The 57,671-nt window shown below is 51.6% G+C and carries 49 protein-coding genes (1 of these 49 running past the window's edge); 23 read left to right on the top strand and 26 right to left on the bottom strand.

Translation table 11 applies throughout. The features are described 5' to 3' along the window. The 5 genes from B157_RS0119900 to B157_RS0119880 form a co-directional block, all read left to right on the top strand. A protein-coding gene (locus tag B157_RS0119900) for a pyruvate carboxylase (protein WP_020605064.1) crosses the window boundary here: on the top strand, positions 1-2,821 show its 3' portion. Its footprint begins 629 nt before the window's first position; 2,821 of the gene's 3,450 nt are visible here — the last part of the coding sequence; the start codon falls outside the window, past its left edge; it ends in the stop codon at positions 2,819-2,821. 84 nt (positions 2,822-2,905) lie between these two features. Further along, the gene (locus B157_RS0119895; protein WP_026308821.1) at positions 2,906-3,229 is read left to right on the top strand and encodes a DUF3467 domain-containing protein; all 324 of its coding nucleotides are present in this window, start codon (positions 2,906-2,908) and stop codon (positions 3,227-3,229) included. 203 nt (positions 3,230-3,432) lie between these two features. Further along, positions 3,433-3,861, top strand: coding sequence for a 30S ribosomal protein S12 (rpsL, locus tag B157_RS0119890; RefSeq protein WP_026260665.1), 429 nt, complete (start codon positions 3,433-3,435; stop codon positions 3,859-3,861). A gap of 58 nt (positions 3,862-3,919) precedes the next feature. Then, positions 3,920-4,387 carry a 30S ribosomal protein S7 gene (rpsG, locus tag B157_RS0119885; RefSeq protein WP_012928933.1) on the top strand — a complete coding sequence of 156 codons (468 nt, stop codon included), beginning with the start codon at positions 3,920-3,922 and terminating at the stop codon, positions 4,385-4,387. 84 nt (positions 4,388-4,471) lie between these two features. Further along, complete coding sequence (locus B157_RS0119880) at positions 4,472-5,341, top strand: aldose 1-epimerase family protein (protein ID WP_020605062.1); 870 nt, start codon at positions 4,472-4,474, stop codon at positions 5,339-5,341. A 3-nt stretch (positions 5,342-5,344) separates the two neighbouring features. Here the strand turns inward: B157_RS0119880 and B157_RS0119875 are convergent, their stop codons facing one another. From B157_RS0119875 to B157_RS0119855, 5 genes are all read right to left on the bottom strand, one after another. After that, a complete protein-coding gene (locus tag B157_RS0119875; protein WP_020605061.1) occupies positions 5,345-6,931 on the bottom strand; it encodes a hypothetical protein in 1,587 nt (528 codons plus the stop codon). A gap of 321 nt (positions 6,932-7,252) precedes the next feature. Then, positions 7,253-7,909: an OmpH/Skp family outer membrane protein gene (locus B157_RS0119870; RefSeq protein ID WP_020605060.1), complete on the bottom strand. Its 657-nt coding sequence runs from the start codon at positions 7,907-7,909 to the stop codon at positions 7,253-7,255. Positions 7,910-7,928: 19 nt separating this feature from the next. Beyond that, positions 7,929-8,501 carry an OmpH/Skp family outer membrane protein gene (locus tag B157_RS0119865; protein ID WP_020605059.1) on the bottom strand — a complete coding sequence of 191 codons (573 nt, stop codon included), beginning with the start codon at positions 8,499-8,501 and terminating at the stop codon, positions 7,929-7,931. A 115-nt stretch (positions 8,502-8,616) separates the two neighbouring features. Beyond that, a complete protein-coding gene (gene bamA / locus B157_RS0119860; RefSeq protein WP_020605058.1) occupies positions 8,617-11,208 on the bottom strand; it encodes an outer membrane protein assembly factor BamA in 2,592 nt (863 codons plus the stop codon). A 140-nt stretch (positions 11,209-11,348) separates the two neighbouring features. Continuing rightward, the gene (locus B157_RS0119855) at positions 11,349-12,086 is read right to left on the bottom strand and encodes an undecaprenyl pyrophosphate synthase (protein ID WP_020605057.1); all 738 of its coding nucleotides are present in this window, start codon (positions 12,084-12,086) and stop codon (positions 11,349-11,351) included. Between the two features lie 266 nt (positions 12,087-12,352). Between B157_RS0119855 and B157_RS0119850 the strand changes: the two genes are divergently transcribed. The 4 genes from B157_RS0119850 (at position 12,353) to B157_RS0119835 (ending at position 18,558) form a co-directional block, all read left to right on the top strand. Further along, positions 12,353-13,309 (top strand): fasciclin domain-containing protein, encoded by a 957-nt coding sequence (locus tag B157_RS0119850; protein ID WP_020605056.1) that lies wholly within the window; start codon positions 12,353-12,355, stop codon positions 13,307-13,309. A 110-nt stretch (positions 13,310-13,419) separates the two neighbouring features. Next, positions 13,420-14,343, top strand: a complete 924-nt coding sequence (locus B157_RS0119845; RefSeq protein ID WP_020605055.1) for an FKBP-type peptidyl-prolyl cis-trans isomerase — start codon at positions 13,420-13,422, stop codon at positions 14,341-14,343. A 37-nt stretch (positions 14,344-14,380) separates the two neighbouring features. Continuing rightward, positions 14,381-15,283, top strand: a complete 903-nt coding sequence (locus B157_RS0119840) for an FKBP-type peptidyl-prolyl cis-trans isomerase (RefSeq protein ID WP_020605054.1) — start codon at positions 14,381-14,383, stop codon at positions 15,281-15,283. Between the two features lie 227 nt (positions 15,284-15,510). Continuing rightward, positions 15,511-18,558, top strand: coding sequence for a TonB-dependent receptor (locus tag B157_RS0119835; protein WP_026308820.1), 3,048 nt, complete (start codon positions 15,511-15,513; stop codon positions 18,556-18,558). Between the two features lie 198 nt (positions 18,559-18,756). On the opposite strand, the gene B157_RS0119830 is transcribed toward B157_RS0119835, so the two are convergent. From B157_RS0119830 to B157_RS0119815, 4 genes are all read right to left on the bottom strand, one after another. Continuing rightward, on the bottom strand, positions 18,757-19,545 hold the full coding sequence (locus B157_RS0119830) for a 3-hydroxyacyl-CoA dehydrogenase (protein WP_020605052.1): 789 nt from the start codon (positions 19,543-19,545) through the stop codon (positions 18,757-18,759). 111 nt (positions 19,546-19,656) lie between these two features. After that, the gene (locus B157_RS0119825) at positions 19,657-21,243 is read right to left on the bottom strand and encodes an FAD-dependent oxidoreductase (protein ID WP_020605051.1); all 1,587 of its coding nucleotides are present in this window, start codon (positions 21,241-21,243) and stop codon (positions 19,657-19,659) included. Positions 21,244-21,260: 17 nt separating this feature from the next. After that, positions 21,261-21,950: a YjjG family noncanonical pyrimidine nucleotidase gene (locus B157_RS0119820; RefSeq protein WP_020605050.1), complete on the bottom strand. Its 690-nt coding sequence runs from the start codon at positions 21,948-21,950 to the stop codon at positions 21,261-21,263. 65 nt (positions 21,951-22,015) lie between these two features. Continuing rightward, entirely contained in the window at positions 22,016-22,321 is a 306-nt protein-coding gene (locus B157_RS0119815) for a (2Fe-2S) ferredoxin domain-containing protein (RefSeq protein WP_018618996.1), read from the bottom strand. 198 nt (positions 22,322-22,519) lie between these two features. Here B157_RS0119815 and B157_RS0119810 point away from each other — a divergent pair, with 198 nt between their 5' ends. After that, positions 22,520-23,044 carry an RNA polymerase sigma factor gene (locus tag B157_RS0119810; protein ID WP_020605049.1) on the top strand — a complete coding sequence of 175 codons (525 nt, stop codon included), beginning with the start codon at positions 22,520-22,522 and terminating at the stop codon, positions 23,042-23,044. Here the strand turns inward: B157_RS0119810 and B157_RS0119805 are convergent. From B157_RS0119805 to B157_RS0119795, 3 genes are all read right to left on the bottom strand, one after another. Continuing rightward, a complete protein-coding gene (locus B157_RS0119805; protein ID WP_020605048.1) occupies positions 23,041-23,739 on the bottom strand; it encodes a hypothetical protein in 699 nt (232 codons plus the stop codon). The two genes, B157_RS0119810 and B157_RS0119805, sit on opposite strands and share 4 nt — an antisense overlap. 151 nt (positions 23,740-23,890) lie before the next feature. Further along, the gene (locus B157_RS0119800) at positions 23,891-25,345 is read right to left on the bottom strand and encodes a Gfo/Idh/MocA family protein (RefSeq protein ID WP_020605047.1); all 1,455 of its coding nucleotides are present in this window, start codon (positions 25,343-25,345) and stop codon (positions 23,891-23,893) included. 85 nt (positions 25,346-25,430) lie between these two features. Further along, a complete protein-coding gene (locus tag B157_RS0119795; protein WP_020605046.1) occupies positions 25,431-25,958 on the bottom strand; it encodes a hypothetical protein in 528 nt (175 codons plus the stop codon). Between the two features lie 171 nt (positions 25,959-26,129). On the opposite strand from B157_RS0119795, the gene B157_RS0119790 reads away from it, so the two are divergent. The 4 genes from B157_RS0119790 to B157_RS0119775 all read left to right on the top strand — a co-directional run bounded on the left by B157_RS0119790 (position 26,130) and on the right by B157_RS0119775 (position 32,008). Further along, on the top strand, positions 26,130-26,969 hold the full coding sequence (locus B157_RS0119790; RefSeq protein ID WP_020605045.1) for a ThuA domain-containing protein: 840 nt from the start codon (positions 26,130-26,132) through the stop codon (positions 26,967-26,969). Between the two features lie 101 nt (positions 26,970-27,070). Then, a complete protein-coding gene (locus B157_RS0119785) occupies positions 27,071-30,607 on the top strand; it encodes a ThuA domain-containing protein (RefSeq protein ID WP_020605044.1) in 3,537 nt (1,178 codons plus the stop codon). Positions 30,608-30,845: 238 nt separating this feature from the next. Next, on the top strand, positions 30,846-31,610 hold the full coding sequence (locus B157_RS0119780) for an NYN domain-containing protein (protein WP_020605043.1): 765 nt from the start codon (positions 30,846-30,848) through the stop codon (positions 31,608-31,610). A gap of 110 nt (positions 31,611-31,720) precedes the next feature. Then, positions 31,721-32,008, top strand: coding sequence for a hypothetical protein (locus B157_RS0119775; protein WP_020605042.1), 288 nt, complete (start codon positions 31,721-31,723; stop codon positions 32,006-32,008). Here the strand turns inward: B157_RS0119775 and B157_RS0119770 are convergent, their stop codons facing one another. The 4 genes from B157_RS0119770 to B157_RS0119755 all read right to left on the bottom strand — a co-directional run bounded on the left by B157_RS0119770 (position 32,009) and on the right by B157_RS0119755 (position 36,369). Next, positions 32,009-33,220, bottom strand: coding sequence for an ATP-grasp domain-containing protein (locus B157_RS0119770; RefSeq protein WP_020605041.1), 1,212 nt, complete (start codon positions 33,218-33,220; stop codon positions 32,009-32,011). 59 nt (positions 33,221-33,279) lie between these two features. Then, on the bottom strand, positions 33,280-34,752 hold the full coding sequence (locus B157_RS0119765) for a leucyl aminopeptidase family protein (protein ID WP_020605040.1): 1,473 nt from the start codon (positions 34,750-34,752) through the stop codon (positions 33,280-33,282). 7 nt (positions 34,753-34,759) lie between these two features. Then, a complete protein-coding gene (locus B157_RS0119760; RefSeq protein ID WP_020605039.1) occupies positions 34,760-35,848 on the bottom strand; it encodes an alpha/beta hydrolase in 1,089 nt (362 codons plus the stop codon). 92 nt (positions 35,849-35,940) lie between these two features. Next, entirely contained in the window at positions 35,941-36,369 is a 429-nt protein-coding gene (locus tag B157_RS0119755) for a response regulator (RefSeq protein ID WP_020605038.1), read from the bottom strand. A 462-nt stretch (positions 36,370-36,831) separates the two neighbouring features. On the opposite strand from B157_RS0119755, the gene B157_RS0119750 reads away from it, so the two are divergent. The 5 genes from B157_RS0119750 to B157_RS0119730 all read left to right on the top strand — a co-directional run bounded on the left by B157_RS0119750 (position 36,832) and on the right by B157_RS0119730 (position 44,268). Continuing rightward, positions 36,832-37,998, top strand: a complete 1,167-nt coding sequence (locus tag B157_RS0119750) for a DUF4856 domain-containing protein (protein WP_020605037.1) — start codon at positions 36,832-36,834, stop codon at positions 37,996-37,998. A gap of 66 nt (positions 37,999-38,064) precedes the next feature. Beyond that, positions 38,065-39,216, top strand: a complete 1,152-nt coding sequence (locus B157_RS0119745; protein WP_020605036.1) for an imelysin family protein — start codon at positions 38,065-38,067, stop codon at positions 39,214-39,216. A 16-nt stretch (positions 39,217-39,232) separates the two neighbouring features. After that, positions 39,233-40,666 (top strand): HTTM domain-containing protein, encoded by a 1,434-nt coding sequence (locus tag B157_RS0119740; protein ID WP_169521763.1) that lies wholly within the window; start codon positions 39,233-39,235, stop codon positions 40,664-40,666. Continuing rightward, positions 40,644-43,067, top strand: coding sequence for a TonB-dependent receptor (locus B157_RS0119735; protein ID WP_020605034.1), 2,424 nt, complete (start codon positions 40,644-40,646; stop codon positions 43,065-43,067). Before B157_RS0119740 ends, B157_RS0119735 begins: the two co-directional genes overlap by 23 nt. Positions 43,068-43,326: 259 nt before the next feature. After that, positions 43,327-44,268 carry a cation diffusion facilitator family transporter gene (locus tag B157_RS0119730; protein ID WP_020605033.1) on the top strand — a complete coding sequence of 314 codons (942 nt, stop codon included), beginning with the start codon at positions 43,327-43,329 and terminating at the stop codon, positions 44,266-44,268. A 258-nt stretch (positions 44,269-44,526) separates the two neighbouring features. Here the strand turns inward: B157_RS0119730 and B157_RS0119720 are convergent, their stop codons facing one another. The 6 genes from B157_RS0119720 to B157_RS38400 all read right to left on the bottom strand — a co-directional run bounded on the left by B157_RS0119720 (position 44,527) and on the right by B157_RS38400 (position 50,106). After that, positions 44,527-44,715 (bottom strand): hypothetical protein, encoded by a 189-nt coding sequence (locus tag B157_RS0119720; protein ID WP_020605031.1) that lies wholly within the window; start codon positions 44,713-44,715, stop codon positions 44,527-44,529. Next, complete coding sequence (locus B157_RS35785) at positions 44,699-44,932, bottom strand: DUF433 domain-containing protein (RefSeq protein WP_020605030.1); 234 nt, start codon at positions 44,930-44,932, stop codon at positions 44,699-44,701. The genes B157_RS0119720 and B157_RS35785 overlap by 17 nt, the downstream gene beginning before the upstream one ends. A gap of 40 nt (positions 44,933-44,972) precedes the next feature. After that, positions 44,973-47,327 (bottom strand): tetratricopeptide repeat-containing sensor histidine kinase, encoded by a 2,355-nt coding sequence (locus tag B157_RS0119710; protein WP_020605029.1) that lies wholly within the window; start codon positions 47,325-47,327, stop codon positions 44,973-44,975. An 8-nt stretch (positions 47,328-47,335) separates the two neighbouring features. Then, complete coding sequence (locus tag B157_RS38405; RefSeq protein WP_020605028.1) at positions 47,336-47,491, bottom strand: hypothetical protein; 156 nt, start codon at positions 47,489-47,491, stop codon at positions 47,336-47,338. A gap of 99 nt (positions 47,492-47,590) precedes the next feature. Then, complete coding sequence (locus B157_RS0119700) at positions 47,591-49,573, bottom strand: response regulator (protein WP_020605027.1); 1,983 nt, start codon at positions 49,571-49,573, stop codon at positions 47,591-47,593. A gap of 296 nt (positions 49,574-49,869) precedes the next feature. Next, positions 49,870-50,106, bottom strand: a complete 237-nt coding sequence (locus tag B157_RS38400; RefSeq protein ID WP_157618512.1) for a hypothetical protein — start codon at positions 50,104-50,106, stop codon at positions 49,870-49,872. 386 nt (positions 50,107-50,492) lie between these two features. On the opposite strand from B157_RS38400, the gene B157_RS0119695 reads away from it, so the two are divergent. Beyond that, positions 50,493-50,786 carry a putative quinol monooxygenase gene (locus B157_RS0119695; protein WP_026308819.1) on the top strand — a complete coding sequence of 98 codons (294 nt, stop codon included), beginning with the start codon at positions 50,493-50,495 and terminating at the stop codon, positions 50,784-50,786. A gap of 99 nt (positions 50,787-50,885) precedes the next feature. Here B157_RS0119695 and B157_RS0119690 read toward each other — a convergent pair whose 3' ends face one another. The 3 genes from B157_RS0119690 to B157_RS0119680 all read right to left on the bottom strand — a co-directional run bounded on the left by B157_RS0119690 (position 50,886) and on the right by B157_RS0119680 (position 53,396). Beyond that, positions 50,886-51,776 carry an NAD(P)-dependent oxidoreductase gene (locus B157_RS0119690; protein WP_020605025.1) on the bottom strand — a complete coding sequence of 297 codons (891 nt, stop codon included), beginning with the start codon at positions 51,774-51,776 and terminating at the stop codon, positions 50,886-50,888. A 77-nt stretch (positions 51,777-51,853) separates the two neighbouring features. Continuing rightward, on the bottom strand, positions 51,854-52,822 hold the full coding sequence (locus B157_RS0119685; protein ID WP_020605024.1) for a quinone oxidoreductase family protein: 969 nt from the start codon (positions 52,820-52,822) through the stop codon (positions 51,854-51,856). Positions 52,823-52,916: 94 nt separating this feature from the next. Continuing rightward, complete coding sequence (locus B157_RS0119680; RefSeq protein WP_020605023.1) at positions 52,917-53,396, bottom strand: hypothetical protein; 480 nt, start codon at positions 53,394-53,396, stop codon at positions 52,917-52,919. A 71-nt stretch (positions 53,397-53,467) separates the two neighbouring features. On the opposite strand from B157_RS0119680, the gene B157_RS0119675 reads away from it, so the two are divergent. Both B157_RS0119675 and B157_RS0119670 read left to right on the top strand, forming a co-directional pair. Further along, a complete protein-coding gene (locus tag B157_RS0119675; protein WP_020605022.1) occupies positions 53,468-53,959 on the top strand; it encodes a GNAT family N-acetyltransferase in 492 nt (163 codons plus the stop codon). A gap of 36 nt (positions 53,960-53,995) precedes the next feature. Then, the gene (locus B157_RS0119670; protein WP_020605021.1) at positions 53,996-56,269 is read left to right on the top strand and encodes a M28 family metallopeptidase; all 2,274 of its coding nucleotides are present in this window, start codon (positions 53,996-53,998) and stop codon (positions 56,267-56,269) included. 113 nt (positions 56,270-56,382) lie between these two features. On the opposite strand, the gene B157_RS0119665 is transcribed toward B157_RS0119670, so the two are convergent. Beyond that, a complete protein-coding gene (locus tag B157_RS0119665; protein ID WP_020605020.1) occupies positions 56,383-56,625 on the bottom strand; it encodes a hypothetical protein in 243 nt (80 codons plus the stop codon). 65 nt (positions 56,626-56,690) lie between these two features. Here B157_RS0119665 and B157_RS0119660 point away from each other — a divergent pair, with 65 nt between their 5' ends. Next, positions 56,691-57,665 (top strand): IS701 family transposase, encoded by a 975-nt coding sequence (locus B157_RS0119660; protein WP_020605019.1) that lies wholly within the window; start codon positions 56,691-56,693, stop codon positions 57,663-57,665. Positions 57,666-57,671 lie beyond the last annotated feature (6 nt).

Raw genomic sequence — 57,671 nt, 5'->3', positions numbered from 1 at the left:
TGAAGACCCCAAGCATATTGAGGTGCAGTTGCTGGGCGATCAGCACGGAAATATTGTTCACCTCTACGAGCGCGACTGTTCGGTGCAACGGCGGTTCCAGAAAGTGGTAGAAGTAGCTCCATCATTCGGGCTAAAGCAGGAAACAAAGGATAAACTGTACGCCTATGCCCTGCAACTGGGCCGGGCCGTCAATTACTCCAATGCCGGAACGGTCGAGTTTCTGGTCGATATGAATGAAGATATATTCTTTATTGAAGTAAATCCCCGGATTCAGGTTGAGCATACCATTACGGAAGAGGTAACGGGCATCGACATTGTTCGGACGCAGATTCTGATTGCGATGGGCTATAAGCTTTCCGATAATGGCATCTATATTAAAAATCAGGCCGATGTTCCGCTGAATGGGTACGCCATCCAGTGCCGCATCACCACGGAAGACCCTGCCAACGGCTTCAAACCCGATTTTGGCACCATTACGGCCTACCGGAATGCAGCCGGTTTTGGCATTCGTCTGGACGAAGGCAGCAGCTATGCGGGCATGAAAATATCGCCCTACTTCGACTCCATGATCGTGAAGGTGTCGGCACGGGGGCGTACGCTCAAAGGCGCTACCCAGCGTCTGGCACGGGCGTTGATGGAATTCCGGATTAGGGGGGTAAAAACCAATATCGGCTTTCTGCAGAATGTCATTAATAACCCCATTTTTCAGCGGGGCGAAGCGCGGGTTTCGTTTATCGAAACCCACCCCGAACTGTTCAAATTCCGTAAACCACAGGACCGCTCGACCCGGGCACTCAATTACCTGGCGGATGTGATCGTGAACGGTAATCCGGCGGTAAAAAATAAAGACGACAGTAAAGTATTCCGGACGCCCGTTGTACCGGCATTTGATACCTACAGTGCCTATCCCGCTGGCAACCGGGACCGCCTGAAGGAGCTAGGCCGCGATAAATTTGTGCAGTGGACAAAGGAGCAAAAGAGTATACTATACACGGATACGACGTTTCGCGATGGCCATCAGTCGTTGCTGGCCACCCGCGTTCGTACGCAGGACTTGCAGAAAGTAGCAGAAGGGTTTGCCAAGAGTCACCCCGAACTGTTTTCCATGGAGGTATGGGGTGGTGCTACGTTCGATGTGTCGATGCGTTTTCTGTACGAAAGCCCCTGGAAACGCCTGGAAGCCCTGCGCGAGGCCATGCCCAATATGCTGCTGCAAATGCTTTTCCGCGGCTCCAATGCCGTTGGCTATTCGGCTTATCCCGATAACCTGATTGAGAAATTCGTGGAGCAGTCCTGGCAATCGGGAATCGACGTGTTTCGTATTTTCGACTCGCTGAACTGGGTTGACGCCATGAAGGTAAGCATGAAGGCTGTTCGTGAGCGGACCGATGCCCTTTGCGAAGCTGCGATCTGCTACACCGGTGATATCCTCGATCCTAAACAGACAAAATACACGCTCCAGTATTATCTCGATATGGCTCGCCAGCTCGAAGATGAAGGGGCAAACCTGCTAGCCATCAAGGATATGGCGGGGCTACTAAAACCACTGGCTGCCGATGTGCTGGTGCGGGAGTTGAAAAAGGCGGTAAGCATTCCGGTTCATCTGCATACGCACGACACGGCGGGTATTCAGGCGGCTACCTACCTGAAAGCCATTGATGCCGGGGTTGATATTGTCGATTGTGCCCTCGGAGCTTTATCCGGCCTGACATCACAGCCAAACTTTAACTCCGTGGTAGCTATGATGCAGGGTCACGAGCGCGAGTGTCCGGTCGACCTGGATTCCCTGAATGCGTATTCCAACTACTGGGAAGATGTTCGGGAGTACTACTATCCGTTTGAGTCGGGTATGAAAGCGGGCAGTGCCGAAGTGTACGAAAACGAGATTCCCGGCGGGCAGTACTCCAACCTGAAACCGCAGGCCATTGCCACCGGACTGGGCGATAAGTTCGAGTTGCTGAAGAAGAACTACTCGGTAGCCAATCAGTTATTTGGCGACATCGTGAAGGTTACGCCTTCTTCCAAAGTGGTAGGCGATATGGCCATTTTCATGACGGCCAACAACCTAACGGCTGAAGATGTGCTGACGCGGGGGGATTCACTGACGTTTCCCGAATCAGTAAAAGGATTTTTCAAGGGAGAACTGGGGCAGCCCGTAGGCGGTTTCCCGCAGGATATTCAGCAGGCCATTCTCAAAGGGGAAAAACCCATTACGGATCGCCCCAATAGTCATCTGGAACCCATCGACTTCGACGCTGATTTGAAAGCTTTTCAGGAGAAGTACCCGCACAGTGATGGTTTCGTGGACTACCTGTCTTACCAGATGTACCCGAAGGTATATGATGCGTATTACAAGGCTAATGAGCAATACGGCAACGTTAGTATCATACCAACCCCCGCATTTTTCTACGGTTTGAAGGAAAATGAAGAGATCCTGATCAACATCGAGGAAGGCAAAAACATCCTGGTTCGGTTGCTGTTCAAGTCGGAGCCGGACGAGTTCGGAATGCGTACCATCACGTTTGAACTGAACGGCCAGAGTCGCCAGGTTCAGGTACGGGACAAAGCCTCGAAGGTGGAGAAGGAAATGAACGCTAAAGTGAGCAAAGAGGGTGATATAGGGACGCCCCTGCAGGGCCGACTGACGCGTATTCTGGTAAAAGCCGGGGATACGGTGAAGAAAAATCAGCCTCTGTTCGTTATCGAAGCCATGAAAATGGAAAGTATCGTAGCGGCTCAGAAAGAAGGAAAAATAGTAAAAGTAGTGTTAAAAGAAGGCGCTGTGGTGGAGCAGGACGATTGCGTAGTGGAATTGTCTTAATTTTGCAGTGTCAACAATGCTTTACGAAAACCAGCAGGCAGCATGGTGTCTGTTGGTTTCTCTTTTACCATTAAACTAATTCACATGAATGCTGAACAACAAAACCCGGAAGGTGCCATCGACGTTGAGTTGAGTGAAGAAATTGCTGAGGGGATTTACGCTAATCTGGCCATGATTGCACACTCGAATAGTGAGTTTATACTGGATTTTATCCGAATGATGCCGGGTGTTCCCAAAGCAAAAGTAAAATCACGTATCATCCTCACACCCGAGCATGCCAAGCGATTGCTGGAAGCGCTACGGGAGAACATAAGCCGTTACGAAGAGGCCTACGGCGGCATCAACGAGCCAAATGATGCGTTCCGATTTCCGGCCGGCGGATTTGGCGGGCCAGTAGGGCAGGCGTAAAAGAGGTTTACGGTTGCGCGAAATCACCCATTAAACTTACAAGCTATGATGTTGGATTGAACGCATTTCAAGGCTTCCTATAGCCATAAGCGTCAAACCGTAAACTATAAACTTCTTCCCTTCCCTCTTGTCATTCAGTCGGTTTTCCGTATCTTTGCACCTCAAAATTCGGGAAGACTGTTTTTTCACAACTAACATCAAGAATGCCTACTATACAACAATTAGTGCGTAAAGGCCGCGAAAAGCTGATCGACAAGTCAAAGTCGCCTGCTTTAGATGCCTGCCCACAACGTCGTGGTGTATGTACACGGGTGTACACAACCACGCCGAAGAAGCCAAATTCGGCCCTTCGCAAAGTTGCCCGCGTTCGCCTGACGAACGGCCGGGAAGTAAACGCCTACATTCCGGGCGAAGGACATAACTTACAGGAACACTCTATCGTGCTGATTCGCGGTGGCCGGGTAAAAGATTTACCGGGTGTACGCTATCACATCATCCGGGGTGCTCTGGATACGGCTGGCGTAAGCGGTCGTCTGCAAAGCCGTTCCAAATACGGTGCCAAACGGCCAAAACCAGGTCAGGCTCCTGTTAAGGGCGGTAAAGGTGCGCCACCGGCAAAAAAGAAAAAGTAATTAAATCAACTGCCCGTTGAAATACACGGCAGAGTAAGATCAAAAATCTGAAGCAATTATGAGAAAGGCGAAACCGCCCAAGCGTTACGTATTACCCGACCCAAAGTACAAAGAGGTCCTCGTAACCAAATTTGTTAATAACCTGATGTACGAAGGCAAGAAGAGCCTGGCGTACTCCATATTCTATGACGCGCTCGACGTGGTGGCAAAACGCACTAGCGAAAGTGGTCTGGATACCTGGAAGAAGGCATTGAACAACGTCATGCCATCAGTTGAAGTAAAAAGCCGTCGTGTCGGTGGAGCTACCTTTCAGGTGCCAACCGAAGTACGGGCAGACCGAAAAGTCGCAGTAGGCATGAAATGGCTTATTAAGTATGCTCGTTCACGCGGTGAGAAAACCATGGTTGACCGGCTAGCCGCCGAAATCGTTGCAGCCGCTAAAGGCGAAGGTGCAGCGGTGAAAAAGAAGGACGATACGCACCGTATGGCCGAAGCCAACAAGGCGTTCTCGCACTTCCGTTTCTAAATCAACCGTACAGGCCAGCGTCCCGATGGTCCTTGTATTGACAAAAGCTCTCCAGTTTTGGGGAGCTTTTGCTATTTTTGACCAATGACTACTTTAGAAAATAATCACCTCCGTGTCACTATTCGCCCCGAAGGGGCTGAGCTTACATCTATTATTCATAAAGCCAGTGGTATTGAACACCTCTGGCAGGCCGACCCAGCGGTGTGGGGCTGGCATGCGCCTAATCTGTTTCCCGTGGTAGGCGGCTGTCTGAATAATCAGGTACTGATTGATGGGAAAACGTACCCGATGGAGCGGCATGGTTTTACCCGGACTTCGTTGTTCGAAACGACGGAATCGACCACTACGCACGCTGTTTTTTCGTTACGGTCAAGCGAGAAGACACGGGTACATTTCCCGTACCAATTCAAGTTTCAGATTAGCTATGAGCTGGATGAAGCCCGGTTGCTTGTCACGTATAACGTTGTCAATCAGGATGAAAAAACTGTTTTTTTCTCCGTTGGAGCGCACCCGGCTTTCGCCGTTCCTTTTAACGCAGGAGAAGCTTACGAAGATTATTATCTTGAATTCGAGCAGGATGAAGCATTAGAAACTCATCTGCTCTCAGCAGCAGGCTATTTCACTGGCGAAACGAGACCCGTTCCTACCAAAGGCCGTCATTTGGGCTTAACAAAACATCTTTTTGATAAAGATGCGCTGGTTTTCAAAAACCTCGCTTCCCGGCGTGTGGCCATATGCACTGACAGGCACAACCATGCCGTTATCCTGGACTATCCTTCTTTCCCTTATCTGGGTTTATGGGCAAAACCCGGTGCCCCGTTCGTCTGTATTGAACCCTGGTTAGGCTGTGCCGATAGTGAGGGACAACCGAAGCCTATTCAGGAGAAAGAACTGATTCAGTCTGTAGAAGCGGGGCGCGTGTTCGAAACTTCATTTTCGATAACGATCATATAGCGACTATTGCGTTTCTTCCAGTGATGTAAAATCCTTGAACGTGCGCTTGAGGGCTTTATCCGTTGCTTGCTTTCTGCTTTGCCAGTTGGCATCCAGCTCTAGGGCTATCAAACCGCTAAGACTCATTGAATTGCGAAAATCATCCAGCTTTTTAATGAAGTCTCCACTGCGCCGGGCCGATTTTAACGCAAATTCACGGGCAAATACATCGCCTTTGTTCTGTAATTCACTCCGCTTGGCGAGTACGTAGTTGTAGCGGTCCAGCAAATCTTTCATCGACTTACCAATCACTTCGGTTGCCTCCAGCGTACCCATTGTCAACACGGCCGTACCACCAATAGCAGAAATGACACGCCCATTCTTCTGCACATCCGTACTCGTACTTGCCCCCGTAACAGCGGGGGTTACGCCCGTTACGGCCCCCAACGATGCATTGGCTACCGAGCGGTTTCGTTTACCCCCCTTGGCTTTTTTGTAATCGTGTTTGAGTTGTTCCTCTTTCTCGCTCAGTTGCTCAATAAGCCCCCATGCCTGAACCAGCAACTGTCGGTATTGGGTATAGTAATACCGATCCTTTTCGGCCTCGTTGACGGTATTCAGCACGGTGAATGTAATCCGGCGTTCGGCCCGATTCTTAGCTTTGTCGAGCACATAAAACGTAATCTGAACACCCAGAGAGTCATAGGGATCTTTTACGAACGCGTAGCCAGGTTGCCAGATGAATTCGTACTGATTGTTCGTGTTTTTGACGAGTGCGGTTTTAGGAATATCCTGATTGTCTGATAAAAAATCAAAGGTTTCTACATCATCTTCGCCGTTTTGGTCGGAGAGGTAAAACTTCAGGTTAACGGTTGCATTCTCCTTCAGCTTGTAGTGCCTTTCGCCGGGTATTACGGTGATATCAGGGGGAAGGTCCATCTGGGTTGCTTCCACTTTCAGTCGTCCTTTGGTACGCGTTTTGGCCGGCTGATCTTCTACCCAGAATTCAATATACTGCGGTGTCTGCCTGACCTTATTAAATTGATTCTGAGACAGCGTCCAGGTTAATTCCCCCTGCGATGTTAGCTTGCTGCCTTCGGGCATCTGATCAGCAATAGGGATAAATACCAGCGGGTCGCCATCGTCGTCATGCACTACCTGCGAATCCATTTTATAAGTATTCTGCGTGCGGTAGCTTACGTAAAATGGCCTTAATTCGCTGATTACGGGAGGACGATTAACATCCAGTACTTTAATCTCAACCGTATGAGAAGCCGTTTGCCCCTGCCTGGTGTGGACATCAAAAGTTACCGGATAAACTTTCGTTGTTTGAAGTCGGTCTGCCAGACCAAAGCCGGGTGTCCAGCGGAAATGGCCGGTTGAATCAATCGCCATCCCCTCCTGTTTATCAGCCCCCAGACTAAACGTTACCGAGTCCTGCGCTATGCCCGCAACTTTCAGGTCTAACCGGATGGTACCGCCCTCAGGTACTACATTCCAGTTGGCTTGTGTCGGCAACAAAAGCTGTAACGATTTCGAATCCTGCGCATAGCTACTATCAATGATACTACTGAATAGCAACCACGCTAATATACCGGCAGTTCGGTTCATAGTTAGGTTGGGGAGAGGTCCGTTTTAAAGAACGTAAAAATAAGGTGAAGATTTTGTCCCGGTAGCCTTTGCTTCCTTTTTTAAGACTTTTCTTAGCCAATAGGCTAGTATCGCCTATAATAATTATATTTTCCCGGGAAAAAACAATACTGACTTATGCGGGTGAAAATGGGGATCCCTTTTCAGTGTCGGCCCTGCTTACCCTGAAAAGGGATGGCTACAATCAATGTTTCGGCAGGCTATATGACCTACCATAAAAAAGATCGCTCCCTGATCCATTAGGGAGCGATCTTATAAAACAGTGCCTGTTTTTATTGACCGTTACTTCTTTGGAGGAGTTGTGGCAGCAGGCTTGGTAGCCGTTGTACTGCCACCCGTAGAAGCGGCTTTGGCCGCAGCGGCTGCTTTGGCAGGGTCAATACCCAGCTTTTTCAGCACCGAATCGGTAATGTTATTCTCTTCGGGAGCAACCAGCAGGATAGGAATCGTGTTGGCACCTGCATCCAGATTGAACACATACTGATAGTTCTCTTCTTTAGCTACTGCATCAATGGCCTTTTGAATTTTTTGCACGACCGGGTTAACCAGTTGCTGGTACTTGGTTTGCAGCGATGTTTGAGCCGTTTGGCTAAACTCCTGAATCCGGGACTGTAGCCCCTGCAATTCGGTCTCACGGTCCTTACGAATAACGTCCGACATTTGGGCTGCCCCTTTTTCGTAGGCACCGTATTTCTCTTCCAGTTCTTTCTGCATCCGCTTCAGCTCATTTTCTGTCTGAGTCCGCTGAATAGTTAACTGGTTCTGAATATCTTTTGCTTCGGGCGTTTGCGACAGAACGTAATCAATGTTCGTATAGCCTAACTTCAGCGCTCCGGCTGCGGCAGTCGTAGCAGGCGTTGCGGTTTGGGCTTGTGCCTGTGCGTTTAAACCGCCTACTAGTAGGGCCGCTGCAAACGCCATGACGATGTGTTTCTTCATCTCGAATTGTTTGTTTGTATTACTTTGGTTTTGTAGTTGTTTTATTGGTTGGACTAGTATTGGTAGCGGTTGGTTTAGTGTCTAGTCCCAATTCTTCCATCACATAGTCCGAATAGTCGTGCCTGGGATTGGTATAGAGCATCACAAAATCGGAGGCTTTATCAAAAATAAAATCCAGTTTCTTCTGCAAACATACTTTATCCAGTGCCCGTTGCAATAACTCCATCGGAGCTTTTATTAATTCCTTTTTCTTCTCGAATAACAAGCCCTGATACCCAAATACTTTGTTATTATACTCGCGGGCTTCGCGCTCCTTATCACTAATTATCCGCTGACGCTCGCGTTTCATATCCTCGGTCAGCAGAATCTCCTCGGCCTGATACGCTTTTTGCAATTTCTCGATTTCGACATACTTGTCCTGAATGTCTTTGGACCATTTATCGGCAAACTTGTCAATCTCGCTCAGTGCCTTCTGGTATTCGGGCATCTTGCCAAAAATGTACTCCGTATCGATATACCCAAATTTTTGGGCTTTAACGGGAGTTGCTAACCCAATAGCGGACAAAAGTACGAAAAATAGGGCTTTTTTCATTGGTGATCAGTCAATTTTTGCAGGAAGTGATTGATTTTCAAGGTTCGTTTACTCAAATCAGGTAAGTCATATAGTACTTAACTGATTTGAGTAAAACGTTACCCTTTCATTAATCTTATCTGAACTGCTGACCAATGGTGAAGTGGAACTGACCCGATGCTTTGTCTTTCACGCCCGGAATTACATCGAAACCATACCCGTAGTCAATACCAATCAGGCCAAAGGCTGGCATGAATATACGTGCCCCTATGCCTATGGATCGCTTCAAGTCGAATGGATTATACTGCTTATAGGTAGCCCAGTTATTACCAGCTTCCATAAAGGCAAGGGCAAAGATGGTAGCAGACGGGTTCAGCGAGACTGGATACCGAAGTTCCGCAACGAATTTGTTGTACACCACCCCTCCCTGACTGCGGGCCTGCTGGCCTACAGCCTGATTGTAATCAGCGGTGTAAACGCTCCGGTCATCATACCCACGCAGACCGATAATATCCTGCGCCAGCGCAAACTGTCCCTGCCCCGCCAGACCTGATCCACCCAGGATGAAACGTTCGAATGGACCAATAGCCGTGCGGTTGTTATAGCTGCCCAGGAAACCCAGGTGAGCACGCGTATTCAGTACCAGCTTGCCAAACACTGTCTGGAACCAGCTGGCATCGAACATCCATTTGTGATACTCTACAAACTTGTACTTATCCTCCGGCTTGGTCGACTCTGTAGTGGTACGAAAGGCCGAATAAGGGGGCGTGAACGAACCACTCAGCGTAAAGGAAGAGCCATTACGCGGGAACTGTGGATTATCGATACTGTTTCTCGACAGCGTCGTATTGAAGGTGATGTTATTGGAGATACCATCCTTATATCCAATATAAAATAAGTCGAGGTTATTTAGGTCGTACCGCTGGTACGAAATGGAATTACTCAGCGAGAAATAATCGTCGGGCACTTTCAACTGCCGTCCCAGTCCAATCGTAAGGGCGGTATTTGTATAGGAGCCCGTTGGCTTACGACCCTTCAAACTCTGGTAAATACTGGCCGGATTAAGGGGGTCGTAGAAGGTTTGGTAAACCGTGTGGCTGGCACTAACTGAGAGCGCGTTGGGCTTACGACCACCCAGCCAGGGTTCGGTAAACGACAGCGAATATACCTGGTACTGGCTACCATTTGCCTGAAAACGTAGCTGCACCCGCTGCCCATCGCCAGCCGGAAGCGGACGCCATGCATTGAAGTTTGGAATATTGCGGGCCGAGAAGTTATTGAACGTCAGGCCAAGCGTACCCACAAACCCTACGTAGCCACCCCAGCCGCCCGACAGTTCAATCTGGTCAGATGGTTTTTCTTCGACGGTGTATTCGATATCTACCGTTCCGTCACTTTGCGGAATCGGGTTGATGCCGATTTTTTCCGGATCAAAATACCCTAAGGTAGACAGTTCACGCTGCGTCCGGATGAGGGCTGTTTTTGAGAATTTCTGACCGGGCAGCGTCCGGATAGTACGCATGACTACGTGGTCGCTGGTTTTGGTGTTCCCATTCAGAATGACCTTGTTGATGGTAGCCTGTTTACCTTCAAAGACCCGAATTTCGAGGTCGATGGAGTCGCCTTCTATGGATTTCTCGATGGGCTGTGCGTTGTAGTACAGATAACCAAGGTCCATATACTGTGAACTCAGGTCCTGGCCCGGATTGCCGTTCATCCGCTTGTCGAGGTCTTCCGGATTATAGACGTCGCCTTTCGTAACACCCAGTACCGACCGAAGTTGCTCATCGGTATACAGGTAGTTGCCCGAGAAATCAATAGTACGGTAGTAGTACTGGTGACCCTCGTTCAACTTCATGTCGATGTTAATGGTGTTTGAACCATTATGGATAATGGTATCATCCTCAATAACGGCATCCCGGTAACCCAGTTTGTTGTAGTATTCCAGTAACTTCTTTTTGTCTTCTTCGTACTTTTTCGGAACAAACTTCGAGGGGGTAAACAGGCGGCCAAAACGCATCTCTTTGGTGCTTTTCATTTTCATCCGCACCGTTTGCTCATCCAGGCTCTTCAGTCCCTCAATATTGATGTTGGCAATTTTCACCTTCTGCCCTTTATCCACCAGTACGCGCATGGTAGCATTGTTGCGCGTGCTGTCAGGAATGGTCGTGATTTTAACCTTCGTATTGAGGTATCCCTTATCGATGAAGTATTTACGAACGGCCAACTGCGTATTTTTGGTAATCGTATTGCTAACGATTTTACCCAGATTGAGCTTTATTTTCTCCTTCAGGTTATCCTGTTCACCTTTTTTGATACCCATGAAACTAACCCGGTAAAGCCGGGGCCGTTCCCGCGCCCGGTATAGGAGCGAAACCTTACCGTCGCCGGTTGGGGTAGCAAACATCTCTACATCGTCCAGCAGGCCGGAATCCATCAATTTACGCACCGACGATCCGGTCACCTCACCCGGAAGCCGTATTTTGTCACCTACTTTCAGGCCGGTGAGTGAAACCAACGAATTTGGATCAAGGTATTTGGTACCTATTATGGTCAGGCCAGTAATTTCGTATTCCTTCGGATTGGTGTAATCGAGAAGATTATTACTTTCCGTTGTGGTGGTATTATCCTGCCCGACGCCAACGCCAACGCGTACCTGCGCCTGAGCCGATGACAGGCCAGTCAGTAAGAGGATAACGCCAAGTAAGACTTTTATACGGTGTTCCAAGTTTTTAATGCGTATTAAGTAGTTTGTTATACGGATTCAGTTCAGGCATGAAGGGTTGGAATCCGTTTATAGTTTACCGTTTATAGTTGCGCAGGAATGCCCCCGCGACAGTGGTTTCGTTTAAACCATAAACCGTATTTTCATTTCACTAATTGTTCACTGATTTTGCCAAACCGGCGTTCGCGCTGCTGGTAACTTAAGAGAGCCTCGTGCAAGTGGGCTTTGCGAAAATCGGGCCACAATACATCGGGCATATATAGTTCACAGTAAGCCAGTTGCCACAGCATGAAGTTACTGATTCGCATTTCACCACTGGTTCTGATCATGAGTTCAGGGTCGGGAATACCGCCCGTTGTCAGATGCTGGCTAAACATGGTTTCATCAATCTGATCGGGGGTAAGTTTACCATCCCGGACGTCGGCTGCCAGCTTCCGGGCCGCTTCCAGAATTTCCCAGCGTCCGCTGTAGCTCAAGGCCAGAATAAGGGTCAGTCCATTATTCTGACTCGTTTCGCGAATGGCCTCTGCCAGTTCCCGCCGACAGTCGGCAGGCAGACTTTCGGTGTGACCAATCGTTTCCAGCCTGACATTATTTTTCATCAATGTTTTGATTTCTCCCCGAATGGTATGAACCAGCAGCGTCATGAGTGCATCTACTTCCAGCTTTGGTCGATTCCAGTTTTCGGTCGAGAAAGCGTAGAGTGTCAGGTACTTGACACCTATTTCAGCGCATCCCTCCGTTACTTCGCGAACGGCTTTGATGGCGTTGTGGTGGCCAAACACCCGGGCTGCCCCCTGACGCTTGGCCCAGCGTCCGTTTCCATCCATGATAACGGCTATGTGCTGAGGCAGATTGCTCGGGTCTATATGTTCCTTCATCCCAATTGGGGCGTTTTAACAAAACTTAACAAGGTTGCGAAGATACGGAATTTTGGTGAGTCTTACCGGATTTTACTGCGCCTTATGGGTTTCCGGGTTGAAACAGAGCAGATTTGAAAAAGCAGTCATGTTATCGGCAGGATGTCATTCGGATAACCTGAATAGCCTCTTTCCATTGGTCAACGTGTATCTTTGCCCGGAGAAAACATAAACAGAGTCGGTACGTTTTTCTGATACAGGTTTGTTTTTTTATCCATTACTGATCGATGCGTAATACATTTTTGCCTTTACTGAGCCGACTTTCGGTCGTTATGTTGCTGCTCGTTTTTTGGGGGTGCCAGAAACGGGATGATGCTGTTGCTACCCCCCAAACCATTACCGACCGGATTCTGGAAGATAGTCAGTTTGGGTTGCTTCGGGTGGCTATCGCGCAGGCGGGTGTCAGCGACGTACTTAAAGATGGCAATCTAACCTTTTTTGCCCCAACTGATTCTGCCTTTCAGGCTGCGGGCCTCGGTACAATTGCCGCTATACGCTCGGTCCCTCCGGACCAGATGCGAACGCTGGTGTTGTACCATTTGCTCACCGGCAGCGTAATGGCATCAGAAATTCCGGCCGGAATGAACTCCGTCGAAACGCTGAACAAGGGTATCTTGTACGTCAATAAAGCGACCGATGGGACAATTTATGTGAACAATGCCAGGTTAACACAGGCCGACATCAAGACAGCCAACGGCTACATCCACATCGTTAACCGGGTGCTGATGCCTTCTATTGGAAACGTATTGGTAAACATTCAGAATAACCCTAATTTGACGTTTCTGACGGCGGCCATCAAGCGGATAGGTACCAGCAACCCCACCTTACTGGCTACGCTGGAAAACGCATCGTCGGCCAATAAAGTAACGATTTTTGCGCCGAATGATGCGGCTTTCAAAGCCGACAAGGACTACAATACCCTGAGTGCCATTGCGTCGGCCAATGTACAGACGCTAACGAATATTCTGTTATATCATGTGATAGCAGGTGCCCGGTTTTCTACTCAGATTAAAACGGAGAGCATCGATACATTCTACACCGGTAATAAATTGATTACCATTGTAGCCCCCACGCAACTGATGGTAAAGGGAGCAAAGAACTTAACAGCAGCCACGATAAAGCAGGCCGATATTCCCGCCACAAACGGCGTAATTCATATCATTGACCAGGTGTTGCAACCGTAGAAAAGAAGCTCAAATTGATCACGTACGAAGAATTTTTTTTCCGGCCTACCAACGGTTTGCCACAGAAGCGGGTCTATAAACGTAGTTACTATAGAGGCTCTTTTAGTTTGATGCACAGATTTCATCTATTCATTTTCGGTATACTGCTGCTTGGTGGAATAGCATCCTGCAACACACAGAATGTGGACCCGACTGGCAGCGCAGCAACGCTCCAGACTAATCTGGCCACCATAAATACCTATGCGGTTAGTCAGGGACTGTCGGGAACTTCGACTGCTTCCGGCCTGTATTATGTGTCGGCCAAGCCTGGTTCCTCTACCGTTACGCCCGCCTTTGGGAAAGAACTGGAGTTTACCTATACCCTCTCCGTACTAACCAGCAGCACGAGTAACGTGGGAGTGGTAACCACCAAAGTGGTTGACTCTGCGTATGCCAAAACCCCTACCTTCGTTTCCTTTTTCGATGGCGTACTGAAAGCCGGTCTGCAGCAGGGATTGTTGCTCATGCACGAGGGCGAATCGGCTATTCTGCTTGTGCCGTCCAAACTGGCTTTTGGTGAGGTAGGCTCTGTTGCTGATTCGATTCCAGCCAATGCGCCGGTGCGGTTTGACGTTACGTTGAATCGGGCGCGAACCGAAGACCAGCAGATGAGCGAATACATAACGGCTACTAAATTGACCTTTAGCGAAACGACATCATCCGGATTGCGGTTCGTCAGGACACTAACCAACGCAACAGGCGATTCGGTAAAAACAGCTGTCAGTGCGGGAAAAACGGTAACCATACGGTATGTGGGCAAACAGTTACACGCCAAAACTGCCATTGGTTTCGACAGTACCGGTACGGGCCTGAATCAGTATAATGTGTCGGGCTTCAATGAGGGGTTAAACAAACTGCGGGTTGGGGAAAAGGCTACGCTGCTGTTTCCTTCATCTATTGGCTATGGCAAAGATGGCCTCATTGAAAACCAACTTTATAAAGTGGCCCCCTATGCTCCTCTGCGTTACGACGTTGAGGTGGTTTCGGTTAAATAAAATCAGTCATTACCAATCAATTCATTGTTTCATTTTCATGCATAAACTTCCCGTTGTTCTAGTTGGCCTGCTGCTTATCGGCGGCCTGATTTCCTGCAAGACACCCGATGTCGGCCCCAGCGATGATGCCATTTTCGAAAGCAATAAAGCCGACATTGCGAGTTATGCCACCACCAAAGGCCTGTCGGGCACCTTTACAACGTCCGGTGTGTACTACGCACTTACTAGGCCCGGCTCATCAACGGTATCACCCACAGAAGGGCTGGAGGCCGAATACAGCTATACCCTGTACGCACTTATATCAGGTGGCGCGACAATAACAGAAAAGTTTGTTGACTCCACCTACGCTACTAAATCCAATTATCTGGTCATTGCCCCCAGCCAGCCAGCCACCCCCACTGTTCAGGGTCTAACCATAGGCCTGCAGCAAATGCACGTTGGTGAGCAGGGCGTTATTATGCTGCCATCCTACTACGGTCTTGGCCGGGATGGATCGACTAACGGGCTTGTTCCACCCAACGCTCCCCTTCGGCTCAATACTACCTTGAAGCAGGTACGTACTGAAGACCAGCAGATTGACCAGTACCTGACGGCCAACAAGCTAACCCCAACGGAGGTAACACCGACCGGCCTGCGTTATATCAAAACGCTCGATAACCCAACCGGTGTTTCGCCGACACCCACGCAACGGCTCACCATAAAATATAATGGCAGATTGCTGCGCTCAGCGTCAGCATTTGACAGCACCGGTACGGGAACGTACGCCGGTCTGGTAAGTGGTTTTGTGCCGGGCTTTGCCGAGGGGCTGGCAAAACTGAAAACGGGGGAGAAAGCAACCATTGTTTTCCCATCCAAAATAGGCTATGGCACTACCGGCACCGGCCCTATTCCGCCTTACGCACCCCTGCGGTTCGATATTGAGCTGATTTCAGCGCAATAATTCGACCTAATTTTTAGCCAGAGAGCGGCCTGCGAAATTCGCAGGCCGCTCTTTTTATTTGGTGCAGACTAAAGAGAATACATCCTGGTAAGTACTACCGACAGTATCCTGACTGGCAAATGAAAAGGTGTTTGATCGCTGACTTTCCTGATCAAACGGCCCTATGCCTAAGCGTTAATCTTACCGTATTTTGCCCTATTTTTGTGGATTAAAAAAAGTTAAAATCTATGAGAAATCAATACAAACTACATTCTTTCGCCCTGAGCGTAGGCCTGTGGATGCTGACATTAACGGCTGTTCTAGCCCAGGGTGTTCGGGGAAAAGTAACCGATGCAACGACAAATGCCCCAATTCCGGGGGTAACCATCGTGGCGGTCAACTCTAATCTTGGCACCACAACCGATGCCGACGGTACCTATATACTCAAACTAAATCCGGGTACGTATACGCTGCGAATTAGCTTCGTTGGCTACGAGACGAAAAGTGTACCTGTAACTATTTCGAGTGGTGAAGTAACCGCTAACGTATCCCTGCGCGAAACGACCGCCAGCCTGAGCGAAGTAGTGGTAACGGGTTCGAGAGGAGCCGGACGGGTAAAAACCGAGAGTCCCGTGCCGGTGGATGTCATTAATATCCAGCAACTAACGACGCAGGCACCACAAAACAACCTGAACCAAATCATGAATTTTGTGGCTCCTTCCTTCACCTCCAACACCACTACGGTAGCCGATGGTACCGACCACATCGACCCGGCCCAGTTGCGGGGCCTGGGTCCCGACCAGGTGCTCGTGCTGGTAAACGGCAAACGTCGTCATCCTTCATCGCTGGTCAACGTGAACGGTTCGCCGGGCCGGGGTTCTGTTGGTACCGACCTGAACGCCATCCCGGCCTTTGCCGTGGAGCGGATTGAAGTACTGCGCGATGGCGCATCGGCCCAATACGGTTCCGATGCCATTGCCGGGGTTATCAACGTAAAAATGAAAGAAGCGACCGGAAAACTGGCCCTGTCAGTATACGGCGGTGCTAATTTCTCGCAGGGGTCAAATAACTTTAAAGGCGGCAACGACGGCGGCAACGTTCAGGTCGATGCCAACTACGGCGTTCGGATTGGTAAAGCTGGCTTTGTCAACGTTACCGGTTCGGCCCAGATGCGTAACGCGACCAGCCGCGCTTTGCCCGCCACGGGTAGTATCTTCAATGCCTATAATGCTGTTGAGTACAGCACGCAGCAATCCGGTGGTAATTTAAACACACTGCCTACCAGCATTGATGCCATTAAAAGGGGAGCTTTGACTGTACCCTATTTCGATGCCGCTACCCAGGCTAACATTGCCAATGCAACGACTATTGCTGGCTTACGGACCGTTTTGGGGGCCGACGTAACAGAGAATGAGTTGACCCGTCGTGGCCTCGTTCGGAGTGATTTCAACATGCGCGTCGGTCAGTCGAGTTTGCAGAGCATTCAGTTCTTCGTTAACTCGGCCATCCCCATCAACCAGAACCACGAGTTTTATGCGTTTGGTGGTTACGGCAACCGGAAGGGTAATGCAGCGGGTTTCTACCGCCGACCCAACCAGAGCCGTACTTACACGCCTATTTTCATCAATGGTTTCCTGCCCGAGATTCATTCGGAAATCATCGACGCATCGGTAGCTGCTGGTTTTCGCGGAAAGCTGGGTTCGTTCAAGTATGACCTGAGCAATACCTTCGGCTCCAACACCTTCAACTACGGTGTAGAAAACACGGTGAATACTACCCTGCTGGCTAACTCACCCACCGTGTTCAACGCGGGTGGGCTGAACTTCAAACAGAACACTGTCAACCTCGACCTGAGCCGGAAGTACGATACGTTTGCCGGACTGAATCTGGCATTCGGAGCGGAGGCTCGTTTTGAGAGCTACCGTATCAAAGCAGGTGACCAGAATTCCTGGGCGCAGTATGACGTGAACGGCAACGTTATCACGACATCGACCCAATCGCCACCAACGGATTTCTTCGGTGCCGCCCGTCCGGGTGGAGCGCAGGTATTTCCCGGCTTCCGACCCACTAATGAGACGGAAACGAAGAATGCCAACCGCAACAGTGTAGCCCTGTACGGTGATGTTGAACTGGACGTAACCAACCGGTGGCTGGTAGAAGGCGCCGTGCGATTTGAGAACTACTCCGATTTCGGTAGTACGACCAATTTCAAGTTCGCCACCCGCTACAAGCTGACGAACAACATCAACATCCGGGGTGCAGCCTCAACTGGGTTCCGGGCACCGTCGCTGGCGCAGATTTATTTCAACTCGACCTCTACCCAGTTTGTGGGTGGTGTTCCGTTTGAAGTAGGAACGTTCAGCAATGCCTCGCAACCCGCCAAGTTGCTGGGTATTCCGCAGTTGAAGCAGGAGAATTCGCGGAGTATCAGTGCTGGTTTTACCGCTACGGTACCCAATGCGGGGCTGACCATTACGGCTGATGGCTACTTCATCGGTATCAATGACCGCGTGACATTGACGGATCAGTTCTCGCGGCCGAGCGGTACGCAAACCGGGGCGAGCCTTACCCTACAGCAGTTGTTCGATCAGGCCGGTGCTACGGCAGCAACCTTCTTCGCCAACGCCATCGACACGCAGACCAAGGGAGTTGACATTGTCATCTCGCACCGATTACGGCTGGGGAACAATATGTCGCTGCGAACGGATTTAGCCGGTACCATTTCGCAGACCAAGCAGGTAGGCGGCATTAAATCTTCCCAGATCTTAGCCGACAATGGTCAGGTGAACCGCTACTTCTCGGAAGCGTCGCGGGTGTATTTGCAGGAAGCGGTACCCCGCGTGAAGTTCACGATGGGCCACTCACTGACCGCCAACAAATTCGATTTCTTCCTGCGGAACGTGTACTTCGGCAAGGTGACTGACCCCAACACGGTTGACGTGAACGGTGATGGCCTGGTAGGAGCCATTGTGGTAAACGGTCAGGCAGTAGAAAACGAGCACCCAATCTGGGGCGCCAAAGTAATCACCGATTTCTCGGTAGGTTATGCCATTACTCCGATTGTGAAAGTAGTAGTAGGTGCAAATAATATCTTCGATATTTACCCCGACAAAAACCTCGGACCTGTATCGGCGAAGCGTCCAAATGGCGTTGATGCGAGTGGTAACGTTACCTACGCGGCAACACCCACGACCATCGACCTGTCGAACGCAAACCAGTTTGTATATTCGCGTAACACATCGCAGTTCGGTATGAATGGCCGGTTCCTGTTTGCCCGTCTAAACTTCACGTTCTAATGAGTACAGGAATTGGCTGGTGGCTTTCTGGCCTGGTTTTCAGCGTAGTAAAAAGTATACTGTTTATCAATTGCCAGTTTGCCCGCTAATTCAACAGACGAGTTCAAGTAAAAAAAATAGAGACGGGTTATCCCGTCTCTATTTTTTTTACAGCACGATAGTATGTGCTTACCCCTTTTGCACACGAATGGATTATGATCATTTCGGCGCCATTCGAATGGCACCGTCCAGCCGGATAACCTCGCCGTTCAGCATAGGATTTTCGATGATGCTTTTGACCAATAGCGCATACTCGCCGGGTCGACCCAGGCGCGACGGAAACGGCACCTGCTGACCCAGCGACAGCCGGGCTTCTTCGGGTAGCGCAGCCAGCAAAGGCGTTTCGAACAGGCCGGGGGCAATGGTCATGACCCGGATGCCGGAGCGGGCCAGATCGCGGGCGATGGGGAGCGTCATGCCCACAATTCCCCCTTTGGAAGCGGCATAAGCGGCCTGCCCTATCTGTCCATCATAGGCCGCTACGGAAGCAGTGTTGATAATAATACCCCGTTCTCCGGCAAAGGGCTCAGAAGCGGGTTCATTATGTTCCATTGCCAGCGCGGCCAGCCGAATCACGTTGAACGTGCCAATCAGGTTGATGGACACCACCTTCTGGAAAACAGCCAGCGAGTGCGCTCCGTACACACCATCTACTTTACCTACAGTCTTGCGGGCTTCGGCCACACCGGCACAGTTGACATTGATGTGCAGGGCGCCAAACGTTCCGATAGCCATATTGACGGCAGCCTGTACGCTGGCTTCGTCGGTCACGTTCGTTTTGGCAAACCGGACTTTACTGCCCAGTTCTTCGGCCAGCGCATTTCCCCGTTCGTCGTTCAGGTCCAGTATCACCACGTTGGCCCCCTGCGATACGAGTAGCCGGACGGTGGCTTCCCCCAAACCGGAAGCTCCTCCGGTAACAAGGGCGGTTGACGTGTTGATATTCATACGGTTGGAGTTTTGGGTTTATGGTGAGAGAAGCGAGGAATATCGATGTGGTTTTATAGTTGGCGTGTTAGCGGATAAGACTGCGTTGCATAAACGCTAAACTGCAACTCATCACTTCACCAGTCGTTTCGTCTGTGCCTGAATCTGTTGCTGTAATGTCGGCACACTAATATCCTGAACAGCTTTGTTGTCGTCGATGGCCAGACAGGCAGCCTGTGCCGCCGATTGGGCCAGCACCATAAATACGGGTTCCATCCGAATCGATCCATAGGCAATATGACTGGCCGATAAACACACCGGCACCAGCAAATTCTGGATACTTCCTTTCTTAGGGATAATGGCCCGGTAGCTGACCGGGTACGGCGGGAAGCCGCCCACCTGCACATCGCCCTCATTCCGAACCATCGGTACGCCGTTGGCATCGGGTACGACCAGCCGCTGGCAGTTATGTGAATCCATCGTGTAGGCGGCCATACCAATGGGGTCTGGCACTACGGTTTTGCCTTCGCAATTGGCCTGGGTCATTACGTATTCGCCCACCAACCGACGGGCTTCACGGATGTAAAGCTGGGGCGTGAAATTGTCGGTATCGGTGTATTCATCCTTGGGGTAACCCCACTGCAGCATTTCGTCGCGCAGGTGTTTGGGCATGCGCGGGTCGTGGCCAATGAAATAGAACAGGCCTTTGGTGTACACCTCGTGGTCGCGGATAATGGCGGCCCGTTGTGCGTAGGTACCATTTGGGTAGTCGTAATTGGCCCCGATCATATCGGTGGACAAGCCCCCGCAGTTGTTGATGTCGGTTTTGCGGTTGGGCATCATGATAAAGTGCATCAGATTCCAGGTCAGTTCCTTCGGCACATTTTTCGCGATCTGACGCAGCAGCAATTCGTACTTCGTGGAGTCGTAGCCATCGGGCCGGGTAATGGGAATTCGATTGGCGGGATCGTCAGTGAAGCAAAGGCGGTAATTGTAGGCCTGCACCGTTTTATCGCCCATGCCGTTGGGGGCCAGCTTTGTGGTGTCGATACCCCAGAGTAACCCGCTTTCGGGCTTACCCGGCACCACATACGGGTCAACACCGTCCGGAAACTGGTGCTTATCCCGAAACTGAACGCCATTGAGGGTTTCGTTGTACTGGCTATTGGCTTCGCGACCAACCGTAAACTCAACCCCGGCCTGCGCCATCAAATCGCCCTCGTAGGAGCAGTCGATGAACTGGTTGGCCCGTATAATTCGGTTGGAAGTTGTGCTACCCGATGAAGCAGGCTCAACGGTGATTTCCTGAATCCGGTTATTCTGGGTTTTAGTACTCACCAGCCGGTAGTTGTACCAGACTGGCACGCTGGCTTCTTTAATGTATTGATTGAACACCGCTTCGGCAACGTGGGGCTCGAATGTCCACTGCTCCGGCTTACCGTAATGGCGGCCAATCCGCCGGTAAAAATCCCGTGACAGTCCCGTAATGGCCTGTTTATTCCCAATATCGGTAGCGCCCAATCCCCCCGACGACATACCGCCGAGGTGACGACCCGGTTCGACCAGCACCACTGATTTCCCCGCCATCTTCGCCGAATAAGCCGCAATAACCCCCGCTGAAGTACCGCCATACACACACACATCGACCGTAACGGGTTGACCAGAGACGATGGAAGAACGTACGAAACACAACAGTAGGGCAACAAAAAACCGGTTCATAGGAAAACTGGGTTAACTCATAAAATAGCCATCAATTCTTTCCAGTGCCGGATATCATACGTTGGTTTATCATCCACGATCGTACCCAGGGGGTTATAAAAAACGGTGTCCAGATGCACGCTTTTGGCTCCCAGAATATCGGCTTCGTAATTATCGCCAATCATCAGGCTTTCGGCGGCTGTGGTGCCGCTGATCTGCATGGCGTACTCAAACACCAGCGGGTCTGGCTTTTTGGCGCTGGCAGTTTCACTGGTGATAACGTTCGTAAAATAATGACTGATGCCCGCACTATCCATCTTGGTTGCCTGAATCTCGGCAAAACCATTGGTAATGATATGTAACGTGTAGCGCCCCTGTACATAATTGAGGAGTTCCAGTGCCGAATCCAGGAGGTGCGACTTACAGGGCAGTAACTTCAGGTATTCAGCGTTGAGGTCGGCTCCGATGACCGATGCGTCGATACCCAGTGCCTGAAACACCATTGGGAAACGATGTTGCCGGATGTAGCTGTGCTCAATCAGGTTTTTGTCGTAATCTCCCCACAATTTCTTGTTGATCGAGATAAAATGTCGGCTGAATTCGTCGGCTGAGGCAACACCGGCATCGGCCAGCCCGAACGCATCGTATAATTCAGCAATGCACTCGGCCGAGTTACGGTCGAAATCCCACAACGTGTGGTCAAGGTCGAAAAAGAGGTGTTTGTACATAGAAATGGGTATCCGGTTTAAAGTATTTGGTTTTGCCAGACACCGTAAACCGAATGCCATAAGTGTTAATAATCCAGCTTCAGCCGCTCAACAGGCTGGTCATTAACCAGATGGCTATCAACAATTTCGTTGATATCTTCCAGTTGAACGTTGCCGTAGTAGGTGCCTTCCGGGTAAACAACAACGGTAGGTCCGAAGGCGCAGGCATCGAGGCAACCCGTTTTCTGGGCCCGCATTTCTTTTAACAGACCACGCTCGGCAAGGGCCGCTTTAAACGCGTCAACCAGTTCATTGCCGTGGGCTTCGCCACATGATTTTTTGGGAGCGGCTTTCTGATTGGTACAGACAAAAACGTGCTTTTTGTATTTCATGACAATTGATTATTGTTCAAAGGTACGAATGAACCCGATGTCATTGGCATGGCCCATACGCCTGAAATACGATTCCCGGTGTGTACGAATTGAAAAAAAGAAAACAAAACCGATTGACATTATCTTGTAGATACATAGATTATTACGAGTTTTTCGATTAATCGAGTAAGCTCCCTGGCCTTCTATCCCTGGCGTATCGTGTACAAACAACTCCCTGTTATCAATAGCCGTACGTTGCCTTCCCCGGAATCAGCCGGTGGCGAAAAAGCCATTGATAAGGCTACTTTTTCTGCCCTTTATGACCGATACGCGCCTATTCTACTGGGGGTTATCACGAACATCATATCCGACAAGGCAGCATCGGTTGTCGTGCTGGAAGACGCTTTCCTGGCCATTCATGCGCAGTTGGACCAGTTTCAGCCCGGGAAGCAACCATTATTTACGTGGCTGCTACACATTACCCGGCATACCGCTATCGATGCGCTCAATAAACGCCGACAGCTGCTGCCGGACAACCTGACACTCTCCGAAACAGGGCGAATCGTCCGGCCATCCGAACATAGTGTTCCCGCTGATGCCCCACAGACGGCATTGCTCGACTCTGTTCTGTTCAAAAACTGTACGCCCGAAGAAGCGGCTCTTTCGCTGAATATTCCTGTCGAACAGGCACAGCAGCAACTGCGACTGGCCGTACAGAACCTGCGCCAAAGGACTGACGCTTAACGTCCGTTCTGAACCACTACCTGCAAAGTACCCCACGCCTTATTCAGTACGATATTGATTTGTTGCCAGTCGGCTTCAGTCCCCCCTCCATCTTGCCGGCCTGCTTCGTCGCAAAGGCGCATGGCATCGGCCCGCAATGGTCCGTAGGCAGCAAAGCCCCCTGCGGGTTGATTGTACAGAGCTGCCGATGTCTGGACCAGCGCATTCGCCAGGTCGTTGTACGAATACCGGTCCCGCTGCCGGTGAACAATCCACCACTCCAGTTCCAGTTCGGCCACCCTGGGCACATTGAACTGTTCGACGGTGAGGGCCTGAATGGATTCATAATAGGCGACCAGGTCGGGTAGCGTCTCCTGATAATCGGCGCGGGATTTTCCCTGTTTGAACATAAAGGCCGCTTTGGTTGCCTGAAACGCCAGGACAAACGACCGCCAGAAAGGAGCATGAAACTGTTGCCGCAACCCACCCGCCAGTTGCCAGAACAACAACACGGGTCTTTTGTCGTAATAGGACTGCCACATGGCCGTTTCCAGCCGGGCTACCTCCGCCGGATCGAAGTGACGGATGCTGTTTTTGCGGGGTACGTACAAATCGGTTAGAACCCAGCCTATCAACGCCAGCAAAACGCTCCACCAAAGCCAGCGAACTTGTTTGGGTATGGCCGAAGGAGCAGACATTTGTTTATAGGTTTCCATACTGTTTGACTATGATGCTGAACCGGTACGCCGGGGTATCAGGCTACCGGTCAAATCATCCATGTAACGAAGCATCAATCAACTTTCACACAAACCCCCATCAGAAAACGGCGTTCTGATGGGGGCTGGCAAAGCAGGTCATACCCGGTAACTAGGCTTTTTTCGTTGTTTTCTTCGCCGTTGCTCCCGGCTTTTTCTCCGGTGCGGCCGAGGCCGGCCCGCTTTGCTGGGTCATCGTGACGGGATCCCAGTACACTACTTTTTGCTCAAAATAGCTTTCGTTGCAGGCCAGTACCGGTGCGGCCGCCCGGAAACCAAATACGGGGTCTTCTACCGTTCCCTGACTGCCCTTGCGAACGTTCTCGAAGAAATTACCGAAGTGTTTGGCATGGGCATCATCATCTTTCGGGGCTTCAAACTTAATTTCCTTAACGGGTTCGGCCTTACGGGTTTCGGGGGGGTATTTGGCGTCGTACTGCTTCACAAACTCCTGCTGCACCGGTTCGGTAAAGGTAAAGAAACTGTCATAACCGCCGTAGCCGGGGGCGATGGGCAGTTTCTTTTTGGTCATGATCAGGTTGTTTTCCGAAAACTCGATCTGCCCTTCGTTGCCGATGATGCGCGTGACATCATTGATTTTCCCGGCGTTGGCAAAGTTAACCCGCAGTACCATCTGGAAGGCTTCGTGCTGGTCGGTTTTAGGGTAATCCATGATGCACGACATGACATCGGGTACATCGCGGCCATCTTTCCAGTAGGCCAGATTGCCCGACGAAAAAATACGCGTCGGCCCCATCGTGTTGGTTACGAAATGAACCCCGGTAATCAGGTGAATAAATAAGTCGCCCGCTACGCCCGTACCGTAGTCGCGGTAGTTGCGCCAGCGGAAAAAGCGTTTGGCATCGAACGGATGTTTGGGCGCATCGCCGAGAAACCGGTCCCAGTCGACGGTTTTCGTGGACGCATCGGGTGGAATGGAATACTCCCAGGCCCCAATGGCGTTGAAACGGTCGTTGTTGGATTCGATGTAATTGACGGCCCCGATTTCACCCGCCTGTACGAGCCGTTTAGCTTCCTGAAAAGCGGCACTGCTGATACGCTGGCTGCCCACCTGCATCGTTTTACCCGATTTTTTCCAGGCATCAACTACCGCTTTGCCTTCGTTCAGGTGCTGCACCATCGGTTTTTCGCAGTACACGTGTTTGCCCGCTTTCAGGGCAGCAATGGTTACGTGGTCGTGCCAGTGGTCGGGCGTAACAACCAGTACGGCATCTACATCCGGGCGAGCCAGAATCTCGCGGAAATCGCGGGTGGTAAACAGGTCTTTGTCTTTGCCGTAAGCTGTTTTGGCGTGCTGAAGCCGACCGTCGTATAAATCGGCCACGCCCACCAGTTCAACCTCGGGATTGCGAAGAGCCGCCTGCGTATCGAAATTGCCCTGAATGCCCATGCCGATGGTGGCAAAACGAATTTTGTCGTTGGGGCTGATTTTGGCCAGATTTGGAATGATGGCCGGGAAACCGAAGGGTTTGGCCAGGCTTTCAGTAGCGGCCAGTGCTGAAGCCGCCGACAGGCTTTTTATAAAGACGCGTCTGTTAGATTGCATGAAAAGCGATTTTTTTACCAGTATAAGAAGTAAAGCAGGCGGTAACGGAGATTTACCCGATAGGCTGAAACTACCCCGAAGACGGTTAAAAATCCGGAAGTTCACTGATTCGCACCTTCATTCGGGGCTTCTCGTTATCCGGAACGATAACGATAAAGGAATTGCTCACTGTTTCGCCGTTACGCAGCACATAACCCGCCTGGATGTTGGTGGTTGAGTAGGCATCTTTGCCGTCGGCCGTCTTAATTTTTTGCTGGTAGGGCACCGTAAAAGGACGAGCCAGTACTTTCCCGCTTTTACTGGTCATTCGTTTACCGGTGGCGTTCAGGCAGTCAAATTCAGCCAGTTGGTTTGGGTCGGTTGAACTAAAAAGGGTTGGCTTGGGAAAAAATAGCTTCGAGCAGTTACTCTTGTTCGTGGCATAAATTGTTACTTCGTACCGCATAAACGGGCCACCACTAATATCGACCCGGCTCTCGTTTTTAATCTCGAACCCATAATCAATGCCGTTTAACGGAGCGGGTTCACCGGGTTGCACGTCGTACGCCTGCTGGGCGAAAAGCGGGCAGATCGTTGTCATCAGCAGCAGACAACAGGTAAAAAATCGATTCATAAGCGTAGTGGCTGGTTGATAGGAGTCACAAAAATAGGGTTGGAACCCACTATGTTGCAAGAGAGGAGGGCCGGTAAAAGCACGCAGGGAGGTACTGGGGAGGTACTGGGTAACTCCTGCTCATTCTACGCTTATTATCGGACTGAAAACTTCGTTTAGCTGCCCGTATAAATGGTATTAATTCCCACCCGTATTTGTCTGTTTGTTACCGTTCTCCTGCTGTGCCTGATAGAAACCGGGCAAGCCCGGCGTACAAATCCCGCCTTTCGGGTTATTGCCTTTTACACCGCCAAAAATGACCCGGCACACATCAGTTTTGTCCAGGAAGCTAACCGGTGGTTTCCCAAAATGGCAGCTACGCACCAGTTCACCTATGACTCAACGAATAACTGGGCGAATCTGAACGCTAAATTTCTGGCCAATTACGATGTCGTGATTTTTCTGGATACCCGGCCTGAAGACGCTGACCAGCGGGCGGCTTTTCGGCAGTACATGGAGAAGGGAGGAGGCTGGATGGGCTTCCATTTTTCAGCCTTTGCCCTTACCCCATCCACCTACCCGCAAAACTGGGACTGGTATTATAACGAGTTTCTGGGCGCGGGTTCCTACAAAAGCAACACCTGGCGGCCCACCCCGGCCGTTCTGCGCGTGGAAGACCGAAAACATCCGGCCACGAAGAGATTACCAAAAACCTTTACATCCGCCCCCAACGAGTGGTATCAGTGGACGAATGACCTGCGCACCAACCCGAACATCGACATTTTAGTGACTATCGACTCGACCAGTTTCCCGCTGGGTACCGGCCCCAAACCGCACGAAATATGGCACAGCGGGTACTATCCGGTGGTGTGGACGAACCGGAAATACAACATGATATACCTGAACATGGGGCATAACGACATCGACTACGAAGGCAAAACGAACCAGCAACTCTCATCCACCTTTACCAGTGAAATACAGGACAAACTGATACTCAACAGCCTTTTGTGGCTGGGACGCCGAAAAAAATAACGGGTCGGCACTTACTGCCGGTAGTTTATTGCCCATTCAGACTTATCTAACAAACTACCTGAACGGCTAGTAAACTTACGTGAATTACTAACTTTTTATCAATGAATAGCTTACCACTATCTGCCCGGCAACTGCTTCGTTTGCTGTTAGTGACCGGGACTACCGTTTCGCTCTACGCTTGTTTGAACAGCCAGAAAACGACTACCCAAACAGTGTCGGCATCTGCGACTGAATCGGTGGCAGCGGCCCCGGCCACTATGGCCCCCGCTGCTCCGAAACGGATTCTGATTTTCTCCAAAACAAAAGGCTGGAACCATACCTCCATCCCGGCGGGTATTGCAGCCATTCAGAAACTCGGCCGGGAAAATAACTTCCGGGTCGACACCACCAAGAATGCCAGCTACTTTAATGACGATAGCCTGCGTCATTATCTAGCCGTGGTGTGGCTGAGCACAACCGGCAACGTACTCAATCCCGTTCAGCAGGCCGCTTTTGAGCGGTACATCGAGGCCGGGGGCGGCTACATGGGCATTCATGCCGCTGCCGATACCGAGTACGACTGGCCGTGGTACAACAAGCTGGTGGGCGGTTATTTTGCCAGCCACCCCAATCAGTCCAACGTTCGCAAGGCAACGGTGGATGTACTGGACAAAAATCATCCCTCCACCGCGCACCTGCCCGACCGTTGGGAACGCACCGACGAGTGGTACAACTACCGCTCGCTCTACTCCGACCTGCATGTGCTGGCCAACCTGGACGAAAACACCTACGAGGGCGGCATCAACGGGAGTAACCACCCCATTGCCTGGTATCATGATTTCGATGGCGGACGGGCGTACTACACCGGTGGCGGCCATACCGACGAAAGCTACACCGAACCGCTGTTTGTGCAGCATTTGCTGGGTGCCCTTACCTGGACCATGAGTTCGGGAAAGGCCCTCGATTACAGTAAAGCCTACGCCGTGATAACGCCCGAAGAGAACCGGTTTGTGAAAACCGTACTGGTCAATGACCTGAATGAACCAATGGAACTGGCCATTGCCGATGATGGACGCACGTTCTTCACCGAGCGCAGCGGCAATCTGTCGGTGTATGATGCCAAAACGAACACGCATCAACTAGTGCATAAGTTTGATGTGATCACCAAGAATGGGCATGGTGTACAGGGCATTACACTAGACCCCAACTTTGCCACTAACCATTTTCTGTACGTCTACTACGCGCCCCGGTTCGAGACAGATCCGTTCTACAACCTGTCGCGCTTTGTGGTGAAGGATGATAATACGCTTGATGTAGCATCCGAAAAAATCCTGCTGACGGTGCCCAGCATCGACCAGCCGGGATCGCACCACGGCGGTTCGCTGACCTTCGATCCTGCCGGGAACCTGTACCTCTCCACCGGCGATCATACCAATCCGTTCCCCTCTAACGGTTACGCGCCCATCGATGCCCGGCCCGACCATCTGGCTTCCGATGCGCGCGGAACAGCCGCCAATACGAACGATTTTAGGGGCAAAATTCTGCGCATTCGTCCCCAGGCTGATGGCACTTATACCATTCCCGACGGGAATCTATTCCCGAAAGGAACCGAACCGTCGGACCGCGCCCTCACCCGGCCCGAGATTTATACGATGGGCCTGCGGAATCCGTACCGGATTGCCATCAACCCAACATCGTCGGCCCTGTACTGGGGTGAAATTGGTCCCGACGCGGGTAAAGACAGCACGCTGGGACCGAAGGGTTACGATGAGTTTAACCATACCAAAAAAGCCGGTAACTTCGGCTGGCCGCTGTTTATTGGCAACAGTCAACCATACGCCGAACTGGATTTTGCCACGAACGCAGTGGGCCCTACCTTCGACCCGAACGCGCCGGTCAACAACTCGCCCAAAAATACGGGTCTGAAAAACCTTCCGCCAACCAACCCCGCTATGATCTGGTATCCGTACGGCGTGTCCAAAGAGTTTCCGGAACTGGGGCAGGGTGGCCGTAGTGCGATGGCCGGTCAGTTTTATACCTACGATAAAAATTCACCATCCAAAAATAAATTCCCGGAATACTACGACGGGGCACTATTCATTTTCGACTGGATGCGCAACTGGGTGATGGCCGTTCGGGTGGATAAAGACGACAATTACATTCGTAATGAGCCGTTCATGGCCGCCAATGGTGATTTCCGTCGGCCCATTGACCAGGCGTTCAGTAAAGACGGGGTTATGTATATGCTCGAATACGGCTCGGTGTACGGGGCGGATAACGACGATGCCCGACTGGTAAAAATCGAGTATAACACCGGCAACCGTCCGCCTACCGTTCGGGCGATGGTAACGGACTCTGCAGCGATGGCGGTACATAACTCCCGCTCCTACCTAACCTCCGACGGGCGCAATGCGCCTTCCAGCCGCGAAGCCATCGGGCAGGCACCCCTGCGCGTACGATTCAGCGGGCGTGGCACTGACCTCGACGACGACAACCTGACCTACGAATGGCTGTTCGATGGCAAGACCGTCGGCGCTACCAAACCCAACGCAACCTACACCTACACGAAACCGGGTGTGTACAACGCCATTCTGAAAGTAACGGACCAGACGGGTCAGGTGGGTATGGACACGATTGCCGTGAAGGTGGGTAATGCACTGCCGCAGGTGACCATCACGACGCCTGATAACCGGTCGTTCTTCTGGGAAAACAAGCCGTTTGTGTACGCCGTACAGGTGGCCGATAAGGAAGACAAAACCATTGACCAGAAGCGGATTAAGGTGGTGTATGAATACAGTGCCCAGCCCGGTGGTGCGCCCACGGCAGCCCCGCAACTGGGCCACCAGGATTATGCCGAAATCGGAAATGGGTCAATCGGCAAAACGCTGATGGCGGCCAGTGACTGTAAAGCCTGCCACATTATCGACAAGCCTTCCGTTGGCCCCACGTTTCTGGCCATTGCTGACCGCTACAAAGGGCAGGCTGGCAGCATCGAGCGACTGGCCCGGAAAATCATTGAAGGCGGTGGTGGGAACTGGAGCAAAGACCACGTTATGAGCGCGCACCCCCAGGTGCCGGTACAGGATGCGCAGGAAATGGTGAAGTACATTTTCTCGCTGACCGATGCCCGCCAGCAGAAAACAATTCCGTTACAGGGTCAGATTGCCCTGAAGGAGCACAAAGCCGAGGAACCACGCGGACAATACGCCATCGTGGCCTCCTATACCGATAAGGGTGGAAACGTAGTTGGGCCATTGACCGGTACCGATGTGGTGACGCTGCGCAACGCGACCGTTAAAACCATCAACGCCGATGCCTATGTGGGCTTTAATCGTTTCGGCAACCGGCTAACGGCGGGTAATCACAAATCGTACGTGCTGCTGAAAGGGGTCGACATGAACACCATCAAATCGCTCACTTACGATTATTCGTCCCTGAATAAGGATGGCTACATTGATGTGCGGCTGGATTCCTACGCCGGGCCGGTCGTCAGCCGAACGCCCTACACGGCCACGGGTGCCTGGAACAAAACGAACGAAGTAACAGGTACCTTTGAGAAACCATTCACTGGTAAACACGACGTGTACATCGTGGTGATGAAGCCCGAAAAACCCAACGACGGAATCATTCAGTTAAACAGTATTCGGTTTAATCAGTAGGGTCAGGTCAGTGTAGAGAGATTGAACGAGGGCCTATATCTCTGTAAAGCAGTCTGAGTACCTTTGCCAGGGTCTGTCTAAACAGTTCAACCGCAAAGAACGCAGAATCAAATCGCAAAGGGCGCAAAAGGTGACCGGTCAATGTCAATTCCTTAGCGGCCTTTGCGAATTTACCTTTGCGCCCTTTGCGGTTAATCGAAAAAGGGGCAGGCCCTTTATCATAAAATCCCACAACCAAATGAATGAAGCAAAATTCAATATCGCCATATTAATCGACGGGGATAATGCGCAGGCGAAACTGATAAAAGAACTCATTGAAGAAGTATCTAAATACGGCAAGGCAACCATTCGCCGGATTTACGGGGACTGGACAACGCCCCACATGAATAGCTGGAAAGAAACAATCAATCAGCATTCGATCAATCCCATTCAGAAGTTTTCGTACACTGCCGGCAAGAACTCAACGGATAGCGCCATGATTATCGACGCGATGGATATTCTGCACAGCAATAGCGTCGATGGGTTTTGCATCGTGTCGAGCGATAGCGATTACACGGGGCTTGCCAAACGGATTCGGGAGCAGGGTCTTTTCGTGATGGGTATCGGCCGGAAAACAACCCCCATTGCCTTTGTTAATTCCTGCGAAATCTTCACCTTCAGTGAGAATTTACAGTTGGAAGAAGTCGTAGAGGAGGAAGCTCCGAAAGAACAATCCCGGTCGAAACCGACCAGAAAAGAACGCCCTAAAAAAGTAGAGACTGCCGGGCAATTCCCGAAAGTCAACATGAATATCATTGATAAAGCCTTCGATATCTCCATCAATGAAGACGAAGAGGCTAATATTTCTAAACTGGGACTAACCCTGCGGAAAATTGACCCAAGTTTCGACCCGCGAACGTACGGCTTTAAAACCCTGACCCAACTGCTGGCGAGTTTGAGGAAATATGAAATTGTGCGGAACGAAGTCAATGGATCGAACCACCCCCGGTTGAAATTAAAGTAACGATAGTCTCGTATAAACACTTCCGGCATAAAACTTTACGGCGGCAATCGGGTTGTTTAGTCGTAGAAACTTCGTTGGTTTCTGCTTACTCAACAAACGTTCTTTTCGCTATGCGTTTCATTATAATTTTCCTATCCGTCAGTCTGTACGGCTCCATTGCCTTCGCCCAGAGCGACTCGTCAAAAACGACCAGGATGCCCGTACGGCGGGAAGTATTTATACCGGGTGTCAACACGCCGATTTCCGGCGGGGGGGTGACGGCGCAAATGCCGGTTAACCCGACCATGCCCGCACAGGACGACAACAAGAAACGAAAAACACAGCCTCCCAGCGACCCACGGGCTTTTGGCGTGTCCATTCCCCTCGAAAAAGCCAAGAAGGATACCCTCCGTAACTAATTAGCTGGTAGGTTTATCGGGCAGAGGCATCGACGCATGAAACTCCTGATAAATTCGCTGCATGTACTCGTCCAGCAGGCTCAGAATACGGGCACGGTCGGGGGAGTGTACAATCAACCCAACGTGGTATTCCTTCTTCATGCGCCAGTATATCTCCGATTCGGTGAAGACGGACAGGTCGGGCCACTGATGCCGGGCCAGTGATATAATCAGACCAGCGTACTGGGCCGTATCGGTGGGTGGTACATAATGTTCTTTTTTAGCCATAGCAATCTCCAGCTTTGCCCATTCGCGCCAGAGATTAACCCCCGACGAGGCTTCAACCAGTTCGGCAATATTGGCCCCTCCTACCCGCGAGGACGTTTCCAGAAAGTATAATTCCCCATCGTGGTCACCCCGGATGTATTCAGAATGAGAAGCACTATAGCGCATCCCAAAAGCCGACAATACCTGGTCATTAATCTGGCGTAACGCCGTTGTTTCGGGCGTATCAAGCGGTAGTGTAGCGGTGCGGAACACCCCGCCCCCATGCGCCACTTCCATAGGCGTTGCCAGGTACTGACTCACCCGCGAAAATACCGCTTTTCCATCCACCGACAGCGAATCGACGTGGTACACCTTCCCCGGTTTAAACTCTTCAATGAGGTACGTGAAGCGGTTATCGCCCAGCAGCTTAATGGCCGACCAGGCTTCTTCCAGCGAATGTACTTTGCGGATACCGGTGGCGGAGGCTTCGGAACGGGGCTTTATCAGCCAGGGAGACTCCGTCGTTTGCAGGAAAGCGGTAACGGTTTCGTCGTGAAAAAGCGGGCAAAAAGCCGGTACACGGATGCCAGCCTCAAAGGCCCGCGTCCGCATGGCCAGCTTGTCCCGAAAATAACGGGCCGTAGTCTGCCCCATACCGTCAATCCGAAACGTTTCCCGAATAAGAGCCGCCTTTTCCACATCAAAATCGTCCAGCGCCACTACCCGATCTATTCGGCGGGAGCGCATCATGTGGCTCAGCCCAACGATCATTTTTTCCAGATCCTCCGGCGCATTGCTGGGTGAGGGCAGAAAAAAGAACTCGTCGATGGCTTCGCACGGCCAGTCTTCGTTGGCCAGCTTTTGGTCGGTCAGCAAATAAACGGTGTTCCCTAACTCCTTGCAGGTCCGCATAAACTCCTGCCCCTTCAGAAAGGTAGCAATGCACAAAAAAGACAACTGACTCATAAGACAGGCACTTAGTTGACGAAAAAGATACGGCCAAAATACGAATCCAGGAATTTTTTCTACCGGGTTTCAGCCGTTAACGTCCTCAAATAAGCGATTAATAGTCGAATACCAAATCCGGTGGCGTTCTTTTGCGCACCAAATTCCGAATCGGCGAAGGCCATACCCGCAATATCCAGGTGCGCCCAGGCGGGGTGACTCTCCGTGAATACTTCCAGAAACTTGGCCGCACTGATGGAACCGGCCACGGGTTTACCACTAAAGTTCTTCACATCGGCCACATCCGATTTTATATCTTCTTTGTACACATCCCAGAGCGGCATTCGCCAGAGCCGCTCGCCGGTTTGGTCAGCGGCCTGGGTAAGCTGCGTGGCCAGTGCATCGTTCTGCGTGAACATACCGCCAGCGTGCAGGCCCAGCGCGGCAATAACACTACCCGTCAATGTGGCCAGATCGATGAGAATATCGGGCTGAAAATGACGTACTATATACGCCAGTCCATCGGCCAGAATAACGCGACCTTCGGCATCGGTGTCGATAATTTCGATGGTTTTGCCGCTATAGGACGTAATCACATCGCCAGGTTTTGTCGAACGACTGTCTACCGAATTCTCGGTGGCAGGCACGATACCCACTACGTGAATGGGCAGGTTGAGTTTTGCCGCTACCTCTACCGTTCCCAGCACGGCGGCCGCCCCACCCATATCGCTTTTCATGAGGTGCATGCTGGTCGATGGCTTGATCGACAGTCCACCCGTATCGAATGTTACTCCTTTACCCACCAACCCGACCGTAAGCCCGCTGGGATTAGTTGCTGGTTTATGTTCCGCAATAATCAGCACGGGGGGGGCTTCACTGCCTTCGCTCACGCTGAGTAGGGCGCCCAGTTTTTGTTTTATCAGTTCCTCCCTGTCCAGTATCGTCACAGCATATCCGTGCTGGCTACCCGACAAAACGGCCCAGTCGGCCAGCGTCTGAGGCTTTTTATAATTGGAAGGGGCATTCATCAAATCCAGCATTTGCCGGTGCGTTGCGGCAATCGCTTCGGCGCGGGCCAGGGCTTCCTGCGCTGCGGCTTGCTGGCTGGCCGCTACGAGCAGCGTCAGTTGACCGGCTTCCGAATAAAACACCGGTGCGTCGGGCTTATCCGTCTGGTACAGTTTCAGGTCATACCCGCCCCAGCGAATGCCCGGCACAACGGCTTCCACCAAGCTTCCGTCGAAGGTAGTCAGGTCAAGGACGAGTTGCGTCGGTAGCGTTTGACGACGGTCGAAAAAGAATTTCCGGAACGTTTTCAACCAGTCCATCTCCTGCGGACTGGTGCCCAGACCAACCAGCCAGGTTGTTACCTCACCGGCATAGAGGGGCAATACTTCGTTAGCCTCCGCTTTAAAATCGCGCTCCAGCACGGACAAAGGCACCTGATGCGTGTTTGCCAGTTGCGTTAACTGGTCAGTCAGCGTGTCGTCCTGCACCAGCGGTTTGATCAGGTCTCCAATAGCTGACTCCTGCGTAGAAAGGGAAATTATCATTGGTCAATTAGTTTGTTTGTTCGTAAAATAGCCATTCCACCGCCTTCGGAAACTCACGACTCCAGTGAACTTCCTGATGGGTACCCGCGGGGTCTACCGACAGGTGGATGTCAATCGGCTTGCCGTTATACCCCTGCCGCAACAGGGTCTCGTTGAATCGCCGGATACTGGGTACCATGTAACTCGATTCTTTCTCGCCCCCGTAGGCGTATATTTTCATGGGAACCGGTGCCTGCAACCGAATCGCATCGAAATAGATTTTGGGCGAAATCCAGAGGGAGGGCGAAAAAACCATCAGCCGACCAAACACGTCTGGGTGCATCAGACCGGCATAAATACTAATCAGTCCCCCCAGCGAACTACCGCCAATACCCGTATGTTCGGGGTCGGGCAGGGTACGGAACGTTCGGTCAACGAGCGGCTTCAAGGTACGGCGAATGAAATCCAGGTAGAACTGCCCCTTCCCGGTACCGGCGCGGGTGCGATGAAAGGTGAATTCCCGGATGCGCTCATCGTGCGCGTGGTCGATAGAGATCAGAATCACCTCGTGGCGATTTCGGGCAGCCAGGAGTGCCATTTTCTGGTCGACCTCCCAACTGCCGTACCCGGCGCCACCCCCAAAAAGATTCTGTCCGTCGTGCAGGTAAAGCACGGGGTACTGTTTGTTCGTTTGCTCGTAATCATGCGGAAGCAGCACATGCACCCGGCGCACCTGACTGATGCCCGGCACCTTGAACTCCTCCCCCAGCAAGTCAATTTTAGGCAGCAGCAGCGGGTTGTACGGGGAGCCAAACCAACGCCAGTGGGGTATGTGTTCCCGTTTTACACCGGCCGTTCGTAATACGATCCGGTTGGCAACGCCCTCGCCGGAGGCATCCAGTTCTACCTGGTCCCAGCCCCCCCTCGTGTACTTATATACCAGTTCTTCAGGCAATTCGGTGTTGGGCGGAAACTCGTACACAAACTGCCCCGGCCCAACGGGTTGCATCTGAAACGCCCGTACATCGGGAAGCCAGTCGCAGAAGTTACCCGTCACAAATACAGGGCGGTCGTCAATGCTGGGCGTAGTTAATTCCAGACGTAGTGGTGAAGCCATACGTACAGAATAGGATAAGAATGGTAGTTGGTTCAGATTACGCCCGGAAAATTCCCCTGACCGGGCCGGATGCTTCACTTACCGGCAGACGGTCAGACCAGTGCCCATCGTTCGGTTAAATCTTCCGCCAGGGCAATCAACTGATCATACCGACCTGGTTTGGTCAGGTACTGGTTGGCACCCAATGCTAAACTGCGCTGCCGCTCGGCCGCGTCCGATGAGGTTGTAAACATAACGACCGGCAGATGGGCAAATATGGGCATACTGCGCACCTGTTCGAGTGTTTCGAATCCATTCTGGCGACTCATGTTAATATCCAGTAAAATGAGCCGGGGTAATGCGGTACAGGTAGCCAACTGCGGAACAAGCTGGTCACCATCGGAGAGTATTCGCACCTGAATCGGCTTTTTCATCCGCTGAAAAGCGGAGCAAATAAAAAGCCAATCATCTTCGTCGTCGTCAACAATCCAAACTGATGAGTAGGTTGGTACGTTGCAAAACGATGACGTGCAGGGAGTCATGACGCAAGGGTAGTAAGGATAAACGCCGATAAGTTTCCCGGTATTTGTATACGGGCTGAAGGTCCCGGAAGCAGGCAGTCAGCTTGTACCTTTTTCTTATTCTCAGGGTGTGGCAGCCATGCCTGACTACCTACGTGCGGGTAGACGTAGCTGAATCCAAATATACAAATCTGTTTTATAACCAATTGACAGGCAACACCTTATTTAACTAACATTTAATTCAGGTTTAACTACCCTGACCACCAGAAGCCAATTCCTGACTTTTTCCCAACCACTTAGCAGAACACCTTGTCAAAAAGGGTGAAAGGAGCAGGTTATTTGCCTAACTCCAAGAGCATATACAAGTCAAAACACTGAAAATCAGCGCATTAATTTATTGATTAAAAATATATTAAATCCTATATTATAATTAGTCTAAATAACATCTACCTTTGCAGGCGATACATCTAACTGAATTTTTCTATGTTGAACCATACTTCATTTGTCCGGTTTACCTGCTTACTCTCGGCAGTAATCATGTTTACCTCCTGTAGAGACGAAGAAAATCCCATCACCGTTACTCCGCAACTCCGGCAGCAAATCGACTATGCCAAACTAACCGACACGACGACCTACGCTACTTTTTTCACCGACAAGGCCAGCGTTAAAACCGTTGACCTGACCAATGGCAACAATCGCCTGCTCATGTTCCGGGCCATCAATACCTACAATGGCACGGCCGTTGGATCGGGGGCGGCACTGGATGCAACCGTACTGAAAAATATGTTTTCCAACACCGGAAATCCGTTTTCGGGTACCGCCAATACAGCCCTGAATTCGGCAGGTGTACAGTTGCGTAACGTCACGGCCTCATCCCTATCGGCTGTGGATGCCGAAAAAGAGCGTCAGGCCCTGGAGACTGCCTTTAACGCTATTGCCACCGCCAGCCAATCGGTGTCGGCGGTAGCATCGGAGGGGAAAGCCGGAAAACTGGACCGATACCTGGTTGATGCAAAAGGAATAGAATGGGGACAGATTATTCAAAAATCACTGATTGGCGCTTTCCAAATGGATTACATTGGGAATGTACTCCTCAGTGATGCCCGGTTATCGGCCGACAACACCACGCTGGTAGCGGGTAAAAACTACACGCAACTGGAGCAAAACTGGGACGAAGCCTTTGGTATTCTCACCACAAATCCGGCATACGGGAAAAATGCGACGGAAAACTCATCCGGCGAAAGTTTCGCAGGTTCTTACCTCTGGGAATATAACCCGACCGATTTTCCAAATATTCACAAAGCCTTTCTGATGGGTAGGGCTGCTATTGTCAATAACGACCTGACCACCCTGAAAACACAGGCTACTTTTATTCGGAGAGCGATGGAAAAATCCGTTGCCAATGCCGCTTTGGGCTACCTGAGCAAATGGAAAACGGGCACAACCGATGCCGCACGCGCTCATGCCATTGGCGAAGGTGTCGGATTTGTCTATTCGCTCCGGTATGCCAAACTAAACGGGGCCGATGCGGCTTTTTCGGATGCCATCCTGAACAACCTGATTTATTCGACCCCAAACGGATTCTGGGGCTTGACGAATACAAAAATCGATGCGGCCAGTACGGCTATCAAAACAAAATTCGGGCTATAATTCCTGCTTAAATCACTTATTCCTGCAAGGCCCGAGAAAAACCTTGCAGGGATAGGTCTCCTGTTTATGAACCTATTCAACTACAAACACCTCGCCCTGATTGCGGCCTTCGTTACAGCACTTTGGGCCTGTTCTGGTGGTGGTACCGACAACCCTACACCAGTTAACCCAACCGACCAGGCCGGTAGCAACCGAAAGGCTATGCTCACTAACATAGCCGACAACATCATTCTGCCCAGTTACGCCAATTTTAAAACGAAACTGGATGGGATGCTGATCAAGTCAGACGCTTTCACGGCTAAACCAGATAAAACTACATTAGCTGATTTCAGGCAAGCCTGGGTTGAGGCCTACACCGAGTGGCAAAAAGTTGAATTGTTTGATGTTGGTCCGGCGGAGCAATACACGCTGCGCAACTTTTTCAATATCTACCCGACCAATGCCGCTGGTATTGAGGAGTATATAACCGCCGGTACGGGCGCGCTGGATGTAGCGTCATCCTATCCGAAGCAGGGTTTCCCAGCGCTGGATTACCTGCTCAATGGCCTCGGCACTACGGACGATGCCATCGTTGCCCGCTATACCACCGCTCCCGATGCCGCCAAACGAATTGCTTACCTCAAACGGCTGACGACCCAGATGAACACCCAGTTCACAACGGTTTATTCGGCCTGGACTACCGGCTACCGGGATACGTTCATTGACTGCACCGCCCTGAATGCGGGTTGCTCGACCTCGAAGCTGGTAAATAGCTACGTACTCAATTACGAACGCTACATCCGGTCGGGGAAATTCGGAATTCCGTCGGGGGCCATGACGAATGGAACCGTAGCCCCCGGCACGGTGGAAGGATTGTATAAAAAAGACATTTCACGTATGCTGGCCCAAACCGCCCATCAGGCATCCGTGGATTTCTTCAACGGAAAAAGCGTAAAAACGGGTGAAGAAGGACCGAGCCTCAAAAGTTACCTGAATGCCCTGGGTACGAAAGACGGCAGCCAGGGCACGCTGGTGACCACCCTGATTAACAACCAGTTTACAGCCATCACGCAACAGCTTGCTACGTTGAAACCTAACCTGTACAATGAGGTTCAGACGAACAACGCGGCTATGGTGGAAACCTACACTCAGATGCAGAAAATAACCCGGATGCTCAAAGTGGACATGACCACTGCCATGAGTATTACAATCACCTACACGGATAATGATGGGGACTGAAATCAGTTTACGGTTTATGGCTCATGGTTTACAGTTGCCTAAGCCGGGCTTTTCTGCTCCTGATGGTAGTGTACAGCCTACTACGCAGATCCACAAACCGAAAACCGAAAACGATAAACCGTTTACCGCTGCCGCTCCCCTGGCCGTTTTCAGGATTCTGTTTGGACTAATGCTCTTCGGGAGCATTGTCCGTTTCTGGAGTAAGGGCTGGATTAATGAATTGTACATCCAGCCCCGGTACTTCTTTCCGTTCTACGGGTTCGAGTTTGTTCAGCCGCTGGGGGTGTATACTTACCTGTTGTTTACGCTTTGCGGCCTCTCTGCCCTGCTGGTTGCCATTGGCTTTTTGTACCGGATTGCCAGTATCAGCCTGTTTTTCAGTTTTACGTACATCGAGTTGATTGATAAAAGCACGTACCTGAACCATTACTATTTTACGAGTATGGTTTGTTTACTGCTGATTTTCCTTCCCGCTCATGCTTATTTCTCCGTTGACGCTTACAGGCGGCCTGGTTTAGCTGCCCGCCATATTCCCGTCTGGTGCCTGGATGCGCTAAAGCTGTTTGTTGCCTTCCTGTACGTATACGCCGGACTGGCTAAACTGAATAGTGACTGGCTGCTACACGCCCTCCCGCTGCGCATCTGGCTTCCGGCGCATAACGACTTCCCGATTGTGGGTTTTCTGTTCAATTATACCTGGGTGCCCTATGTGTTCAGCTGGTTTGGCTGCCTGTATGATGTAAGCATTCCGTTTCTGCTCTGGAATGCCCGCACCCGCCCCTGGGCTTATGTTGCCGTAGTTGTTTTTCATGGTTTAACGGCGTTGCTATTCCCAATCGGCATGTTTCCGTACATCATGATTGTTACGGCGCTTATTTTCTTCTCACCCGGTTTCCACCAGCGTATTATCCGGCAACTGAGCGTTTCGTTAGCTATACCAGCCACTTTTTGGGAGGTTCAGCGTACCTACCGATATCCGGCTTTCCGGGAGCGCATCATACTGGGCTTCCTTACCCTTTTCTTCCTGTTCCAACTGCTGTTTCCGCTTCGGTACCTGCTTTATCCCGGTGAGTTGTTCTGGACCGAAGAGGGGTATCGTTTCTCCTGGCGTGTTATGCTGATGGAAAAAGCGGGCTACGCTCAGTTCACCGTCAAAGATGATGCAGGCCACCAAACCATTGTGAATAACACCCGGTTTCTGACGCCATTACAGGAGAAAATGATGGCTACTCAGCCCGATATGATTCTACAGTATGCCCACCTATTGCGAGACCATTACCGCCGGCAGGGTTTCGTAAACCCGCAGGTTTACGTGGACTCCTACGTGGCACTCAACGGGCGACTGGGCAAACCCCTGATTGACCCGACTACGAATCTGGCGAATGAACAGGATTCATTCCGCCACAAAACCTGGATTACTCCTCTCAATGATACGATTTACGGTTTCTAGTTTTCTGATTAGTCTATTCGTTACCACAACGGGCTTTGCTCAGTACCAGCTTTCCGGAACCCTGCTGAGCCAGCAGGATAGTGTACGCCTGAGCGGATGCAGCGTTTATCTCAACGATGGTAAACGCACCGTTACTACGGATAGCCTGGGGCGGTTTCTTTTTACGAATCTGCCCAATGGGCTGTATATTCTCCAGACAACCTGCCCTGATTTTAAAGCAGCAAAAACAACCATTACAATTGAGGGACGCGACCAGACAATGACCATTGCCCTGGCGAGTCGGCTTGAAACGCTCAGGGAGGTAACTGTCACGGAGAAGCAATCCGGCTTTGGCTTTACCCGGATGCGGGGCGTGGAAGGCATGGGTATTTACGAGGGTAAAAAATCGGAGGTAATCATTCCGGAGCAACTGGTAGCCAACTTGTCGACAAACAACGCCCGGCAGATTTACGCCCGTGTGGCGGGTCTGAACATATGGGAAAACGAAGGTGCGGGCTTACAACTCAGCATTGGCGGGCGTGGTCTCGACCCCAATCGCTCGTCTAATTTCAACGTGCGTCAGAACGGCTACGACATTAGTGCCGATGCGTTGGGCTACCCCGAAAGTTATTATACGCCCCCTATCGAAGCCGTTGGCCGGATTCAGATTGTGCGGGGTGCCGCTTCGCTTCAGTACGGAACGCAGTTTGGCGGGTTGCTTAATTTCGTGATGAAGAAACCCGTTACCGACCGGGCGTTTGAACTGACGGCTCGCCAGACCATTGGGTCGTTTGGGTTTTACAACGCCTTTACCAGTGCGAGTGGCACGGTCGGCAAACTGAGTTATTACACTTTTTTCCAGTACAAGAAAGGCGGTGGCTGGCGACCCAACTCGAACTTCACCAACTACACGGCCTACGCTGACCTGGACTACCGATTTTCGGAAAAAACAACGCTGGGTTTCGATATTACCCAGATGCACTACCTGGCCCAGCAACCCGGTGGCCTGACGGATGCGATGTTTGCCGAGAACCCTCGTCAGAGTAACCGCGAGCGCAACTGGTTTTCGGTGAACTGGACCATGCCCGCGCTACATCTGGATCATAAATTCAATACCAATAACGAAGTCAATCTGCGGCTATTTGGGTTGAATGCCTATCGCTATTCGCTGGGGTTTCGGCCCAACCGGGTAGCCAGTGCCGACGATAACAGCGAACGTGATTTGATCAAAGGCACCTTCACCAACTGGGGGGCCGAAGCCCGGTATTTGAAACGCTATTACCTGGGCAAACAACAGGCGGTATTGCTGGTGGGCAGCCGTTATTATCATGGCTTCAACCACAGCGTTCAGGGCCTGGGAAGCACGCGAAAGGAAGCGGATTTTAACTACATCGACGATGCCAATGCTATTTCGTACGACTATCGTTTTCCCAACCGGAACGTGGCCTTATTTGCCGAGAACATTCTCTACATAGGTGACAAACTCTCCCTGACACCCGGCCTGCGCTACGAGTATATCCACACCACGGCCGACGGTTTCTACGGAACCCTCACCCGCGACCTAGCCGGGAACATCCTCAGTTCCACCCTGACGAACGAGTTTCGTACCAACGGACGGTCGTTTTTGCTGGGTGGACTGGGCATCAGCTATAAACCCACCGAAACGCTGGACGTGTACGGTAACCTGTCGCAGAATTACCGCTCCATCACGTTCAGTGATATGCGGATTGCCAATCCATCGCAGGTAATTGATCCGAACTTACAGGACGAAAAAGGTTATTCCCTCGATTTGGGGATCCGCAGCACCCAAACCACGCTGTATAATTTTGACGTCAGTGCGTTTTACCTCAACTACAGCAATCGCATTGGTGAGGTGCAGTTTTACGACCAGAACGACCGTATTTTGCGTCGGCGGGGCAACATTGGGCAGGCGGCTATTATGGGCCTGGAAACCTATGCCGAAGCCGATATAATTCAGTTACTCAACCCATTGCAGACAACCGTGAGCGGTGTCTTTTTTACCAATGTTGCTCTGATTCACTCTACCTACAAAGCCAGTGAAGTAGCTGGTGTGGTGGGCAATCAGGTTGAGTTTGTGCCCACTGTCAACCTGAAGAGCGGGGTGCGGCTCGGCTACAAAAACCTGAAAGCCTCCTTCCAGTACACCTACCTGTCAGACCAGTTTTCCGATGCAACCAACGCCCGCGAAGGCGGTGTTTCTGCCGTTATCGGCCTGATTCCGGCGTACAGCATCATGGATGCCAGCGTGTCGTACCAGTTCAGCCGCTTTCGGCTGGAGGGCAGCGTAAACAACCTTGCCAATCGGGCGTATTTCACCCGGCGGGCCACCGGCTATCCGGGCCCCGGCATTCTACCCTCCGATGGCCGGGGTGTTTACCTGACTTTACAGATGAAGCTGTAAGGAACGACAGAATAGGCAGCAGCGAGTACCACACCGCCGGGGATTGTTGCTTTACCGCCCGTTTAAGGATAGCCGTGCTCTCTGGGCGGAGCGAATACTGCCCCGCCATCTGTATGGCTAGTAAGGGCGGCTCTGCCTCGTCCGTTCTCTGACCCGGCGTGGGCATGCCCTACCTGACAGGCTACTTTTTCGGGGAAAATACCGCTCGTTCTTAAAGTCAAAAAATACAAATACTGCCCTAAATGGCTATTATTGCGGTATGGCACATGAACATACCACCGACCATGCAACCCACAATCACGCCGGTCATAGCCACGGCCCCGTGGTGCTGACCAGCATCAACCGGGCTCTGATTATCGGCGCCGTGCTCAATACGGTCTATGTACTGGTCGAGTTCGGCATGGGTTTTTATTACAACTCACTGGCGCTGGTAGCCGATGCGGGGCATAACCTGAGTGACGTAGCCAGCCTGCTCCTGTCTTTGCTGGCGTTCCGGCTGGCGCGGGTCCGGCAGACGCCCAACTTCACCTATGGCTACCGAAAAAGTACCGTGCTGGCCTCCCTGACCAACGCCGTTATTCTGCTGATTACCATTGGTGCTATTCTGTGGGAAAGCCTCCAGCGTTTCCGTCATCCCGAACCCGTTGTGGGAGGAGCCGTTGCCTGGGTAGCCGGTTTGGGACTGATCGTCAATACGATCTCGGCCCTGCTCTTTTTCCGAAACAGAGAACACGACCTCAATGCAAAGGGGGCCTATCTGCACCTGGTAGCCGATGCGCTGGTATCGCTGGGTGTGGTAGTGGCGGGTATCGTTATCAGCTATACCGGCTGGGTCTGGCTCGACCCCGCCATTGGAGTTGTGGTCGCCATTGTCATTATGGGATCGACCTGGAGTCTGTTGACGGATAGTCTGCGTCTTTCCATGGATGGCGTACCAGCGGGTATCGATCTGGAAAAAGTACAGACGGATTTACGGGCAGTAAAGGGCGTTCAGGATGTGCATCACGTACACGTATGGGCCATGAGCACCACCGAAAACGCCCTGACGGCCCACCTCGTTTTGCAGGACGACCTGTCTGATGAGCAGATTAGTTCGCTCAAGCGCGATGCCCGCCATCGGCTCGAACACTCGAATATCAGCCACGTGACGCTCGAAACGGAAACGAGCATGCAGGACGACTGCGAGTCGGGCGATTGCTGACGATTTCCGGGACTTTTATCCTTCTTGACTTGAGTCACATAGGTTAAATAAATAAAATTTGTTCGGGCGGGAAAACACGCCGAAACTGCTCTCGTTTTTTGCCTTTGCTAAAGCCCTCCAGGCCAATATGAACGATTTTAAACAGGGGAGTTGACGAAAATTCCGTCACGTATGCCCTTATTTTGGGAACGAAAAGAGACTGATGCTCCCACAAGAGCGTGGGCGTATCCAGCAAAATAAGGGTAAATAATAGCTTGTCTAGATTCTGCTGAAAGGGTAGATTTTTGTCAGCGGTGATGAAAAAGCAAACGCGCCTTCGTTTATTCTTTCGCTAAGAACGCCATCTTCAAGTCCCTGCCAACACATATCAACGAGTGTATAGACATCTAACTCAGCCAGCGCGGTTTTTAGCCGAACATCAATTTGTTCGTCAAGAAGCAGCTTCATGATTTCTTTTGCGGGGAGGGACCGACACTTGTCTGGCAATATCAGCTAACACCTGATTGACCATTTGGCGGCTGATATGCGGATAACCAAGTAGAAATTCATCTATTGAACTGAACTGCAGGTAATCGAATAAGGCCCGAATCGGCACCCGTGTCCCGTTAAAAACAGGCGTTCCTCCCAGAATATCGGGGTCAGAAGTAATACTATTTGCTTTCATAGGATTAGCCATCATTATTCAAAGATACCGACTCGTTCACTCAGCTCAAAACAGGTAACTGAATGACGAACGTAGTGCCCTCTCCTTCCTGACTCTCCACCGTTAGACTTCCCCCGTGCCCTTTGGTGATAATGTCGTAACTCAAACTCAGTCCCAAACCCGTTCCTTCGCCGGTGGGCTTGGTGGTGAAAAAAGGCTGGAAAATTTTATCCCGTACGCTTTTCGAAATACCCGTGCCGTTGTCGCTGACTCGGATTTCTACTTGCCCGTTGAGTTGAACGGTGCTGACCGTGACGGTGGGTTGATAACCTGACGGTGCGGTTGTCTGCTTCTCCTGCACGGCGTAAAAGGCGTTGTTGTAGAGGTTCAACAACACCCGCCCAATCTCCTGAGGTGCCACCTCAATCAAACTTAAATCAGTCTCAAAATCCGTTTTCAGTTCCGCATTAAATTCTTTGTCTTTCGCCCGTAAGCCGTGGTAGGCAATCTTGAGGTATTCATCGGCCAGGGCGTTGAGGTTGGTGGGGCGTTTCTCGCCGGTGGAGCTGCGGGAGTGTTCCAGCATGCCGCGTACAATGGCCGAGGCCCGGCTGCCGTGGTGGTTAATCTTTAGCAGGTTTTGTTGGAGGTCTTCCAGTAATTCGTCTTCTAATACTCCGTCTCTTTCCCCCGCAACGCCAGTCCGGTCCTTCTCCCGTTCCTCCTTCAGCTCGGTGACCAACTCGGCGCTCACTTCTGAGAAGTTGTTGACGAAGTTGAGGGGGTTCTGTATCTCATGGGCGATGCCGGCCGTTAGCTCGCCCAGGCTGGCCATTTTTTCTTTCTGGACCAGTTGGGCTTGGGTGGCTTTTAGCTCGGCCAGGGATTGTTCTAATTGATTACTTTTCTGGTTGATCTCCTCTTTTTGCTGGTGCAAAACGACATTGGCTTTCTGCTTTTGGGTATAGCCATAAGCGATCAACCCCAATAAGGCCGCCAGCAACCCAACACCGCCCAACAAATACGTCCGTTGCTGAGTCTGGTTTTTGACTTCAGCCTGCGATAACTCCAGGGCCGAAGCTTTTAAGGCCTGTTCTTTCTGGGAGAGGGCTAACTGCTTTTCTTTATCCTGTTTAGCCGCTCTTTCCTGGAGGTATTCCAGCCGCTGCAAATCCCGTTCTTTAATGGCTAATTGAGCAGCCTGGACTTTGAGACTCAGTTCCTGCGCCTGTTGCTTAGTCAGCAGGGTTTGTTTTTGGAGTTGGGCAGCGGTGAGTTGCTGCTGAAATTGGAGGGCCGTTTCTTTTTTGTCGAAATCATACTGAAGCGTGGCGACGGCAATGTTGTTGTTATTTTGCTGGTTGATAACCAGCTCTTTGGTTTTGATAAAGTCTTGATAACTCGCCAAAGCGGCCTGTGGATCGCCCAGCGCGTCCTGAATCTGGCTCCGGGTTTGATAGGCTCGATATAAGTAGGGTAAATCGCTCCGTTCTTTTGCCAGTACTATGGCACTGTCGGCATAAGCGCTTGCTTTTTGTAGCGTACTGGTTTTATTGCATTTTAGTAGCGTCGTTAAGGAAGTGGCGTTGCTGTCCGTAGCAATTTTTAAATACAGCTTACTGAGGTTGTTATAACTTCTTACTAATATGGTTTTATTTCTATTTGCTTTACTTATGTTCAGCCCGTTTTGCAGATAGGTGAGCGCTTGCGGATAGTTGGCCAGGTTGAGATAGCTCTGCCCCACGTTGTCAAAGTTCATTTCCTTTGGTGGACCCTGAAACCCCATGGCTTCATTTAGTTTCAGCGATTTTAGCCGATAGTCCAGCGCTTTACCATACTCACCTTGTTCGCTGTATGCGCTACCTATATTGTTCAGACCAACCACCACTCCGGTTTTACTGCCTGATTCCTCAGAACCTTTCAGCGATTTTTCATAGTAGGCTAAGGCCTGGGGATAATTGGCCAGGGATGAGTAAATATTACCCATATAGAGTGTTATAGTACTAATTGCAATAATTCCGAATTTATCTTTTCTTTCTTCAGCAATCTTCAAGCCACTCAAGTAAGCCTTCATGGCCTGGGGATAATCGAACTTGTTGGCATATGTAATTCCTAAACCAAGATAGGCAACAAGCATGCCTTTTTTCCAGGCCAACTGCCGGGCAAGTTCCAGGGCCTGATTGGCGTAGTTGATATCTTCATTGGGATTAATACGGGAATAAGAAGAACCTGGGCTAGTACGGGAATAGGAAGAACTTATCGCATATAGCAGATTCACGCGGTTGGTATCGGGTTTGGCACGGGGCAGTTCGGCCAGTAGCGAATCCAGCCGGGCTTGCCCTGTTTTGCGTTGGGCAAAGGCGGGGCGCAGGCTGGAGCAGAAAAGGAAACAGATTAGTAGCAGGCGTGATAGCATGGTGAAGGTTATTGGTACAAACTGGCTGGTAGAGAGATAAAGGGTACAGGCGGGTTGAGCAAGTTGTTGATCAGATACCAACTGGCAACAAGGAGCGTAAAGCTGATGGCGGTGATGAAAACGGCCAGGGCGAGGGTAAGGGCGGTCGTGGAAAATCGAGACATAGCAGTAAGGAGTTGGGTGACGAATAGTGAACAGGTCAAAGGTCATCGTTCCTTGCTTGTCGCCCGGTCACTTTTGGGTCATAAGCTGCTCCATTTGAGTCAAGTGCGGTTCAGGTATTCGGTTGGGGATTGATGGTAAAACTCGCGGAAGACGCGGGCAAAATACGAGGGCGATTCAAAGCCCAGCATGTACGCTGTTTCGGAGGCATTGTGCCCCGCTTTCAACAGGTCGATGGATTTGCGCAGCCGATACTGCCGGATCAGGTCAACTGGGGATAGCTGCACCAGCGACTGAACTTTCCGGTAAAACGTTTTCCGGCTCATGGCCAGTTGTTCGGCCAGCCACTCCACACTCAGCGCGGAGTCGTCCAGGTGTTGTTCCAGCAGCTGGTACACCCGCTGTAAAAACTGATCGGGCACGCTGGCCAGCGCCCCCGGCGAGTCGGGCTGGGCAAACTGCTGGCGGTATTGCTCCCGTAGTTTCTGCTGGCGACCCAGTAAATTGCGCAGCCGCAGGCGTAACTCCCGCATGTTGAAGGGCTTGGTCAGGTACTCATCGGCCCCGTGTTCCAGGCCTTTCTGTCGGTTGTCGGCCTCGCTGCTCGCCGTGAGCAGCATAATGGCGATGTGATCGGTGGCCGCATCATTCCGCAGCCGGTCAATCAGTTCATACCCATCCATCTGCGGCATCATCAGGTCGGAAATGATGACGTCGGGCAACTCTTCTTTGGCCAGCAGCCAGCCGTCGTGCCCGTTATCTGCCGACAGCATCCGGTAGGTGGTGGCCAGTTCGGCGACCATAAATTCCCGCAGTTCCGCATTGTCTTCCACGATCAGCACCAACGGCTGTTGACCGGACGGTATCCCTTCGGCCCCATTCGTTGACTCATGGGTCAGGTAAGGCAGGTCAATCTGGCTGGTTGGGGCAACAACCGGTTGGGCTTCCAGCGAGTCGTTTATGGATTGAATCGGAATCGTAAGCGCAAAACAGGTGCCCACCGGCCCGCCCGACCCAGTTGCCTGACTGTCTGCCCGGATGGTCCCGCCAAGCCGGTACGTCAACTCGTGGACCAGGGCTAAACCAATGCCCGTCCCTTCGTAGGCGCGGGTCCGGGCGTTATCGACCGAACGCGGCCCGGCCTGCCAGAACCGGTTGAAGATATGGGGCAGCTTATCGGCCGAAATGCCAATCCCGGTATCCCGTACCGTCAGCAGCGCCGTATCGGCCACCTGCGCCAGGTGAATGCTTATTTCGCCGGTATGCGTAAACTTGATAGCGTTGGACAGTAAGTTGAACAAGATCGTTTCCCACTTGCCCGCATCGAACAGGTGATTACCCGAAACCATATCCGATTGGTACGTCAGCGTCAGTTGTTTAATGTCGGTAGAAGGTCGAAACAACTCCACCACCTGCCCGATAAAGCGGGGTAAGTCGCCTACTTCCTGCACCAGCTCCATTTGCCGGGCTTCCAGTTTGTTGATGTCCAGCAACTGATTAATGAGCCGGAGCAGTTGCAGGGCGTTGCGCCGAACGGTCGACAATTGTTGCTGGTAAATCACCGGCAGATCCGGCGTTTCCAGCAGCTTATCCACCGGCGAAACGATCAGCGTGAGCGGGGTGCGGAGTTCGTGGGTGATGTTGGCAAAAAAACGCGTTTTCAGTTCGTCCATCGCTTTCAGTTCGGCGGTTTCGCGCAGTTGCTGCACGTGCCGGATCGTTTTTTCAATAGTGGCCCGCAAATCCTGAAAATTGATGGGTTTGGTCACGAAGTCGAAAGCACCCCGGTTCATCGCCGTCCGAATGTTGTTCATATCGCCGTAGGCCGTAACCATCACCGTGCGGATAATGGGGTTGATCTCGGGCAGTCTGGCCAGCAGCGTTAGTCCGTCCATACCGGGCATATTGATATCGCTGAGCACTACATCAATATCAGGCTGTTGCTCCAGCACGGCTAAGGCTTCCCGCCCATCCCGAACGAAGATAAATTCATAGGTATGGTTCTGAATCTGGCGTCGAAACTGTTGGATAAAGAGGTCTTCCAGGTCACTTTCGTCATCGGCCAGCAGAATTTTTGTCGTCATAAAGAGCAGGCCTTTTTTGTGGAGTAGCAGGCTTGACAAAACTAACGGAGTTGGCCAGGAATGCAACTGATAATTTAATGGTAGTCAGAACTTTATCAACAAACAGATTAAAACCAGCCTTTTTGGCAAGTGAAGCATGATCCGTCGAGACGGTTGAACCAGTTTGTCAGTCAAAAGACAGTGGGGTACCGACGGGTTGCCATCAGACGCAGCGAGAGGATAAAGCTGGTTTGATCGGCCTCGGGTACCCGTCTAGCAGGGGGTTCATTCCTACTTATTACCCCGAACGTTCGCCGTCATTTCTGTGTAACTGGTTGTGGTTCAATACGGGGCACATCCCCATCAATGCAGTCTGGACAAAAAACCTTTGGTATAGGTTTGGGTGATGGGTCGGTAATGTGAACCGGGGCCGTTGACGTTGCAACTGGGTTGATGTCGGTAGGTGTACAACCAACGAGCTGAACCATCGACGCTACGATGACTAAACTAACAGCGAAACGGGCAATGACGAAGGTTAAATGATGCGTTTTCATGGGTGGCAAACCAGTTAGAGGAGTTGACGGGCGGAGTATCCGCTTTGGTCAGGTCAAAGGTCTACCGATTTCTACAGAGGCCCTGTCAGTTTTGGGGCAGATGTCGTCACATCTGGGACAACCGATTCACCAGTGCATAAAAGGAGTTTTCCAGAGGACTTAGCATCAGTCCCGTTACGCTCGAAACGGAAACGAGTATGCAGCACGATGACTGCGAGTCGGAAGAATGCTAAAATCGGGCCTTCGCGTGCTGATTGACAGGGTAAAAGAAGATAACTTCTTCCGGGCAATCTTAATTGGCCCGGTTAACGTACTTACCTATTGATAAGTACCATCCGTTTGGCGGATTGGGCGTATTCAAATCACCCTTAAAACTCACCTTATTTATGGTTACTGTAGGACTACAGGTACGGCTGGAAGCCAAGCCCGGCAAAGAGCAGGTTGTCGCTGATTTTTTAAAGAGCGCCTTACCGCTCGCCCAGAATGAACCCGCTACCGTTACCTGGTACGCCGTTCAGCTGGGGCCATCGACGTTTGGCATTTTTGATACCTTCCCCGATGATGCTGGTCGGCAGGCGCACCTCAACGGCCCCATCGCAGCCGCGCTGATGGCCAACGCTGCGGATTTACTCGCGTCGGACCCAGTCATTGAAATGGTCGATATTCTGGCCGCCAAATAAGTCGGCTCTGTCTCTGAAGTAGCCCAACAAAAAGCCGCGTCAACACTCGTTGAACGCGGCTTTTTACTGGGCATAAGGTAGTACCAGTTCTACGCCCCTTCACAGTCCGGCGTCGTCGGCAGCACCGGCAGCCAGACCCGTCCAGTCCCAGTCCGTTCGTCCTTTGGCAACGGCGGTCTGGAGCCGGTTTTGCAGCAACTGCGCCAGGGGCATGGGCGTTTCTGCTTCGCTGGCCAGTTGCAGTACCAGGTTCATATCTTTCAGGCCCAGCGGCAACCGGAATCCCCCCGGCTTATCGTACGTCCGGTCAATTATAGTTTGGCCGTAGTTCTTGTAAATCGGGCTGGGGAATATAGTCTCCGTTAGTAGATTGAGCAGTGTCTGCCGGTCGATACCACTTTTTCCCGCGACGGTCATCGCTTCTGACATGGCTTCGATGGCCGACGCAATCAGGAAATTACCCGCCAGTTTCACCACATTAGCCGCAGCGGGTTCGTCCCCAAAATCATACACAGACTGAACAGCTCCAGCCAGCAAAATGGGTTTCGCGACCTCGCGGGCACTGGCCTCCCCCGATACACAGGCCCACGCTTTCCGATCCGCGATGGCCTGCGGACGACCCAGTACGGGTGCAGCAACGTACAAAACGCCAAAACGGGCGTGGTGTTCTGCCAGTTGCCGGGCGGTGTCGGGCGAGATGGTACTCATCGACAGGTGAATCCCGCCCTTACCCAGCCGACTGGCGAAGGCATCATTCATGGCCACTTCTTTTACGGCCTCATCGTTGCTGAGCATCGTAATAACCAGGCCACCGGGTTGCGCGACATCTTCCGATTTATCTGCCTGCTTTGCCCCTTTCTCAACCAGTGGCTTTACTTTTTCGGCGGTGCGGTTATACACCGTCAGCGGATAACCGGCTGCCAGTAGATTGTACGCCAGGGGCGTACCCATGCTTCCCAGGCCAATCAGGCCAATGTGTTGTTTTGCCATCGTTACATTTACCAATATGACCAGATTTCAACCTGATTCCCAGTCGTTCTATGAGGTTTCAGTTGATTATTGTTTCGTCAGGGAATCAGCAACAGTTTACCGGTTGTTTTACGTGACTCTAGGTCGCGGTGCGCCTGGGCAGCATCGGCCAGGGCGTAGGGTTGCTGAATTTCCAACCTAAGCTGGCCCGAGGCCACCCAGTTGAACAGCGCACCCGCCCGTTCCAGCAGGGCCGACCGCGTCAGGATGTAATGCGCGAGCGACGGGCGGGTAAACATCAGCGACCCTTTTGCCGCCAATAAAGCCGGAGCAAAAGGAGGCACGGCTCCGCTGGCATTGCCAAACGACACCATCATACCCACCGGCTTCAGGCAGTCCAGGCTTCCCTCAAACGTACTTTTCCCCACCGAATCATAGACCACGTTAACGCCCTGCCCGCCGGTTAGCTTTTTTACCTCCTCGGCAAAGTCGGTTTGAGTGTACAGAATGACCTCATCGGCGCCATTCTCACGGGAGAGCTGCGCTTTTTCGTCGGTCGACACCGTAGTGATGACCCGTGCTCCGCGCATACGGGCTATCTGCGTGAGCAATAACCCTACGCCACCTGCGCCGGCATGAATCAATACCGTATCACCCGGCCGGATCGGGTACGTTGAGAAGGCCAGGTAGTGCGCGGTCATACCCTGCAACATGACGGCAGCGGCCTGCTGGTCGGTCATGCCATCCGGAACAGGCACCACTTTATCGGCGGAAATACTGACGTATTCGGCATAGGAACCGGGCTGCATGGCATAGGCAACCCGCTGCCCCACGCTTAATCCGGTTACGCCTTCACCCACCTGCTCAATAACCCCGGCCCCTTCCGAACCGGGTATGTAGGGCAGGGGTACCGAATATAATCCGGTACGGTGATAGGTGTCGATGTAATTGATGCCGATAGCCGCAAGCCGAACCAGCACCTCTCCTGATTTGGGTGATGGCGTGGGAAGATCGGTAAGCGTGAGAACGTCCGGCCCGCCGGTTTGAGTAAATTGAATCGCTTTCATAGGTCACACAGTCTGCCGTTTAGTATCAGGTCTACAACCCGGCAAACGCTCATTCTGGTTTCGAAGGGTATTGAAAAACGTCAGCGTTACTTTTTCAAAAAGAAAGCACGTTAGGCAGTCGCTTCTTTCTCAAGGCTCTGAATGCAACGGCCGTCACCAGACCACCCACCACATACCAGCCAACGGTCATGGCAGCCGTAGCATCCGTTCGGCGGGTAGGAGCGGTTCCCAGCCCCATCGGACCGGGCAAACCAACGGCACCCAGCCCCGCAACAAGCCCCAGAGCCGTTCCGGCCAGCAGGGCATTTTTCGGCTTTACCAGACCAATCAGGCTGTAATACAGCGTATTCGAGAGGATATCCCCACCGGTTGCCCATTTGTGCAGTTCGTCGTCGGCGGGGGGTTCTTTGTCCACAGTTTCCATCACTTTGGTAATGGCCCGCATACCCAGCACGTCGGCCCGGGGCGCATCGGGAATGAACCGGCGGGCCGTTTCATGAAGTACGGTCAGTACGCAGGCCCCCATCAGGCCGCTACCCAGCGATTGCAGGATTGTTCTGTTTGTTTTGGTCATAGGTGCTTAACTTGTCAGCGTGTTCAACTGTTAAAAAATCCTTTCTACTGACAAATAGCGGTACGCTTACCATGCACTATTCTTTCCGAAACGACCAGCCCGACAGGTTTCTGGCAATACTGCGCGAAGTGGGCCAGTGGCTCGTCGATACCAACCAAACGCTGTGGTCTATCGACACGCTCACGGCCGATAACCTGATGAATGCATACACCGAAGGCAATTGTTACGTCCTATACATTGATGACATACCAGCAGCAACGGTTATTCTACAATGGAAAGACCCACTTTTCTGGCCCGACGTGCCGGACAATACATCGGGTTTTATTCATAAATTAGCCATTCGACGATCGTTGGCCAAACAAAACCTGTTCGATACCATCATGGATTTTTGTCGGAACGAGTGCCTGCGCCGGGGTATCAATCAACTTCAGCTCGAAACGGATGCGACCCGCCCTAAACTTATGCAGTTTTACGAACGGCATGGCTTTACGCCAACCTATCAGCGGAACATTCAGGAATTTGGTCAATCATTCCGCTGTCAGTATTACGTACTTGAATTCTAACTTGTTTCTTTACCTATAAAAACCAACCTGATACACATGCTCCTTCGCTTCACAAGACAGTCTTTCTTCCTGCTGGCCGGTCTGCTGCTCAGTCACTACAGCCCCGCACAGGCACCCGCTCCCACAAAACCGCTACTGGGCTTTGCGCCTGCTCAGGCTTCGGCAGAGTACACCCTGGAAAGTCAGTTCGATGCCCAGCTAAAAGCCGATAACCTGCGCGAATGGATGAAAAAACTGGCCGCACAACCCCACCATGTTGGCTCCCCCTACGACCGGGAGAACGCCCGTTTCATGGCCTCCCTGTTCAAATCCTGGGGCTACGACACCCGTATCGACACATCGTACGTACTGTTTCCCACGCCCAAAATCCGGGTATTGGAACTGGTAAGTCCCACTGCGTTCAAAGCGGGTCTGGTTGAAGCCCCCGTCAAAGAAGACCCCGTGTCGAAGCAAACCCGCGAACAACTCCCTACCTACAACTGCTTCTCGGCAGATGGCGACGTTACCGCCGAACTGGTCTTTGTCAACTACGGCGTCCCCAGTGATTACGAGGAACTGGAACGGCGGGGCATCGATGTAAAAGGAAAAATCGTAATCGCCAAATACGGCGGTTCCTGGCGGGGTATCAAACCAAAAGTAGCCGCCGAAAAAGGAGCCATCGGATGTATTATCTATTCTGACCCCAAAGACGACGGCTACGCCCAGGGCGATGTGTATCCCAAAGGACCGTTCAAAAACGAAACGATGGTGCAGCGTGGCTCCGTCCTCGACATGCCCGTAGCCCCCGGCGACCCGCTCACGCCCGGCTACGGCGCCACGAAAGATGCCAAGCGGCTGGATTATAAATCGGCTCCAACCATCATGAAAATACCGGTGCAGCCCATTTCCTACGCCGATGCGCTACCGTTGCTGAAAGCGATGGGAGGCCCGATGGCCCCTGCGGCCTGGCGGGGTGGCCTGCCCATTGCGTACCGCCTGGGTCCGGGTCCGGCCAAAGTACACCTGAAACTCACCTTCGACTGGAAAACCGAGCCGGTTTATAACATCATTGCCACCATGAAAGGCAGTGAATTTCCCGATCAGTGGATTATGCGCGGCAACCACCACGATGCCTGGGTAAACGGCGCTGCTGACCCAGTTAGTGGCATGGTAGCCGTGCTGGAAGAGGCCCGCGCGCTGAGTGAGCTGGCCAAAACGGGCTGGAAACCCAAACGCACGATCGTTTTTGCGGCCTGGGATGGCGAAGAGCCGGGTCTGCTGGGCTCGACCGAATGGGTGGAAACCAATGAGCAGCTGCTGAAGAAAAATGTGGTAGCTTACCTGAACACCGATGGCAACGGCCGGGGATTTCTGGGCGCGGGCGGCTCGCACACGCTGGAACCCTTTTTCAATCAGGTAGCCCGCGATGTGACCGACCCGGAAAAAGGCATCTCGATCCTGGAACGGCGTCGGGCGGCTAATCTGGTGAACGGCTCTCCCGAAGCCCGGCAGGAAGCCCAGTCGGGGACCGACATGCGCATCGAAGCCCTGGGCTCCGGCTCCGATTACACCTCCTTTTTACAGCACGCAGGCATTGCGGCTATGAATGTTGGTTTTGGGGGTGAGGACGCGGGCGGAGATTACCACTCCGTGTATGATTCGTACGAGGACTATGTTAAGTTTAAAGATACCGACTTTGCCTATGGCGTTGCCCTGGCGAAAACGATGGGCCGTTGTGTCCTTCGGCTGGCCAATGCCGATGTGCTGCCTTTTTCCTTCCAGAGTTTTTCCAATACGGTAGCCCGCTACGGGAGTGAAGTAAAGAAGCTGGCCGAAACGATGCGGGCCGAAACCGACCGGCAAAATCAACTCATTCAGGATAAACGGTACGACTCGGTGGCCGACCCGAAGGAAACCCTTTTACCGCCAACCCGCAAAGAACCCGTCCCCTACCTGAATTTTTCTCCCCTCGAAAATGCATTGCTCCGCCTGGAGAAGAGTGCCCGTGAATACGATAAGGGGAGTAAAAAAGAGTCTTCGCTCTCGGACGCGCAGAAGCTGGAACTGAATTTACTCCTTTATCAAACAGAGCGTTACCTGTTGAGTGAAACCGGTTTACCCCGCAGGCCATGGTTCAAACACCAGATTTACGCACCCGGCTTCTACACTGGCTACGGCGTAAAAACACTACCCGGCATCCGGGAAGCCATCGAAGAGCGGAAGTGGACGGAAGCCGACCAGCAAATCCGGTCGACAGCCGCCACCCTCGACCGGTTCACCGACCAGGTCGACAAAGCCGCAGCCATCACGGGGCAAGTGTCGGTGAAGTAAGTGAAATTCAAGAGTAACCTTATTTCTCATCTCCTAACCTGACTGGTGACAGCACCAGTCAGGTTAGGGGTACAAGTTCATTTCAGTCAATTGCTGTCTAAAAATTAACCGTTCTACTCATGATTCAATAACTGAATAGCCCTGGCTTTGGCAAGGCCAACAATCCGGTTAACGATGAGATATTGTTCTACTTCGCTTTTTTCCTCAGAAGAAAGGGGGCTCTCACGCTGCTTGTCCAGTAAAAAGTCCAGCCGCTGCTGATGAACGGGGGAAGGCGTAAAATCCTTTACCTTTCCCGGATTCATCCCGGCAATGAAGGTCGAAATTTCATCAAAAACGGCTGTTTTTCTGCGCATTTTAGTAGTATAGGAGTTACGAAAAAGTAGTAAGTTAGAGTAAGGATCAAATTTTATCAGGCGTTATGGCAATTGATGAGTATGTAGCCTATCTAATGAGCAACGTGTCTCGAAGTAGTTGCGTCAAAGCGGGACAAATCTTACAAGTGTCTCATGATGAGGTCAATCGATTTCTAATTAACGCCGAATATACAGGCCGTGATTTGTTTGAATCGGTTCGGGATAGTCTTGACTTACAGGGTGGTATTCTCTCAACCGACGATAGTGTACTTGATAAACCCTATACCCAGGCAGGTACCACCGAGTTAGTAGGCAAGTTCTGGTCCGGCAAGCATCACCGAGCCGTTCAGGGTATTGATTTGCTGGTACTGATTTATACCCACAAGGGTCATAGCGTGCCGGTTAACTTCAGACTCTACCGAAAAGAAGAGGGTAAAACTAAGAATGACTACTTTCAGCAGATGATGCGGGAGCTCTGGCAGTGGGGATTGCGTCCGGCTTGGGTGACGGCTGATAGCTGGTTCTGTAGTTTGGACAACCTCAAATTCCTGCGCAATTTAGAAATAGGGGTCATGATGGGTCTGGAGAAGAACCGGCTGGTGTCCAGTCAACCAGGTGAGTATGAGCAAGTCGGACGGGCTGATATACCAGCCAGCGGCTTGTTCACTCACCTGAAAGGGTTCGATTTTATAGCGGTGTTTCGGAGAGTTGGCAAAGACGGCAACGCGCGACACTATCTACTGTATCACCCAGATGGGGCTTATGCACAGGCCCATCTGTACACGGTTGCTTGTTTTGAGCAGGTGCATCTGGCTCATTGGCAGGTAGAGGACTTATTTCGTAGCATCAAACAGGTCTGTCAGGCCGAGCGGTTTTATGTTCGGCTGACCTCGGCCATTACGACTCATCTATACAGTGTTTTACGGGCCTTCCAAAAGTTAGCGGCCATGAGTCGGGATGGGCTCATTGGGTCGGTTTACGGCCTACGAGACGAACTCTATCGAGAGACTCAACGAAACTGGATACATGAATTTGCGTAACTCCTA

It is taken from the genome of Spirosoma spitsbergense DSM 19989 (assembly GCF_000374085.1).
GTDB lineage: Bacteria > Bacteroidota > Bacteroidia > Cytophagales > Spirosomataceae > Spirosoma > Spirosoma spitsbergense.
Note: the sequence above shows the minus strand (reverse complement) of the source record. Positions and strands in the feature narration are given on the sequence as shown.

What these genes read in the sequence shown, in the direction of transcription:
- B157_RS0119710 (WP_020605029.1), bottom strand. Translation starts at nt 47,327, where the DNA reads ATGCTATCACGCCTGCTACTAATCTGTTTCCTTTTCTGCTCCAGCCTG.
- B157_RS0119815 (WP_018618996.1), bottom strand. Translation starts at nt 22,321, where the DNA reads ATGAAATACAAAAAGCACGTTTTTGTCTGTACCAATCAGAAAGCCGCT.
- B157_RS0119720 (WP_020605031.1), bottom strand. Translation starts at nt 44,715, where the DNA reads ATGAAGCTGCTTCTTGACGAACAAATTGATGTTCGGCTAAAAACCGCG.
- B157_RS35785 (WP_020605030.1), bottom strand. Translation starts at nt 44,932, where the DNA reads ATGAAAGCAAATAGTATTACTTCTGACCCCGATATTCTGGGAGGAACG.
- B157_RS0119855 (WP_020605057.1), bottom strand. Translation starts at nt 12,086, where the DNA reads ATGAAGGAACATATAGACCCGAGCAATCTGCCTCAGCACATAGCCGTT.
- B157_RS0119895 (WP_026308821.1), top strand. Translation starts at nt 2,906, where the DNA reads ATGAATGCTGAACAACAAAACCCGGAAGGTGCCATCGACGTTGAGTTG.
- B157_RS0119765 (WP_020605040.1), bottom strand. Translation starts at nt 34,752, where the DNA reads ATGATAATTTCCCTTTCTACGCAGGAGTCAGCTATTGGAGACCTGATC.
- B157_RS0119750 (WP_020605037.1), top strand. Translation starts at nt 36,832, where the DNA reads ATGTTGAACCATACTTCATTTGTCCGGTTTACCTGCTTACTCTCGGCA.
- B157_RS0119805 (WP_020605048.1), bottom strand. Translation starts at nt 23,739, where the DNA reads ATGGAAACCTATAAACAAATGTCTGCTCCTTCGGCCATACCCAAACAA.
- B157_RS0119865 (WP_020605059.1), bottom strand. Translation starts at nt 8,501, where the DNA reads ATGAAAAAAGCCCTATTTTTCGTACTTTTGTCCGCTATTGGGTTAGCA.
- B157_RS0119660 (WP_020605019.1), top strand. Translation starts at nt 56,691, where the DNA reads ATGGCAATTGATGAGTATGTAGCCTATCTAATGAGCAACGTGTCTCGA.
- B157_RS38400 (WP_157618512.1), bottom strand. Translation starts at nt 50,106, where the DNA reads ATGAAAACGCATCATTTAACCTTCGTCATTGCCCGTTTCGCTGTTAGT.
- B157_RS0119845 (WP_020605055.1), top strand. Translation starts at nt 13,420, where the DNA reads ATGCACAGATTTCATCTATTCATTTTCGGTATACTGCTGCTTGGTGGA.
- B157_RS0119700 (WP_020605027.1), bottom strand. Translation starts at nt 49,573, where the DNA reads ATGACGACAAAAATTCTGCTGGCCGATGACGAAAGTGACCTGGAAGAC.
- B157_RS0119880 (WP_020605062.1), top strand. Translation starts at nt 4,472, where the DNA reads ATGACTACTTTAGAAAATAATCACCTCCGTGTCACTATTCGCCCCGAA.
- B157_RS38405 (WP_020605028.1), bottom strand. Translation starts at nt 47,491, where the DNA reads ATGTCTCGATTTTCCACGACCGCCCTTACCCTCGCCCTGGCCGTTTTC.
- B157_RS0119760 (WP_020605039.1), bottom strand. Translation starts at nt 35,848, where the DNA reads ATGGCTTCACCACTACGTCTGGAATTAACTACGCCCAGCATTGACGAC.
- rpsG (WP_012928933.1), top strand. Translation starts at nt 3,920, where the DNA reads ATGAGAAAGGCGAAACCGCCCAAGCGTTACGTATTACCCGACCCAAAG.
- B157_RS0119825 (WP_020605051.1), bottom strand. Translation starts at nt 21,243, where the DNA reads ATGAACCGGTTTTTTGTTGCCCTACTGTTGTGTTTCGTACGTTCTTCC.
- B157_RS0119775 (WP_020605042.1), top strand. Translation starts at nt 31,721, where the DNA reads ATGCGTTTCATTATAATTTTCCTATCCGTCAGTCTGTACGGCTCCATT.
- B157_RS0119755 (WP_020605038.1), bottom strand. Translation starts at nt 36,369, where the DNA reads ATGACTCCCTGCACGTCATCGTTTTGCAACGTACCAACCTACTCATCA.
- B157_RS0119670 (WP_020605021.1), top strand. Translation starts at nt 53,996, where the DNA reads ATGCTCCTTCGCTTCACAAGACAGTCTTTCTTCCTGCTGGCCGGTCTG.
- B157_RS0119785 (WP_020605044.1), top strand. Translation starts at nt 27,071, where the DNA reads ATGAATAGCTTACCACTATCTGCCCGGCAACTGCTTCGTTTGCTGTTA.
- B157_RS0119840 (WP_020605054.1), top strand. Translation starts at nt 14,381, where the DNA reads ATGCATAAACTTCCCGTTGTTCTAGTTGGCCTGCTGCTTATCGGCGGC.
- B157_RS0119675 (WP_020605022.1), top strand. Translation starts at nt 53,468, where the DNA reads ATGCACTATTCTTTCCGAAACGACCAGCCCGACAGGTTTCTGGCAATA.
- B157_RS0119730 (WP_020605033.1), top strand. Translation starts at nt 43,327, where the DNA reads ATGGCACATGAACATACCACCGACCATGCAACCCACAATCACGCCGGT.
- B157_RS0119685 (WP_020605024.1), bottom strand. Translation starts at nt 52,822, where the DNA reads ATGAAAGCGATTCAATTTACTCAAACCGGCGGGCCGGACGTTCTCACG.
- B157_RS0119770 (WP_020605041.1), bottom strand. Translation starts at nt 33,220, where the DNA reads ATGAGTCAGTTGTCTTTTTTGTGCATTGCTACCTTTCTGAAGGGGCAG.
- B157_RS0119875 (WP_020605061.1), bottom strand. Translation starts at nt 6,931, where the DNA reads ATGAACCGAACTGCCGGTATATTAGCGTGGTTGCTATTCAGTAGTATC.
- B157_RS0119830 (WP_020605052.1), bottom strand. Translation starts at nt 19,545, where the DNA reads ATGAATATCAACACGTCAACCGCCCTTGTTACCGGAGGAGCTTCCGGT.
- B157_RS0119695 (WP_026308819.1), top strand. Translation starts at nt 50,493, where the DNA reads ATGGTTACTGTAGGACTACAGGTACGGCTGGAAGCCAAGCCCGGCAAA.
- B157_RS0119870 (WP_020605060.1), bottom strand. Translation starts at nt 7,909, where the DNA reads ATGAAGAAACACATCGTCATGGCGTTTGCAGCGGCCCTACTAGTAGGC.
- B157_RS0119690 (WP_020605025.1), bottom strand. Translation starts at nt 51,776, where the DNA reads ATGGCAAAACAACACATTGGCCTGATTGGCCTGGGAAGCATGGGTACG.
- B157_RS0119800 (WP_020605047.1), bottom strand. Translation starts at nt 25,345, where the DNA reads ATGCAATCTAACAGACGCGTCTTTATAAAAAGCCTGTCGGCGGCTTCA.
- B157_RS0119745 (WP_020605036.1), top strand. Translation starts at nt 38,065, where the DNA reads ATGAACCTATTCAACTACAAACACCTCGCCCTGATTGCGGCCTTCGTT.
- B157_RS0119820 (WP_020605050.1), bottom strand. Translation starts at nt 21,950, where the DNA reads ATGTACAAACACCTCTTTTTCGACCTTGACCACACGTTGTGGGATTTC.
- B157_RS0119780 (WP_020605043.1), top strand. Translation starts at nt 30,846, where the DNA reads ATGAATGAAGCAAAATTCAATATCGCCATATTAATCGACGGGGATAAT.
- B157_RS0119680 (WP_020605023.1), bottom strand. Translation starts at nt 53,396, where the DNA reads ATGACCAAAACAAACAGAACAATCCTGCAATCGCTGGGTAGCGGCCTG.
- B157_RS0119665 (WP_020605020.1), bottom strand. Translation starts at nt 56,625, where the DNA reads ATGCGCAGAAAAACAGCCGTTTTTGATGAAATTTCGACCTTCATTGCC.
- B157_RS0119790 (WP_020605045.1), top strand. Translation starts at nt 26,130, where the DNA reads ATGGTATTAATTCCCACCCGTATTTGTCTGTTTGTTACCGTTCTCCTG.
- B157_RS0119735 (WP_020605034.1), top strand. Translation starts at nt 40,644, where the DNA reads ATGATACGATTTACGGTTTCTAGTTTTCTGATTAGTCTATTCGTTACC.
- B157_RS0119835 (WP_026308820.1), top strand. Translation starts at nt 15,511, where the DNA reads ATGAGAAATCAATACAAACTACATTCTTTCGCCCTGAGCGTAGGCCTG.
- B157_RS0119795 (WP_020605046.1), bottom strand. Translation starts at nt 25,958, where the DNA reads ATGAATCGATTTTTTACCTGTTGTCTGCTGCTGATGACAACGATCTGC.
- B157_RS0119740 (WP_169521763.1), top strand. Translation starts at nt 39,233, where the DNA reads ATGGCTCATGGTTTACAGTTGCCTAAGCCGGGCTTTTCTGCTCCTGAT.
- B157_RS0119850 (WP_020605056.1), top strand. Translation starts at nt 12,353, where the DNA reads ATGCGTAATACATTTTTGCCTTTACTGAGCCGACTTTCGGTCGTTATG.
- rpsL (WP_026260665.1), top strand. Translation starts at nt 3,433, where the DNA reads ATGCCTACTATACAACAATTAGTGCGTAAAGGCCGCGAAAAGCTGATC.